The organism is Pseudomonas sp. ASL3 (assembly GCF_056680425.1).
The window spans coordinates 342,218-399,378 of sequence record NZ_CM155281.1 but is presented as its reverse complement, the minus strand read 5'-3'; the positions used below and the strand labels follow the sequence as shown (position 1 = coordinate 399,378).

Sequence of the window (57,161 nt, the reverse complement as noted above, 5' to 3'; positions counted from 1 at the left end):
ACCCTTGGCCTTCAACTGCAAGTAACGGCGACGTGCTCGCTCCTCGGCGCTGGCGGTCAAGAAAATCTTCAGCGGCGCGTCTGGAAACACCACGGTGCCCATGTCGCGGCCATCGGCAACCAGGCCCGGCGCTTCCTGAAAAGCGCGCTGGCGCTGGAGCAACGCATCGCGCACCGCCGGCAGTGAAGCGACTTGCGAAGCACCATTGCCGATCTGTTCGTTGCGGATGGCGTGGGTGACGTCTTCACCTTCCAGCGTGATGCGCTGCCCGTGGCCGCCAGAGGTAGCTTCGAATTGCACGTCCAGGTGCGCAGCCAACAGTTTGAGGGCTTCTTCGTTGGTCAGGTCGACGCCGTGGTTGCGCGCGGCGAAGGCCAGCAGGCGATACAGCGCGCCGGAATCGAGCAGGCACCAACCCAGATGCTTGGCCAGCAGACCGGCAACAGTGCCTTTGCCAGAACCGCTAGGTCCATCGATGGTGATAACGGGAGCTTGAATCTTCACGACTGCGCCTCTTGTGCCACACGGATGCCGACTTGAGCGCAGAGTGTGAGGAAGTTGGGGAATGAGGTTGCGACGTTGGCACAATCATGAATACGGATCGGTGCCGACGCGCGCAATGAAGCAACGCTGAAAGCCATGGCAATGCGATGGTCGCCGTGACCGTGCACTTCGCCGCCGCCGAAAGCCTCCACACTGGAGCCGGCACCATCAATGATAATGCCATCAGGGGTCGGCTCGACTTTGACACCCAGCGCCAGCAAGCCGTCAGCCATGACCTGGATGCGGTCGGACTCCTTGACGCGCAGTTCTTCGGCACCGCGCAGGACGGTACGCCCTTCTGCACAGGCCGCAGCCACGAACAGCACCGGGAATTCGTCGATCGCCAGCGGGACCAACGCCTCAGGAATGTCGATGCCTTTGAGTTTGGCTGCACGCACGCGCAGGTCAGCCACAGGCTCGCCGCCGACTTCGCGCGGGTTTTCCAGGGTGATATCGGCACCCATCAGACGCAGAATATCGATAACACCGGTACGGGTCGGGTTGATGCCGACGTGTTCGAGCAGCAGATCCGAGCCCTCGGCAATAGAAGCCGCGACCAGGAAGAATGCCGCCGAGGAGATATCAGCCGGCACTTCGATGTGGGTCGCGGTCAGCTTGTGGCCGGACTCCACGGAAGCAGTGCTGCCCTGGACGCTCACCGGATAGCCGAAGCCGCGCAACATGCGCTCGGTGTGGTCGCGGGTCGGCGCAGGTTCGGTGACGCTGGTCTTGCCTTGCGCATACAGACCGGCCAGCAACAGGCAGGATTTCACCTGGGCGCTGGCCATCGGCATGCTGTAGTTCAGACCCGTCAAACGCTTACCCCCACGAATGGTCATCGGCGGACGACCTTCAGCTGCAGTCTCGATCACGGCGCCCATTTCACGCAATGGATTGGCGACGCGGTTCATCGGACGTTTGGACAGCGAGGCATCGCCGGTCAAGGTGCTGTCGAAGTTCTGCGCAGCCAGCAAACCGGAGAGCAGGCGCATCGAGGTACCGGAGTTACCCAGATAGATCGGACCCGGAGCGGCTTTCAAGCCATGCAGGCCGACACCATGAATGGTCACGCGACCGTGCTGCGGGCCTTCGATCACGACACCCATGTCGCGGAACGCCTGCAGGGTTGCCAGCGCGTCTTCACCTTCGAGGAAGCCTTCGACTTCGGTCGTGCCTTCGGCCAGCGAGCCGAGCATGATCGAGCGGTGGGAAATCGATTTGTCGCCTGGAACCCGGATACGTCCAGAGACGCGTCCACCAGGGTTAGCCAGAAAAATCAGGTCGTTGGAGTTCATAGCGTCCACATAGGCCCGACGGGCCAGGATTTTACTGAAATGCTCGCGAGCAACACGGGCGCGAGTGAAAACGCCCAGCAATTGATGCCCATCCCCCGCATCGACCGCGTCGCGCAAGGCGTCAAGATCACTGCGAAATGTATCTAATGTGCGTAACACCGCCTCACGGTTGGCGAGAAAGATGTCGTGCCACATCACCGGGTCACTGCCCGCGATCCTTGTGAAATCGCGGAAACCGCCCGCTGCGTATCTAAAGATGTCCAGATTTTCGTTGCGCTTGGCCAGCGAATCCACAAGACCAAACGCCAGCAGATGCGGTAAATGACTGGTCGCCGCCAACACTTCGTCGTGACGCTCGACCTCCATATGCTCGACATCAGCACCCAGCTCGGACCACAAACGGTCGACCAGGGCCAGTGCCGCCGGGTCAGTTTCGGCCAGCGGCGTCAAAATCACTTTATGCCGACGGAACAGTTGGGCGTTGGAGGCTTCGACTCCACTTTGCTCGGATCCGGCAATCGGATGCCCCGGCACAAAGCGCGCGGGCAAACCGCCAAACGCCAGACGCGCGGCACGTACCACATTGCCCTTGGCACTGCCGACATCTGTCAGTACGGCATTGCCAAGGTCAAGGGTCGCCAACAGCGCCAGCAACTTTTCCATCGCCAGAATAGGCACGGCGAGCTGGATGACATCAGCGCCGCGACAGGCGGTAGCCACATCCTCTTCACAGCGATCGACCACACCCAGTTCAACCGCCAGCTTGCGCGAGTGCGGGTTCAGATCGACCCCCACCACTTCGCGGCACAGACCGCTTTCACGCAGGCCTTTGGCGAACGATCCACCGATCAAACCGAGGCCGACCACCACCAGGCGACCGATCATAGGATGAGCTGATTGCACTGGCATGACATCAACCACGCGCCAGAACCTTGGCCAGCGCCTCGAGGAAGCGTGCGTTTTCGCTCGGCAGACCGATGCTGACCCGAAGGTGGTTCGGCATGCCATACCCACCAATCGGACGCACGATCACACCCTCTCGCAGCAGCCCCTGATAGACCGATGCGCCTTCGCGACCGAGATCGACGGCAAGGAAGTTGGCTTTGGACGGAATCCAGCTCAGGGCCAGCGAACGCAGACCCTGCTCCAGTTGCTGCATGCCGGCCTCATTCAAACGGCGGCTTTCGGCCACGTATTCGGTATCGCCCAGCGCAGCACAGGCTGCGGCCAGGGCGAGGCTGTTGACGTTGAACGGCTGACGCACGCGATTGAGAACATCGGCGACCACCGGCGAAGACAAGCCATAACCGACGCGCAGCGATGCCAACCCGTAGGCTTTGGAGAAAGTGCGCGACACCAGCAGGTTGGGATAATCCGCCAGATAATCCAGACCATCCGGCAGCTCCGCGCCTTCGGCGTATTCGATGTAGGCCTCGTCCAGTACCACCAATACGTTTTCCGGCACCTTGGCGAGGAAGTCAGCCAGGGCGTTCGGACCGAACCAGGTGCCGGTCGGGTTATTCGGATTGGCGATGAACACGACGCGGGTGTTGCTATCGATAGCGGCCAGCATCGCCGGCAGATCGTGCCCCCAGTCCTTGGCGGGCGCGACGCGGGCATCGGCGCCAACGGCCTGGGTGACGATCGGATAGATGGCGAACGCATGCTCGCTGAACACCGCGTTCAGCCCCGGCGCCAGCCAGGCGCGAGCGACCAGCTCAAGAATGTCGTTGGAGCCATTGCCCAACGTCACTTGACTGGCTTGCACACCGCAGCGTTGCGCAAGACGTGCCTTGAGCTCGAAACCGTTGCCGTCCGGGTAGCGGGTCAGCTCGGCCAGCTCATCGCGAATCGCCGCCAACGCTTTAGGGCTCGCGCCCAGCGGGTTTTCGTTGCTGGCCAGCTTGATGATGTTGGCCGGATCGATGTCCAGCTCGCGCGCCAGTTCGTCCACAGGCTTACCCGGGACGTAAGGCGAAAGTTTTTGCACGCCCGGCTGCGCCAGGGCGAGGAAGTCGCCGCTCATGTAGTGCTAACCCCTTTAGAGAACCGCTTTCGGGTAGGAACCCAGCACCTTGAGTGCCACTGCTTCCTGACTGATCTTCTCCAACACGGCCTTGATCAACGGATCTCGGTGATGGCCGACGAAGTCGATAAAGAACACGTAGGTCCATTTACCGCTGCGCGAAGGTCGGGTTTCGATACGGGTCAGGTCGATTCCGTTCTCATGGAAGGGCACCAGCAATTCATGCAGCGCGCCGGGTTTGTTGCTCATTGAAACGATGATCGAGGTCTTGTCGTCGCCGGTAGGCGGGACTTCCTGATTGCCGATCATCAAGAACCGCGTGGAGTTATCCGGGCGATCTTCGATTTTTTCCGCGATACGCGTCAGACCATACAACCCTGCCGCCATATCACCGGCGATGGCCGCCGAACTCCATTCGCCCTTGACCCGCTTGGCGGCTTCGGCGTTGCTGGCAACGGCGATGCGCTCGACATTCGGGTAATGCGCGTCCAGCCACTTGCGGCACTGGGCCAGCGACTGAGCGTGGGAGTAGATGCGACTGATGCTGTCGGTCTTGGTGTTTTCACCGACCAACAGATGGTGGTGGATACGCAACTCGACTTCGCCACAGATGACCATGTCGTGTTCGAGAAAGCTGTCGAGGGTGTGATTGACTGCGCCCTCAGTGGAGTTCTCCACCGGGACCACGCCAAAATTCACCGCCCCGGCCGCCACTTCACGGAACACTTCGTCGATGGCCGCCATCGGCAAGCTGATGACCGCATGACCAAAGTGCTTCATTGCCGCAGCTTGAGTGAAGGTGCCTTCCGGGCCGAGGTAAGCCACTTTAAGCGGCTGCTCAAGCGCCAGGCACGAAGACATGATTTCGCGGAACAGACGCGCCATCTCCTCGTTACCCAACGGCCCTTTGTTGCGCTCCATCACGCGCTTGAGCACTTGGGCTTCGCGCTCGGGACGGTAGAACACCGGGACTTCGCCTTCCGCCAGCGAAGCCATTTTCACTCGCGCAACTTCCTGCGCACAGCGCGCACGCTCACTGATCAGCTCCAGAACTTTCTCGTCCAGGCTGTCAATGCGTACCCGCAGCGCCTTGAGCTCTTCTTCAGACATTAGCCGTGTTCCTTCTCGAACTCTGTCATGTACGCCACCAAGGCATTGACCCCATGGATATCGACGGCGTTATAGATGGAGGCACGCATGCCGCCGACCGAACGATGACCCTTGAGGTTGAGCAGGCCACGCGCCTCGGCGCCGACCAGGAACGGCTTGTCCAGACGATCATCGGCCAGACGGAACGGCACGTTCATCCACGAGCGATCGGATTTGTTGATCGGGTTGCTGTACAGGCCACTGGCGTCGATGAAATCGTACAGCGTGCGCTGTTTGACGTCATTGAGCTTGCCGATGGCTTCCACGCCGCCCTGCTCCTTGAGCCACTCGAACACTAGGCCGGACAGGTACCAGGACAGGGTCGGCGGGGTGTTGTACATCGACGCGTTATCGGCGGCGACCTTGTAGTTGAGCATAGTCGGGCAGATCGAACGGGCATGACCGAGCAGGTCTTCACGAATGATCACCACGACGATACCGCTTGGGCCGATGTTTTTCTGCGCACCGGCGTAGATCATGCCGAATCTGGAGACATCCACCGGGCGCGACAGAATATCCGAAGACATGTCGGCCACGAGCGGGACGTCGCCGGTTTCAGGAATCCAGCTGAATTCCAGACCGCCAATGGTTTCGTTGGGCGCGTAGTGAACGTAGGCAGCGTCTTTGGACAGCTCCCACTCGTTCTGACCCGGGATGGCAAAATAGTCGTAAGGCTTGGCGCTGGCAGCGATGTTGACGGTGCCGAAGCGCGAGGCTTCTTCAATGGCTTTCTGCGACCAGATGCCGGTGTCGATGTAATCGGCCCGGGCATTTTCCGGCAGCAGATTCAGCGGAATCTGGGCAAATTGCTGGCTTGCGCCGCCTTGCAGGAACAGTACTTTGTAGTTCGAGGGAATGCTCAGAAGGTCGCGCAGATCCTGCTCGGCCTTGTTGGCAATGGAGACGAACTCATCACTGCGATGACTCATTTCCATGACGGACAGGCCTTTGCCATGCCAGTCCAGGAGTTCTGCCTGGGCACGCAGCAGAACAGCTTCAGGGAGCGCGGCAGGACCTGCGCAGAAGTTAAAAGCTCGCTTGCTCATATCCACTCTCATCAATGCTTGGGTCTGTACGCTTTGTATTGCTTCTGGCCGAAGGCCGTAGGAGCTGCCGAAGGCTGCGATCAACCGCGAAGCGGTTGCAACCACCAACGCCAACGAAAATCGTGCCGATTTTATCGCAGCCTTCGGCAGCTCCTACAGGGGGATTGTCAGCCCCCTATCTTGCGGTTCAGTCTTGCGGCTCTTCTTCGTCCGGCGCTGCGTCGGCTTGCAGGTGGTCGACGTCTTCGTCGATTTCAGCGACATCCAGCTCTTCGCCTTCCAGCGCTTCACCCTCAAGCTCTTCGCCTTCGACTTCCGATGGCTCTTGAACACGCTCCAGACCGACCAGTGTTTCGTCGCTGGCGAGCTTGATCAAGGTCACGCCCTGGGTATTACGACCCAAGCTGGAAACCTCATCAACGCGGGTGCGGACCAGAGTGCCCTGGTCGGAAATCAGCATGATTTCTTCGCCATCGAGCACTTGTACCGCACCGACCAGACGGCCATTACGGTCGTTGCTGACCATGGCGATAACGCCCTGACCGCCACGTTTGTACTCAGGGAACTCGGTGATCGCGGTGCGCTTGCCATAACCACGCGCCGAAGCGGTGAGAATCTGGCTGCCTTCTTCCGGGATCAGCATGGAAATCAGTTTCTGACCTTCCGGCAGGCGCATGCCGCGTACACCGCGAGCGGTACGACCCATGGCGCGAACGTCGGACTCTTTAAAGCGCGTTACTTTGCCGCCGTCGGAGAACAGCATGACTTCGCGCTCGCCATCGGTGATAGCTGCGGAAATCAGGATATCGTCTTCGTCCAGCTCCAGCGCGATCAGACCGACGCTGCGTTGACGGCTGAATTGCTCCAGCGGCGTCTTCTTCACGGTACCGCCAGCGGTGGCCATGAAGATGAAGTGACCTTCGGTGTATTCCTCGACCGGCAGCATGGTGGTGATGAACTCACCCTCACCCAGCGGCAACAGGTTGACCAACGGACGACCACGAGCAGCACGGGACGCTTCCGGAATTTCGTAAGTCTTGAGCCAGTACACCTTGCCCTTGCTGGAGAACATCAACAGGGTGGTGTGACTGTTGGCGACCAGCAGGTGAGCGATGTAGTCCTCATCCTTGACGCCCGTAGCCGATTTGCCTTTACCGCCGCGGCGCTGAGCCTGGTAGACGGCCAGTGGCTGAGTCTTGGCATAACCACCGTGAGAGATGGTGACAACGCGCTCTTCTTCGGTGATCAGGTCGCCCAGGGTCAGGTCCAGACGCGCATCGAGAATCTCGGTGCGACGCACATCGCCGTATTCGGCGCGGATCAGCTCCAGCTCTTCGCGGATCACTTCCATCAGACGCTCGGCGCTGTTGAGAATGCGCAGCAGCTCGCCGATCTGAGTGAGGATTTCCTGGTATTCGGTCAGCAGTTTTTCGTGTTCGAGACCGGTCAGACGGTGCAGACGCAGTTCCAGAATCGCCTGAGCCTGTTCCGGCGACAGGAAATACTTGCCGTCGCGCAGACCGTATTGCGGATCGAGGTTGTCCGGACGGCAGGAATCTGCACCGGCACGCTCGACCATTTGCACCACGGCGCTGGATTCCCACGGCGTTTCGATCAGCGCTGTCTTGGCTTCAGCTGGCGTCGGCGAGGCTTTGATCAGGGCGATAACCGGGTCGATGTTCGACAAGGCGACCGCTTGGCCTTCGAGCAAATGACCACGTTCACGGGCTTTACGCAGTTCGAAAACGGTACGACGGGTGACAACTTCGCGGCGGTGACGAACGAAGGCTTCCAGCAGGTCCTTGAGGTTGAGGATCCGCGGACGGCCATCGATCAGCGCAACGATGTTGATACCGAAAACGCATTGCAGCTGAGTCTGGGCGTAGAGGTTGTTGAGGATCACCTCAGGCACTTCGCCACGACGCAGCTCGATCACCACGCGCATACCGTCTTTGTCGGACTCGTCGCGCAGCTCGGTAATGCCTTCGAGCTTCTTCTCTTTGACCAGCTCGGCGATCTTCTCGATCAGACGTGCTTTGTTCAACTGGTACGGCAGTTCGGTGATGACGATCTGCTGGCGACCACCGACCTTGTCGATGTCTTCGATCATCGAGCGGGCACGCATGTAAATGCGCCCACGACCAGTGCGGTAGGCTTCGACGATGCCGGCGCGACCGTTGATGATCGCGGCCGTCGGGAAGTCCGGACCTGGAATGAACTGCATCAGCTCATCGATGGTGATGTCGGCGTTATCGATCAGCGCCAGGCAACCGTCAATGACTTCACCGAGGTTGTGCGGCGGAATGTTGGTCGCCATGCCCACGGCGATACCGCTGGAGCCGTTGACCAACAGGTTGGGAATACGGGTTGGCATGACCGCGGGGATCATTTCGGTGCCGTCGTAGTTCGGCACCCAGTCCACGGTTTCTTTATGCAGGTCAGCCAGCAGCTCGTGTGCCAGCTTGGTCATGCGTACTTCGGTGTATCGCATGGCCGCGGCGTTATCGCCGTCCACCGAACCGAAGTTACCCTGACCGTCTACCAACAGGTAGCGCAGGGAGAATGGCTGAGCCATCCGTACGATCGTGTCGTAAACAGCGGTATCGCCATGCGGGTGGTACTTACCGATAACGTCACCGACCACACGGGCAGATTTCTTGTACGGCTTGTTCCAGTCGTTACCCAGTTCGCTCATTGCGAAGAGTACACGCCGATGCACGGGCTTCAAGCCATCACGCGCATCAGGCAGTGCCCGACCGACGATTACGCTCATCGCGTAGTCGAGGTAGGACTGTTTCAGCTCGTCTTCGATATTGACCGGGAGGATTTCTTTGGCCAGTTCGCCCATGAGAAGCCTGATTCCTTTTTCTGGTGAAACCTCGTCACATCCATGCGGGACGAACGAAGCTCGTCACTGCAGGCGTTTGCCATGCAGCGACTTACGACAAATCAACGAGTTGTGCCATGGATCTGCGCAGTAAAGGCAGCCGCATCGCGCTACCTTGGAAACCGCCGAATGTTATCACAATCGCGATCAGGGACCTATCCCTTGAAAGCCTGCCACAAACCACTAATCGACCAACGATCGGCCTTTATAGCGCCTCTGAGGGGCCTGCGTGGGTATTTTGGGTATTGGCGAAACGCCATTCGCCTGTAGGAGCTGCCGAAGGCTGCGATAAGGTCGGTACGACCTTCAGCGATCTCAAGAAAGCGACCGGTTCCCGGTCGATCGCAGCCTTCGGCAGCTCCTACAGGGGATTCATGTGACTCAATGAAGACGCTTGCGGCACATCAGTTGCTCCATCTTGGCGGTGTCGGGACGTTCGACGATGCCCTTCTCGGTCACGATGACATCGATCAGGTCAGCCGGCGTCACGTCGAATACCGGATTGAAGGCGTCGACGTCGGCACCGACGCGCTGACCACCGAGTTCCAGCAACTCATGACCGTCACGCTCTTCAATAGGAATGTCTTCGCCACTGGCCAGGGCCATGTCGATGGTCGAACTAGGCGCTACCACCATGAAGCGGACGCCGTGGTGCATGGCAGCGACGGCCAGTTGATAGGTGCCGATCTTGTTCGCCACGTCGCCGTTGGCGGTGATGCGGTCGGCACCGACGATGACCCACGTAATGCCTTTGGTGCGCATCAGGTGCGCGGCGGCCGAGTCGGCGTTGACCGTGACCGGGATGCCTTCGTTGGCCAGCTCCCAGGCAGTCAGACGCGAGCCTTGCAGCCAGGGCCGGGTTTCATCGGCATAGACCCGCTCGATCATGCCTTCCAGGTACGCAGCACGGATCACACCCAGCGCGGTGCCGAAGCCGCCAGTCGCCAGCGCACCCGTGTTGCAGTGGGTCAATACGGTTTGCAGGTTGCCCTGATGCTTGCGGATCAGGTCCGCACCGAGCTGGGCCATGGTCAGGTTGGCTTCGCGATCACTCAGGTGAATCGCCACCGCCTCTGCTTCCAGTGCAGCCAAGGGCGATTCGCTGTCTTTCAAGCGCTGCAGGCGCTCGCGCATGCGGTTCAGCGCCCAGAACAGGTTGACGGCCGTGGGCCGCGAATCAGCCAGCAAGGTGAAATCCTGTTCCAGGGCCGCCGTCCAGTCGCCGCCAGCGGCGATACGTGCGCGCGCGGCCAGCACCACGCCATAAGCCGCAGTAATGCCAATGGCTGGCGCGCCACGCACAACCATCGAGCGAATGGCCTCAGCCACACCCACAACCGTGGTGTACGCGTGCCAGGTTTCCTCGAACGGCAGCACGCGCTGGTCGAGCAGATGCAGAGCGCCGTCCCGCCAATCGATGGCTTTCACCTTCTCAGCAGCCAATAGTCGATCGCGCATCTCATACCCCACGTACTTAAAAATAGAAAGCCAACTGAAAAATAGAAAACCAACATCGAAAGCCAGGAATCAAAAGCCGCCGATTATAGCGAGCCGCCCACGAAGACGCTCGGGTATACTTCGCCGTCCCTGTATATAAGCTCTGGATGCCCCGCTATGCCGAATCCTGCTGCCCCGCTCGACCTGTTGCTCCTGCCCACCTGGCTGGTGCCGGTCGAACCTGCTGGCGTGGTTCTCAAAGAACACGGCCTGGGCATTCGAGACGGTCTTATCGTGTACATAGGCCCTAGAGCCGAAGCGTTGAAGCAAGCGGCGCTGGAGGTTCGCGAACTGCCGGGCATGCTGCTCAGCCCCGGACTGATCAACGCCCATGGACACGCGGCCATGACGCTGTTTCGTGGCCTGGCCGACGACCTGCCGCTGATGACCTGGCTGGAGCAGCATATCTGGCCCGCCGAAGCCAAGTGGGTCGACGAAGCCTTCGTTCGTGACGGCACCGACCTGGCCATCGCCGAGCAACTCAAAGGCGGCATCACGTGCTTCTCTGACATGTATTTCTTCCCGCAAGTGGCCAGCGAACGCGTGCATAACAGTGGCATTCGCGCGCAAATCACCGTACCTGTGCTGGACTTCCCTATTCCGGGCGCACGCACCGCTGACGAAGCACTGCACAAGGGTGTCGAGCTGTTCAACGACCTCAAGCATCATCCCCGGATCACGATCGCCTTCGGCCCCCATGCGCCGTACACCATCGGCGATGAAAACCTGGAAAAAATCCGGGTTCTGGCTGATGAACTCGACGCGATGATTCACATGCATGTACATGAGACCACCTTCGAGGTGGAACAATCCGTCGAGCACCGCAATGAACGGCCACTGACGCGCCTGTCCCGTCTCGGCCTGTTGGGCCCGCGCTTTCAAGCGGTACACATGACCCAGATCAGCGATGAGGACCTGGCTTTGCTGGTAGAAAGCAACTCCAGCGTGATCCATTGCCCTGAATCGAACCTGAAACTGGCCAGCGGCTTCTGCCCGGTGGAACGCCTGTGGCAAGCAGGGGTCAATGTCGCGATCGGCACCGATGGCGCGGCCAGCAACAATGACCTGGACCTGCTCGGCGAAACCCGCACGGCCGCCCTGCTGGCCAAGGCTGTCGCCGGCTCGGCTACCGCACTGGACGCGCATCGCGCCCTGCGCATGGCAACCCTGAACGGCGCCCGCGCCATGGGCATTCAGGTGGAAACGGGGTCGCTGGAGATCGGCAAAGCCGCGGATATCGTCGCCTTCGACCTCTCGGGACTCGCTCAGCAACCGGTTTATGACCCGGTGTCGCAGCTTATATATGCCACGGGCCGCGATTGCGTGACCCACGTCTGGGTCGCCGGCAAGCAACTGCTCGACCAGCGGCGCCTGACCCGAATGGATGAACAAGCATTGTGTGAGACCGCCAAGGCCTGGGGCCAGCGCATTTCTGGCCATAAAGAGCCAGGTCAGACCGAATAATGACCGTTCGGGCCTCAACGCCCGGACAGGACGAAAGAATCGAGTTTTAGAGGACTACCCATGAGCAACGTCGACCACGCTGAAATCGCTAAATTCGAAGCCCTGGCCCATCGCTGGTGGGACCGCAACAGCGAGTTCAAGCCGCTGCATGACATCAATCCGCTGCGGGTCAACTGGATTGACGAGCGGGTCAATCTGGCCGGCAAAAAGGTGCTCGATGTCGGTTGCGGCGGCGGCATCCTCAGCGAAGCCATGGCCCTGCGCGGCGCCACGGTAATGGGCATCGACATGGGCGAAGCGCCGCTGGCGGTGGCGCAGCTGCATCAACTGGAGTCGGGCGTGACCGTGGACTACCGGCAGATCACCGCCGAAGACCTCGCCGAAGAAATGCCTGAGCAGTTCGACGTGGTGACATGCCTGGAAATGCTGGAGCACGTTCCAGACCCGTCGTCGGTGATTCGCGCCTGCTTCCGCATGGTCAAACCGGGCGGCCAGGTGTTTTTCTCCACCATCAACCGCAACCCCAAGGCGTATCTATTCGCCATCGTCGGCGCCGAATACATCATGGGCCTGCTGCCGCGCGGCACCCACGACTTCAAGAAATTCATCCGCCCTTCCGAGCTGGGCGCCTGGAGTCGCGAAGCGGGCTTGCAGGTCAAGGACATCATTGGCCTGACCTACAACCCACTGACCAAACACTACAAGCTGGCGTCCGATGTCGACGTCAACTACATGATCCAGACACTTCGGGAGGCATAAGGACATGCGTTTGAGAGCGATTTTATTCGACATGGACGGCACGCTGCTCGATACCGCGCCGGATTTCATCGCGATCTGCCAGAGCATGCTTGCTGATCGTGGTTTTCCGCCGGTGTCGGACAAGCTGATTCGCGATGAGATTTCCGGTGGGGCCAAGGCGATGGTCGCGGCGACGTTCGCCCTCTCGCCAATGGCGCCGGAATTCGAAGCGCTGCGCCTGGAGTTTCTCGAACGCTATCAAGTCGACTGTGCAGTCCACAGCAAGCTGTTCGAGGGCATGGTCGAATTGCTGGCCGATATCGAAAAAGCCAATCTGATCTGGGGCGTGGTGACCAACAAGCCGCTGCGCTTTGCCCAACCGATCATGGAGCAACTGGGCCTGGCCGAGCGCTCGGCGATCCTGATCTGCCCGGAACACGTGACCAACAGCAAGCCCGACCCCGAGCCGCTGACCCTGGCGTGTCGCATGCTCGGCCTGGAGCCAGCCAGCGTGCTGTTCGTCGGTGATGACCTGCGCGACATCGAGTCCGGCCGCGACGCCGGCACCAAGACCGCAGCGGTGCGTTATGGCTACATCCATCCGCACGACAATCCCGATCATTGGGGCGCCGACGTGGTGGTCGATCACCCGCTGGACCTGCGCAAGGTGCTGGATAGCGCACTGTGTAGCTGCTGAGACAAGCCAGGGGACTGATTTATTTTCAGCGCTTCATCGAAAATTAATCTGTCCCCGTTTTGAGCGAGACCGGGGACAGATTGATTTTTCAAAGAGCGCGAAAAATAAAATCAGTCCCCTACATGCGCATCAGCTTATTTATTTCCGTTGAGGTTTTTCATGTTTGATTATTCCGCTCGCCCCGAACTGCTCAAGGATCGGGTGATTCTGGTTACCGGCGCCGGCCGTGGCATTGGTGCCGCTGCCGCCAAGACCTACGCCACTCACGGCGCCACCGTGTTGCTGCTGGGCAAGACCGAGGCCAATCTGAGCCAGGTCTATGATGAGATCGAAGCTGCGGGCCATCCTCAGCCGGCAGTGATTCCGTTCAATCTGGAAACCGCCCTACCGCATCAATACGACGAACTGGCGGCGATGATCGAAACCGAATTCGGCCACCTCGACGGCCTGCTGCACAACGCGTCGATCATCGGCCCGCGCACGCCTCTGGAGCAGTTGTCCGGCGAAAACTTCATGCGCGTGATGCACGTCAACGTCAATGCCATGTTCATGCTCACCAGCACGCTGCTGCCGCTGCTCAAACTGTCCCGGGACGCTTCGGTGGTGTTCACCTCCAGCAGCGTCGGGCGCAAGGCCCGTGCTTACTGGGGCGCCTACGGGGTGTCCAAGTTCGCCACCGAAGGTTTGATGCAGACCCTGGCCGACGAAGTGGAAAACGTCGCGCCAGTACGCTCCAACAGCATCAACCCGGGTGCCACTCGCACCAGCATGCGGGCACAGGCTTATCCGGGCGAAAACCCGCTGAATAATCCGACACCTGAAGAGATCATGCCGATCTATCTGTACTTGATGGGCCCCGACAGCAACGGCATCAATGGCCAGGCGTTCGACGCTCAATAAGCTGGCCGCGCTCATTAAAACAATGCCCACGGCGTGACAGAATTTTGTCACCTTCAGTGGGCACGGTTACCAAAGATCACTAAGCGAGTCAAATAAGCGCCGAGCCTCCACGGTCGACGTGTTATCGAAACCGTTAAACCTCTGAATACCAATAGCTTTAACTCAAATAAACTCATTGGCACGACTTTCGCTTAAACAAGTAAGCTAAGACCGCATCATGTGTTTTAGGAGTAAAAAAATGAGTTCTCCTACCCAGATCCGTGCAATTGATTTCGACAGCGCTAAATTGCAACGGCTGGGATTTGGTCAGCAGCAAAATGTAGCGCAGCTGCCGGCCGATCTGGAGCAGCTACGTCAGGAGCTTGGCCTGCAATTGCAAACCAGCCTTGAAGCGGAAAAGATCCTGTCGATTTTTTTTCGCGGCATTCAGCGATTGATCCCGCTTAAGGCCCTGAATTACGAACACCGCACCGACGACCTGCATTTGAAACTCGGCGAACGCGCGCATCATTGCGTGAGTTATAGCTTGAGCAATGACGGCGAGCATCTGGGCGAATTGGTGTTTCAACGCAACCAGCGCTTTTCAGAACAAGAGTTGACCCAGCTCGAATCGTTATTGGCCTGCCTGTTGTTTCCACTGCGCAACGCCCTGCTGTATCGGGCAGCAACGCAGAGCGCCCTGCGGGACCCGCTGACAGGCACTGGCAACCGAATCGCCATGGATCAGACCCTGTCGCGGGAAATAGAGCTGGCACGCCGTCATAAGCACCCGTTGTCATTGCTGATGCTCGACATCGATCATTTCAAACGGGTAAACGATATCCACGGCCATACCACGGGCGATGAAGTGCTCAAGGCCGTCGCTGACTCGATCAAGGGTCAACTGCGCAATATCGATATGGTGTTTCGTTTTGGTGGCGAGGAATTCTTGATCGTGCTCTCCAACACCAGTCGCGAAGCGGCTGCGATGGTGGGCGAGCGTCTACGTTATGCGGCGCTGCAACTCACCTACCCCATGCTGGGTCATCCCATCGCGCTGACGGTCAGTCTGGGTTGCGCCACGCTGTTGCCGGCCGAATCGGTCGACAGCTTGCTGCGCCGCGCCGACAGTGCGTTGTATGTGGCCAAACGTGAAGGTCGTAATCGTCTGACGATGGCGGGCTAAGCTCGATTGCTTAACCTGCTGTGTTTATCGCCCCGCGACTATCTGTTTAGAGCCTGGCTATCGACCAATACCATAGGCTCGCGCGATTGCGGCGCCATTTCCTGTTGGATGCAGCACTCCAGGAACAGGTACATGTAGTCGTAGCTTTTGGTGACGGCCTGGCGCAGTTCGGTCCGCAATTGGACACTTGGATTGTTGCCGGCCAGCGTGCAGATGATTTCCAGCGCTTCCCAGGGATGTGAATCGTCATATTGCGCGTGCATTTTCAGCCACTTCATGGCGCGCTTGCGCTGTTCTTCCGGGAAAGCCTCGGCATACACCCCACTCGAACAGACAATAGCCGTCCACTCGCCGGTAGCGCCCTCAATGGCGTAATTGGTCGCAGCAATGGCAATGATCAGCGAATCCGACGCACTGGTATGCCAGCACCAATGACTCAGCGCATGCAATTCAGGCGGGACTTGCTGGGCCTGCAACTCTTCCAGGCTGACGCCATGGGCCATGCTCCAGTTCAGCCAATAATCAGCATGGTTGAGTTCCACGCGAATATTGCGCATCAACCAACGGCGCGCCATGTCCTCGCCGGGATGACGGGCGAAGCGGGTTTTGATCAGGTTCTGCGCCATATACAGGGCGAACTGCTCAACCACCGGCCAACCGCCGACAAGATACTGATGCATGGTTTTCGAACTCAGACGGGCATCGCGCATCCGCTGATACAACTCATGTTCTACCACTCGACGCTTGGCTTCACTGCAATCCAGAATCAATTGCTGTGCCCAGGCCGGATAACTGGCTGCTTCCATGAGCGGACCGGTTCTGCTGAAAGTATCGATCACTGTTACGGCTCCTTTTTTTGTAGTGTGACTGTTCCAACGTGCAATCAGTTTCAGCGGAAAGTTCCAGGCGCCCTGAACAACAGCGGTGTGGGGCGTGCCGGCCGGGAGTGCAAACTTTCACACGTAAACAATTGCGGACGCTCAATAATGTAACCCTGCGCAAAATCAACACCGATCTCAAGCAGTGCCTGCTCGATCTGCGGCGTTTCAACAAACTCGGCAATTGTCTGTTTGCCCATGACATGCCCGATGTGGTTGATCACTTCCACCATGGCGCGATTGATAGGATCGTCAAGCATGTCCTTTACAAAACTGCCATCGATTTTCAAGAAGTCTACAGGCAAATGTTTGAGGTAAGCGAATGACGACATTCCGGCACAAAAGTCATCCAGGGAAAACAGGCAACCCAAGCCTTTTAACTCATTGATAAAACGGATGGCACTGCCCAGGTTTGAAATAGCACTCGTTTCGGTAATTTCAAAACAGATCAGGTCGGGCGGTATTTGGTAGGTGTCGAATTGCGCCTTCAAATACTCAAGAAACGCGTCATCGCCAATACTGGTCCCTGACAGGTTGATCGCACACATCGCCATCGGGCCGCTGCGCTTTGCCTCGCGCAAGCACTGGGCAATGATCTTGAACACGTTTTGCACCACCCAACGATCCAGCGTGGTCATCAGGCCATAGCGCTCGGCGGCCGGAATGAAACTGTCCGGTAGGATCATCCGCCCTGCTTCATCGCGCAGCCGTAGCAAAATCTCAATGTGTCCGCCGGCATGCTCACTGACATGCCCCAGCGCGGCAATCTCCTGGGAGTAGAGGCAGAAACGGTTTTCTTCCAGGGCCATGTGCAACCGCTGGACCCAGGCCATTTCGCCGAAACGCATGGACAGTTCCGAGTCGTCGGCGTGGTAGACCTGCACCCGATTGCGCCCCTTCTCCTTGGCCATATAACACGCCATGTCCGCCGCGCGCAGTGAGGCCTCGAGCGTGGTCGGCACCTGGGAGATATGCACCAGCCCGATGCTGATAGTGGTCACGAAAGGCCGTCCCTTCCAGACGAAATGCAGGCTTTGCACGGTCTGACGCAGGCCATCGGCAATCTTTTCCGCGGCTTCCGGCGGGCAGTTCTCCAAGAGAATGCCGAATTCATCGCCACCCAGCCGCGCCAGCGTGTCGCCCTCGCGCAGACCTTGTTGCAACAGGGTGCAAATGTGCCGCAACAACTCATCCCCCGCCGCATGGCCACTGGTGTCGTTGACCAGCTTGAATTGATCCAGATCGAGAAACATCAGCGAGTGCCGGCTGGCCTGACGCGCCAGGTTATTGAGTGCCTGCTCCAGTCGATATTCGAACTCGCGCCGATTGGCCAGCCCGGTCAACGCATCGTGGGTCGCCTGCCAGGACAGGTTGGCGATGTACTGCCGCTCCTGGGTCATGTCATGCAGGACCAGTACAGTGCCGCTGGTCTTGCCGTCGGTCTGGATCGGTGAGCCCACCAGTGCAACCGATACCGTGCTGCCATCCAGGCGCTGGATCAGTCGCGAATGTTCGCTGCCGCCACTCAGCTTGCCACCGAGGATGTGCTCAATCAGGGTGAAGCTGTCTTTCTGGTCATTCTCGTCCAGCAGATTGAACAGCGCAGCCAGCGGCAAGCCGCAAGCCTGCTCGCTTTTCCAGTGGGTCAAATGCTCGGCGGCCGGATTCATGTAGGCGATGGAGCCTTCGACATCGGTGGTGATCACCCCGTCGCCGATCGACTCCAGAGTGATTTGCGCACGCTCTTTTTCCTGTTGCAGGGCGCTGGCGAAAGCGTGCCGTTGCGCCAACAGCTTATGGGTGCGCAACAGTGCCAGAAGAATCAACACCATCGCAGTCGCCAGGTTGGTGTACAGCAGTGTGCGCAGAATGACCCGTGAACCCTCCCCCAGCGCATCGCTGAAGGCCTTCGCCGCAGGCGTTACACCCTCGTTGATAGCATTGATCTCAGATTTCCAGCCAAGCACATCACCATGGGTGGCAATCTTTTGAGTGATACGGCTGTGCATCTGCCGGGCAACGTCGTCGAGTTGAAACAGATAGTCGTCACCGACTTTCCACAACTCGATGGCTTTTTCCATATAACTGAAATGACGAAAGTTCAAATACAGCCAGATAATGCTGTGGGCGTCATCCGGGTGGTTACCGCCTTGCAGGAGGCCGGCGCGGGCGGCAGACAGGTCCGGGATGGGTCGATCAAGGGCAACCCGCAGATCGTGACCGCCCTGAGGTATGGCAATGGCGTCCTGGTATTTCAGGTAGTTCAGCTCATCCCGGCTGTTGGCATACAAGTTGAGGTAGTAAATGGCATCTTTTTGCCCTTTGGACCACAGGCTCTCACCGGCGACATAGCCACGCACCGCCGACAGCACATACAAGCTCACACACCCCAGAAGCGCCTGGAACAGCACGACAGCGATAAATGGCCAAACAATGCCCAGCAGTCGGGGCTTCTCAAGAATCCGCTTTGGCTTCATGGGTTCCCTTTCATAAGCGTTCCTGATACTCACCCTGCAGCCACCGTGCAGCTTAAGTGATGATTCCTGAGCTCAGCCTAGGCTAAAACGGGACAACACCGCAGGCCATTTTCTCAAATTCGAAGCGTGCTACCGCCCAGTGCGGTCCTGTGATCGGCGGCATCTATTGAAAAACGGGGGGTTCAAAGGGTTCGTACCGCTAGATTTGTTCATAAACCGATCTTCGACAAGAACGATTGGTCATTATATTTGCTGCAAATGACCGTAAAGTTTCGCGTACAGCCCGCCATCGGCGATCAATTGTTGGTGATCGCCATCTTCGGCGATGCGTCCGCCATCGAATACCAGCACACGGTCCGCCTGTTTCACTGCTGACAGGCGGTGGGCGATGATTAGCGTCGTTCGGCCGCTGAGGAAACGCGACAAGGCTTGATGCAGGTTGTATTCGGTCGCTGCGTCGAGGGCCGAGGTGGCTTCGTCGAGGATCACGACCTTGGGTTCAGCCAACACCATACGTGCAATGGCCAGCCGCTGACGCTGACCACCGGACAAACGCACGCCGGAGCGCCCGACGATGCTATCCAGGCCTTGCGGCAAGCCCCTGATAGTGGCGTCGAGCTGGGCGATTTCCAGTGCGCGCCAACAGGCTTCATCACTGCGCTCACGGCCCATGGTCAGGTTGGAGCGCACCGTATCATTGAACAACGCCGGATGTTGCAGGACCACCGCGACATGTTCTCGCACGGTTTCCAGACCGATTTCCTGCTGGCTCGCACCGCCAAAACGGATGCTGCCCGCCTGGGCCGTATAAAGCCCCAGCAGCAGTTGGACCAGGGTACTTTTACCGCCGCCACTGGCGCCAACGATGGCTACCTTTTCCCCGGGCGCAATCGACAGGTTCAACTGATCCAGCACCAGTTCTTCGCCATAACCGAAACTCAGGCCGCGCACCTCGATGCCGACCGTTTCCCGGCCTTTGAACGGGTCCGTGCCACCGGGGTATTGCGGCTCGTCAGCGCGCGCCAACAGTTCGTTGATCCGGGACAGAGCCCCGCCGGCGGCATAGTAGGCGTATTGCAGATTGAGTAGCTGCTCCACCGGGCCAATCATGAACCACAGGTAGCTGAACACCGCGAGCATCTGGCCGATGGACAGATCGGAGAACAGCACCGTGAGCATCGCCGCCGCGCGGAAGATATCGATGCCGAACTGAAACAACAGCCCGCTGGCGCGGCTTGAGGCGTCGCTCTTCCATTGGGAGGCGACGGCGTAGTCGCGTACCTCCTGAGCCCGCAAGCCCAGGCGGCCAAGAAAGAAGCCCTGGCGATTGCCGGCACGGACTTCCTGAATCGCATCAAGGGTTTCCGTCAGCGCCTGGGTGAACCGCGAGGTGCTGTCGTTTTCCAGTTTTTTCAGGTGTTTGACGCGCTTGCCCAATTGCACCGTGGCGTAGATCACCAAGGGGTTGAACAGCAGGATCAATAGCGCCAACTGCCAATGCATCCACACCAGAATGCCCGCAGTGCCGATCAGGGTCAGCATGGCGACAAGGAAACGGCTCAAGGTTTCGCCGACGAATTTGTCCAGGGTGTCGAGATCGGTCACCAGATGGGTGGTCACCGTACCGCTGCCCAGGCTTTCGTACTCGCTGAGGGAGATGCGCTTGAGGCGCTCGATCACACGAATGCGGATGCGGTAAACGATGTCTTTGGCCAACCCGGCGAACAAGCGCGCCTGCAGCACGTTGAACACCAGCGCGCCCAGACGCAGGCTGAAGGTCACCAGCAGCATCAGACCGATGTAACCCACAGCCTTTTGCAAGCTGTCGGGCAACAGATGATTCATGAATTTGAGGGCTGAATCGCCGTGCCCGAGCAGCACTTCATCAACCAGCAAGGGTAATAGCAAGGGGATCGGCACGCTGCACAAGGTCGCCAGCACCGCCACGCCGTTGGCGATCCACAACGCCTTTTTATGATGCAGCGCCAGCCGGCGAATTTCAGCCCAGCTCAGTCGATCGATACGCGGTGTTGATTCAGGCTTGCTCGGTTGCTCATGCACAGGCTGCGCGCTCCAGCCAACGGCCGAGCAATGGAGCTAACTCATCGAGGGGTTGATAACCGTTGGTCAACAACGCCAATTGACCGTTGCGCTCAGCGAGCAAGGTCGGGAAACCGGCGATGCCCAGATCTTGCACCCAAGTGAAATCCGCCGCCGTGGCCGCGTACTGTTCGGCGCTGTCGAAGGCTTCGGCGAACTCGATCCGAGGCAAACCGGCCTGTTCCGCCAACTCCACCAGAACCGAGGTTTGGGTTACATCGCGGCCTTCGACATAGAAAGCCTGCTGAATCAATTTAACCAGCGTCCAGGCACTCTCCGGGTCGAGACTTCGCGCAGCGACCACGGCGCGACAGGCCGGCTCGGTGTCGTAAACAAAACCTTCCGGCAAGGCTCCTTCGAAGCGAAATGGCTGACCGGTGGTTTTCGCCACCGCGTGCCAATGCTCAAGGATGTAGCGCTGCGTAGCGGGTTCCAGCGCCGCACCACTGCCAGTTCGCAACCCGCCCGCCACCAAATGCAATGCCACGCCCGCCGCCTGCGCTTGCTGCACCAGGGCCTCGGCCACCGGAGCGAAGCCCCAGCACCAGGAACACATCGGGTCCATCACATAGAGCAGGCGGGCTTGCATGGCTCAGGCCTCTGTTGGCAGTCGGTAGTTGCGACCAATCGGGTGTGGCTGATTACGTGCCTTCGCCAGTTCGATCTGCTTTTGCCGATCGATAGCGCTACGACGGGTCTTCTCGCTTAATTTATCCCAGCAGTGCGGGCAACTGATACCCGCCGAATAGTGCTCGCTGGCACGGTCCTCGGCGCTGATCGGCGTCCGGCACGCGTGGCACTGGTCGTAATCACCTTCGCTCAAGTCGTGACGCACGGTGACGCGGTTATCGAAAACAAAGCAGTCACCACGCCACTGGCTTTCTTCTTGCGGGACTTCTTCAAGGTATTTGAGGATCCCGCCCTTGAGATGATAGACCTCATCAAAGCCCTGACTGAGCATAAAGCTCGAAGCTTTTTCACAACGGATGCCACCGGTGCAGAACATCGCGACTTTCTTGTGCCTGGCCGGGTCGAAGTGGGCTTTGATGTAATCCGGGAACTCGCGAAAACTGGTGGTTTTCGGATCGATGGCGCCTTCAAAGGTGCCAATCGAAACTTCGTAATCGTTACGGGTGTCGATCAGCAGGACTTCCGGATCACTGATCAGCGCGTTCCAGTTTTGTGGATCGACGTAGGTGCCAACCTGCTTGTTCGGGTCAACGCCGTCGACGCCCAGGGTGACGATTTCTTTCTTGAGTTTGACCTTGGTGCGATAGAACGGCTGATCGTCGCAGTACGATTCCTTGTGATCGATATCGTCCATGCGCGGATCGTTTTTCAGCCAGGCCATCAAGCCGTCGATGCCTTCACGGCTACCGGAAACGGTGCCGTTGATGCCTTCGTCAGCGATGAGCAAGGTGCCTTTGATGCCGTTATCGACCATCGCCTGCAGCAGCGGTTCGCGCAGGGCTACGTAATCGGTGAGGGTGACGAACTTATACAATGCCGCCACGACAATCTTTTGATTCATGGTACGTCTCCAGGTGGGTGCTCTCGCAAAGAGCCGACCCGATGCAAAAAAAACGCGCCGACTAATAAGCGGCGCGTTGCGGATTCTAGCAAAAACTGCGCAAGCATGGCTTGCTTCAGGTCACTTGCAGGAGACTCGCGCTGTCGCGCAGCAAACACGGTCAATTAATGTAGGAGCGCGCTTGCCCGCGATAAGGGCCGAAGGACCTTCCAGCAATATCGTGTCCAGCCTATTTGCGACTGCTTCGGTCGGACGCGACCCCGGACCGATCGCGGGCAAGCGCGCTCCTACAGACAGCGGCGTTTATCAGTGCTTGCTACCACCGGCACAGGTGGGCGAAGCCGGGGCCGCACCTGCTTTTACCCATTCTTCAGGGGTATAGGTGTGCAGCGCCAGGGCATGGAACTCGCCCATCAAATCACCCAGAGTGGCATACACCTTCTGATGGCGTTTGACCGCGCTCAAGCCGGCGAACTGGTCACTGACCAGTACCGCCTTGAAGTGCGTCTGCAGGCCACGGCTGTGCATGTGGCTCTCATCGAGCACTTGCAGGTGCTGCGGCTGCAAGGCGGTCAATGCCGCCTCGATTCGCTGTTGCATGGTCATTTCTGGCTTCGCTTAAGGCTTTTTGGCCGGTGCTGCAGGAGCGACGGCTTTTGTCGGTTCCAGTTCAGCGGTCATGTCAGACAGCAATTTGTTGACGACAGGCACTGCGCTTTCGAGCTTGCCTTGGGTCAACTGAGCCGATTGCTGAGTCAGTTCAGGCATCTTGGTCAGCACTTTCTTGCCCAATGGGGACTGATAGAACGCGACCAGATCCTTCAACTCGCTTTCGCTGAAGTTGGCGGTGTAGAGCTTGATCATGTCTGGCTTGAGCTTGTCCCAGCCGATGGCTTGATCCAGGGCTGCGTTGGCTTTGGCCTGATAGGTCTCAAGCAAGGCTTTTTTCGACTCAGGGGCTTTGGTTTCGGCAAACCGCTGTGCAAACATTTGCTGAACTTGTATGTACACCGGCGTGCCCAGCTTGTCGGCATGAGCCAGCTTGAGGAAGGTTTCGGCACTGGCGTTGTGGCTTGCGGTATCGGCAAAAACCTGGCCGCTGGCGCATACCAGAGCAACCGCGGTACAGATGGCACGAAGACGGGTCATCAAGTTTCCTTATCATCTACAGGCGAGGCAGAACCCCAAGACCGGACATTCTGCGCCCATGTTCGCTTATGGCTCAACCCCTGACTGGCTGAGCGGTTAGCTGAGGGGCCAGCGGTTAGCCAGTGGTGAAAAAGCACACCAAGGGAACCCATCCGGATTAACTGAGCCTAAACTGCGCATTCATACGTTGAGGAGTGAGCCCGATGAGCCGTATCGAAACCGACAGCATTGGTCAGATCGAGGTACCCGCCGACGCTTATTGGGGGGCACAGACTCAACGCTCGCTGATCAATTTTGCGATTGGCAACGAACGCATGCCACTGGCAGTGCTGCACGCCCTGGCGCTGATCAAGAAAGCCGCAGCCCGAGTCAATGACCGCAACGGTGACCTGCCTGCCGATATCGCGCGCCTGATCGAACAATCGGCCGACGAAGTGCTCAGCGGTAAACTTGACGAGCAATTCCCACTGGTGGTCTGGCAGACCGGCAGCGGGACCCAGAGCAATATGAATGTCAACGAAGTGATCGCCGGGCGCGCCAACGAGCTGGCGGGCAAAGGTCGCGGCGGCAAAGCGCCGGTGCACCCCAACGATCACGTGAACCGCTCGCAAAGCTCTAACGATTGTTTCCCGACGGCGATGCACATTGCCACTGTGCAGGCGGTTCAGTACCACCTGCTGCCAGCGATTGCCGAGTTGGCCAATGGCTTGTCCGAACAGTCGGCGCGGCACATGCAACTGGTCAAAACCGGCCGCACCCACATGATGGATGCCACGCCGATCACTTTTGGCCAGGAGCTCTCGGCCTATGTCGCGCAGCTTGATTACGCCGCACGGGCGATTCGCAATACCTTGCCGGCAGTGTGTGAGCTGGCCCAGGGTGGTACCGCCGTCGGCACCGGGCTGAACGCGCCGCATGGCTTTGCCGAAGCGATTGCCGCCGAATTGGCCGCCCTCTCCGGCTTGCCGTTCGTCACTGCGCCGAACAAATTTGCCGCACTGGCGGGTCATGAGCCGCTGACCGCCTTGTCGGGCGCCCTGAAAACCCTGGCCGTGACCCTGATGAAAATCGCCAATGACCTGCGCCTGCTCGGCTCCGGCCCACGCGCCGGGCTGGCCGAAGTCAAGCTGCCGGCCAATGAACCAGGCAGTTCGATCATGCCCGGCAAGGTCAACCCGACCCAGTGTGAAGCACTGTCGATGCTGGCCTGCCAAGTACTCGGCAATGACGTTGCCATCGGCTTCGCCGCCAGTCAGGGCCATCTGCAATTGAACGTGTTCAAGCCGGTGATCATTCACAACCTGCTGCAATCGATTCGCCTGCTGGGCGATGGCTGCATCAACTTCCAGCAGCATTGCGTCGCCGGAATGGAACCGGATGCCGCGAAAATGGCAGAGCATCTGGAACGCGGCTTGATGCTGGTGACCGCGTTGAACCCGCATATCGGTTACGACAAGTCGGCACAGATCGCCAAGAAGGCCTACAGCGAGGGGTTGACCCTGCGCGAAGCCTCCCTGGCATTGGGTTATCTGACCGAAGAGCAATTCGATGCCTGGGTGCGTCCGGAAAAAATGCTGGAGGCGGGCAGCAATGGTTGATCCGAAAAGCGGCGCCACCCCACTGGAAGGGTACGGCAAACGCATCCTGATGATTTTCGGTACGCCGAAAGCCGTCAGCCTCTGCCACGCGCTGGGTGAAGCTTATGCCCACGGCGCACGTAGCGAGGGGCATGTGGTGCGGATGCTTAAGTTAGGCGAGTTGGAGTTCGATCCGGTGCTGCGTTTCGGCTACGAACAGAGCCAGAACCTGGAGCCAGATCTGCTGGATGCCCAGCGACAGATTCATTGGGCCGAGCACCTGGTGTTTGTTTACCCGGTATGGTGGGGCGGCCTGCCGGGGTTGCTCAGCGGCTTTTTCGACCGGGTGTTTCTGCCCGGTTTTGCCTTCAAGGCCCATGGTCGCAAACACCCTTCGAACGAGCTGCTCAGGGGGCGCACCGCCGAACTGTTGGTGACCATGGACACCACGCCGCGCTACTTCCGCTGGGTCTACGGCGCCCCGGCGCACCGGCAGATGGTGCGCACGATTCTGGATTTTTGCGGGATCAAGACCCAACGCCTGAGTGAATTCGCTCCCGTGCACAGCTCTTCCGAAGAGCAACGGCAGACATGGTTGCGCGAGGCGGAGCAGTTGGGGCGGGTTTAGGGGCTAGCCTTCACCACGGCCGCAGACCACCTGTAATTGGATGGACTGCCGAAGGCCGCGATAAGGTCAGAATGACCTTCATGCGACTCAAAGATCATGACCGCTTCGCGGCCAATCGCAGCCTTCGGCAGCTCCTACAGGAATGCGTCCCCCCTGGCCTGCGAATGGACCGACGCGGCCTGTTGGCCCTCCTCTACACCCCTGCCATCCGCGCCCGCCGCGCACGCAAGCCGGCCATCAATGACGGGCCCAGGGCAATGAGGACTGAACCCAACACCACCAGCACTGAGCCGGCGTAAGCCAGACCATTGATGTCCTCGGCCTGTACATAATCGGGCCACAACCAGGCTGCAGCCGCCACCGAGGCAAAGGTCACCAGGGGCGTAATCGCCAGCGTCGCACTGACCCGCGAAGCTTCCCAATGAGCCAGCGCTTCGGCAAAGGCGCCGTACGCCACCAGCGTGTTCAAGCAACAGGCCAGCAATAACCAGCCTTGCAGCGGGCTGAGTTCCAACGCTTCCAATGGATGCGCCCACGGGGTCACCAGCAACGCGCAGAACAGGTAAATCACCATCATCACCTGCTGAGAATTCCACACCGTCAGCAACTGTTTCTGGCTCAAGCCATAAAACGTCCAGACCGCAGACGCCAGCAGCACCGTGAGGATCCCGGCCGTGTAGTCACCCAAGGACGTCAGCAACTCCAGCAGCCGCTGATTGAAGAACAGACCGAAGCCGATCAGCAGCACCAACAGGCCTACCCCCTGCCCCAGACTGAAGCGCTCCTTGAACAGGAAAATACTGCTGATCAGCAACAGGATCGGCCCCATCTGGATCACCAGTTGCGTGGTGCCGGGGCTGAGCATTCTAAGGCCGATCAGGTACAGCACGTAGTTGCCCACCAACCCCAGGACCGCCAGCGCCACCAACCCTTTGCCCCTGCGTCCCAACGGTTTGAAGCTCGGCAAACGTTTCACCGATGCCAGCCAGACAAACAGCAACGCCCCCGAAACCAACAGCCGAAACCAGGTCACCGTCACCGGGTCCATCACTTGCAGCACTTGCTTGAGCTTGACCGGCAGGATGCCCCAAAGCACCGCTGTCACCAGCGCCAGTGACAGGCCGTACAACCAACGGCCGGAAGAAACATGCATGGGAGAGTTCTCGATATAGAAGCGCAGTAAAAAAGAAAGTGCAGCAAGCAGTCATTCTAGGCCTCGATCACCCGACGACACAGTGACAGTTGCGGGGAGAGATGCCAGGAAATTGTGCTTGTAGCGGCGCCCTGCCACCGATCAGATGTTTTACTGCGTGCGGTGGACAAGATCTAAGCTAGTGCCTAGTTGTGTTCCACCTCCAGCTGTCCACTACGTCCAGCCTCATCAGGTAACGGCCATGTTCGGAAAGCGCGCACAAGATCCAAACCCGACCGTTCACTATCGCTGTGATCGTGTTTCGCTGGTCAACGGGCAGTACTTTTTCAGCACCCGGGAAAACACCCTGGAAGGTCCGTTTCCCAACCGTACCGACGCAGAGCGTGAAACCGAGGCGTATGTCCAGCGAATGATTCGGGCCAAGGCGGCTCAACAATCCTCATTTAACGGCTAACGCTCAAAGATGATTGCGCCGATAGGTGTCTTCGCCCATCGCTACAATCTGTCCGTCGATCAACGCTTCGAAAGGACGCAATAGCGCCTCGAACGTTTCAGGTGCTTCCAGCGTCTGCAATGCCCCGACAATCGCCTCCACCGTCGACAACGCATCCGGCCCGGGCGCTTTGCGCAGTCGATAGCGCGAGGTCGCGGTTTTTGTCAGGCTCACCCGTGGCAACGCCGCCAACAGCGGGTTCAGATGCAATAGTTTGCGAGCTTTACGCCAAGTGCCGTCCGGCACCACCAACAGCAGCGGCCTGTTTTCACCCTCACCCGCATCGCTCTGATAGGCCGCCAACGGCTGTGCATTGTCAGCGGGAAACAGCAGTCGCGCCCGATAACCGGGCCGGCTCAGCAACGCGGGCAAATCATCGAACACCTCGCCCACCACCAACTCGGCATTGTTCAGCCCCAACACCGCCAGCCGCGCGGTGTTCAGGGCATGATTGACCTCGCTGGGGTGCTGCAGAATCAGCACCCGGGTACGGCTATCGAGTTGTGGAATCAGCGCACACAAGCAATGGGTTTCAGGGCGCAAGCAACGGGCACATTGGACGCGGGACATGGTGTTCTCCTCAGCTCTGGTTGAGCTGCGCCTTGAGCAGGTCGCGGAAAGTCTGAATCAGCGGCTCGCGACTGCGCCCGCGACGCACGATCATCGAGAACGGCGCCTGATAACCGAACGTCGCCGGCAGCAAGACCCGCAAATGACCGGAGTCGGTCCAGGCTTGAGCGTAGTGCTCCGGCAGGTAGCCGATGTAAGCGCCGGACAGCACCAGAATCAGCTGCGCCTCCATACTCTCCACCGTCGCCGCGCTGTGCTTGAAGCCGTGACGCGCCAGCTCGGCCTGACTCCAATAACCACGTCCGACCATACGTTGCTGAGTGATGACTTGCTCGGGGATGCGCCGCTCAGAGAACAGCGGATGGCGATTACTGCAATACAGCCAGTGTTGCTCACGATACAACGGCTGATAGACCAGCCCGCTCATGCGCGTGGAAAACGCGCCGATGGCCAGATCGAGACGGTTGTCCTGCACGCCGAGCTGTAACTCGTAAGGGCTCATCACCGACAGGTGCAAATGCACCGCCGGATGTTCCTGGCTGTAGGCGCCAATGGCTTCGGCGAACGGCAGCGCCCGGTCGCTGACCGTGGAGTCGATCACGCCGAGATTGAGTGTGCCCCGCAGTTCACCTTTGAGCGCCGCGGCATATTGCTCGAAACCTTCCAGCTCACCGAGCAGGCGCAGGGTTTCCTGATGGAACAGCTCGCCCTTGCTGGTCAGGCTGAAACCGCCCCGGCCGCGATGACACAACACAAGACCCAACGCCGCTTCGAGCTGACTCATGTAAGTGCTGATGGCCGAGGTCGACAGGTTCAATTCCTGCTGCGCGCTGGCAAAACCCTGATGGCGCACCACGCTGGCGAAGATGCGCAACAGTTTCAGGTCGGGTAAGGCGTTGGCCATGGGGCTTCCGAAAAATGGATAACTTCAGCACAACCTCTGTAGGAGCTGACTTGTCTGCGATAAGCCGGGGTCGCGTCCGACCCGAAGGACTTTCCTGCGGCGGTAAATTCACCATTTTTGCCAGCGCTTCGGTCGGACGCGACCCCGGACGGATCGCAGACAAGTCAGCTCCTACAGAGGGATCGCGTTAAGGCGCAGTCTACCGATTTGCTCGTTAGTTTAGAAATCTCTGAACTAAGTATTTCGCCTCAGCGATTCTTTCCACCCCCCGCACTTTGCAGAATCCACTCACACCACAATAACGATGAGGCAATCCCGTGGAAAAGATTTTTCACCAACCACTGGGCGGCAACGAAATGCCGCGCTTCGCCGGCATCGCCACCATGATGCGCCTACCCCACTTGCAATCGGCCGCCGGCCTGGATGCTGCCTTTATTGGTGTCCCGCTGGACATTGGCACTTCGCTGCGCCCTGGCACCCGCTTCGGGCCACGTGAGATTCGCGCTGAATCGGTGATGATTCGTCCGTACAACATGGCCACCGGCGCCGCACCTTTCGACTCCCTGTCCGTGGCCGATATCGGCGACGTGGCGATCAACACCTTCAACCTGCTCGACGCCGTGCGCATCATCGAAGAGTCCTATAACGAGATTCTCGAACATGATGTGATCCCCCTGACCCTGGGCGGCGACCACACCATTACCCTGCCAATCCTGCGTGCGATTCATAAAAAGCACGGCAAGGTCGGTCTGGTGCACATCGACGCTCACGCTGACGTCAACGATCACATGTTTGGCGAGAAAATCGCCCATGGCACCACCTTCCGCCGTGCTGTCGAAGAAGGCCTGCTCGATTGCGATCGTGTGGTACAGATCGGTCTGCGCGCTCAGGGCTACACCGCCGAAGACTTCAACTGGAGCCGCAAACAAGGCTTCCGCGTGGTTCAGGCCGAAGAATGCTGGCACAAATCCCTCGCTGAACTGATGGCTGAAGTCCGCGAAAAGGTCGGCGGCGGCCCGGTCTACCTGAGCTTCGATATCGACGGTATCGATCCAGCCTGGGCACCCGGTACCGGTACCCCTGAAATTGGCGGTCTGACCACCATTCAAGCGATCGAAATCATCCGTGGCTGCCAGGGCCTCGACCTGATCGGTTGCGATCTGGTCGAAGTTTCGCCGCCTTACGACACCACCGGTAATACCTCGCTGCTGGGCGCCAATCTGTTGTACGAGATGCTCTGCGTACTTCCTGGCGTAGCACACCGCTAAGGATGACCATGATCGACCCTAAGGCCGTCCTGCAAGCCGCCGCCGACCTGGTGACGGCGTTTGCCCAGAATGATCGCGAAGCTTACTTCGGTGCTTTCAGCGCCGACGCCAGCTTCGTGTTTTATACCCTCGAACAGCCGCTGCTGACGCGCGATGCCTATCAGGCGTTGTGGGACAGCTGGCGACTGGAGGGTTTCGAAGTCCTCAGCTGCATTTCCAGCAATGCTCACGTCAGCCTGCAAGGTGATGTCGCGATTTTTATTCATGACGTGGCCACAGAGCTGCGCATGCAAGGGGAACAGAGCTTCAGCCAGGAACGCGAAACCATTGTGTTTCGCCGACAACAAGAAGGTCGTTGGCTGGCCTGTCACGAACATTTGTCTGCAACACCCTGAAGGCTGCCCTCCTTAAGCCCAATACAATGATCGGAGCAGATCATGAATAACAATAACGACGAGCAAAGCATCACCAGCATCGAGACATTCGGGGTCGAACAGATCCCGGATAACGCACGCAACGCCACACCCCGTGATTTGTTCCGCATGATTTTCGGCGGTTCCAACACATTCGCTACCGCTGTACTCGGCAGCTTCCCGGTGCTATTCGGCCTGTCTTTTCAGGCCGGCGTCCTGGCCATTGTGCTGGGTGTACTGATCGGCGCAGTCATCCTTGCCCCCATGGGCCTGTTCGGTCCGATCAACGGCACTAACAACGCGGTGTCCTCCGGCGCGCACTTCGGTGTCCACGGGCGGGTCGTCGGCTCGTTCCTGTCACTGTTGACCGCTATCGCGTTCTTCTCGCTGTCGGTGTGGAGCTCGGGTGATGCCTTGATCGGCGGCGCCAAGCGTTTGATTGGCGTACCGGAAAACGACCTGACCCTGGGCCTGGCCTACGGTCTGTTCGCGATTTTGGTGCTGACCGTGTGCATCTACGGCTTCCGCTTCCTGCTGTGGGTGAACAAGGTCGCCGTGTGGAGCGCGAGCCTGCTGTTCCTCTTGGGGATCTTCGCATTCGCCGGCCCGTTCGACTTCAACTTCGCTGGCAGCGTCAGCCTGGGCAAAGAAGGCTTCTGGGCAGCCTTTATCGGTTCGGCACTGGTCGCCATGAGCAACCCGATTTCCTTCGGTGCGTTCCTCGGTGACTGGGCGCGTTATATCCCGCGCAACACCTCGAAAAGCAAAATCATGCTGGCGGTGATCGCCTCGCAAATCGCGACGTTCATTCCCTTCATGTTCGGCCTGGCGACAGCAACTATCGTGGCCATCAAAGCCCCGGACTATATCGCAGCAAACAACTATGTCGGCGGCCTGCTGGCTGTTTCACCGACCTGGTTCTTCCTGCCGGTATGTATGATTGCGGTCATCGGCGGTATGTCCACCGGCACCACATCGCTGTATGGCACCGGCCTGGACATGTCCAGCGTGTTCCCTCGTGCGCTGTCCCGAGTCAAAGCCACGCTGCTGATTGGCGTGATGTCGATTGCCTTCATCTTCATTGGCCGCTTCGCTGCCAACCTGGTGCAGAGCGTCTCGACCTTCGCCGTGCTGATCATCACCTGCACCACCCCCTGGATGGTGATCATGATCATCGGCCTGGTGGTACGTCGCGGTTACTACCACCCGGACGATCTGCAAGTGTTCACCCGTGGTGAAAAAGGTGGCCGCTACTGGTTCACCCACGGCTGGAACTGGCGTGGCATGGGCGCCTGGATCCCGAGTGCGATGGTCGGCCTGTGCTTCGTCAACCTGCCTGGGCAGTTCGTCGGCCCGCTGGGCAACCTGGCACAGGGCATCGACATCAGCCTGCCCGTGACCCTCGGTCTGGCGTCGGTGGTGTACTTCCTGCTGCTGAGTCTGTTCCCGGAAACCGCGGCGGTGTATGCGCCCAATGATCCGCGCAGCCAAGGCCAAAACACCTCTGATACCTCTGATACCTCTGATTCACGACAAACTGCCTGATCCATCACTGCTACGCGGCGGGCTGCCTGTTTGACCCGCCCGCCGCGTAGCCGCGTCTGATTTGCGCTTCAACATAAAAAAGATAATGGGTAACCCTTTCATGGCTGTAGATATTTTCGTCGTCCTCATTTATGCCGCAGGCATGTTGGTGCTTGGCTGGTACGGCATGCGCAAAGCAAAAACCCACGAAGACTACCTGGTCGCCGGGCGTAACCTGGGCCCAACGTTGTATATGGGCACCATGGCCGCCACCGTCCTCGGCGGCGCGTCCACCGTCGGCACCGTACGTTTGGGTTATGTACACGGGATTTCCGGTTTCTGGCTGTGCGCAGCCTTGGGCCTGGGCATCATCGCGCTGAACTTGTTCCTCGCTAAACCGCTGCTCAAACTGCGAATCTTCACCGTTACTCAGGTATTGGAAAAACGCTACAACCCGATGGCCCGTCAGGCCAGCGCAGTGATCATGCTGGCTTACGCGCTGATGATCGGTGTGACCTCGATTCTCGCCATCGGCACCGTGATGCAAGTGCTGTTCGGCCTGCCGTTCTGGATGTCGGTGTTGCTCGGCGGCGGCGTGGTGGTGATTTATTCGGCGATTGGCGGCATGTGGTCGTTGACCCTGACCGATATCGTCCAGTTCGTGATCAAGACCGTCGGCCTGATGTTCATCCTGCTGCCGATCTGCATGTACCGCGTTGGTGGCTGGGATGCGCTGGTCAGCAAGCTGCCGGCAGCGAGCTTCAGCTGGACTACCATCGGCTGGGACACCATCATCACGTACTTCCTGATCTACTTCTTCGGCATCCTGATCGGCCAGGATATCTGGCAGCGCGTGTTCACCGCCCGCACTGACAAGATTGCCAAGTACGCGGGGTCCATCGCCGGTGTTTACTGCATTTTCTACGGCCTGGCCTGTGCACTGATCGGTATGGCTGCCCATGTGTTGCTGCCGGATCTGGACAACGTCAACAACGCCTTCGCCGCCATCGTTAAAGTGTCACTGCCCGACGGCTTGCGGGGTCTGGTTATCGCCGCGGCACTGGCTGCGATGATGTCCACCGCCAGCGCTGGCTTGCTCGCTGCATCGACCACCCTGACCGAAGACCTGCTGCCACGCCTGCGCGGCGGCAAACAATCGAGCCTGGGGATCAACCGCCTGTTCACCCTGCTCACCGGCTTTGTGGTGCTCGCCATCGCACTGGTGGTGAACGATGTGATCAGCGCCCTGACCCTGGCCTACAACCTGTTGGTGGGCGGCATGCTGATTCCGCTGATCGGTGCCATCTACTGGAAGCGTGCGACCACCTCTGGTGCGATCACCAGCATGGCGCTGGGCTTCCTGACCGCATTGGCGTTCATGCTCAAGGACGGTTTCGATGCCAACACGCCGATCTACTACAGCCTGTCGGTGGGTTTGATCAGCTTCGTTGCGGTCAGCCTGTTGTCCCCTCGTCCTGTTGCATTGGCCCAAGCGGTTTAATCCCGGATACGGTTTAGACTTATGCCGTTTAAACCCTAGGCCGCTTGAGCGGGTGGGATGCCGGACATGGCATACCACCCGTTTTTTTTGGTGCTGAGGAAAAATCTCGATGAACATCGTCAGCCGCGACAAATGGTTCGAAGTCAAACCCCTGAGTGATGGCATCCGCCTGATCCATGAGCCGTACATCCGGCCCTTCTATCGCTGCAACCTGTGGCATATCCAGGGGCGCGACAAGGACCTGTTGGTCGACAGCGGCTCCGGGCTGGTCAGCTTGCGCGAGCAGTTGCCGTGGCTGACCGAGCGCCCCTTGCTGGCGGTGGCCAGTCATTGCCATTTCGACCACATCGCCGGGCATCATGAATTCGCTGAACGCCTGGTGCATCCCGCCGAAGCGCAGATCCTCGCCGAACCCGATGGCGACAACACCCTCGCCAGCGCTTTCGTCGGCGACGACATGTTCGAAGCGCATCCCGACTGCCCACTGTGCTACGCCGAATATAGGGTCAAAGCCGCGCCCGCCACACGCCTGATCGAAGAAGGCGATGTGCTCGATCTGGGCAACCGCGTTCTGCAAGTACTGCACACACCAGGGCACTCACCGGGCGGCATCAGCCTGTGGGAAGCCGCCACCGGCACCCTGTTCAGTGGCGATATCATCTATGACGGCCCGCTGATCGAAGACGCCTACCACTCCAACCTCGACGACTACGCCACCAGCCTGCAGCGCCTGCGCCAATTGCCGATTCGTACCGTGCACGGCGGACACTTCCCGAGCTTTTCCGGGGAACGCCTGCGGGCATTGATTGATCAGTGGATGCGCGAGCATGACTCGGTCTTACAGGGCTGATGGCTCAAATTGAGCTAGCCTTACTAAGTAGCGGGCAGCACAAGCCACACGCCGCGCATGAGTCCCTGAATTCGGCAGTACAGGGTTAATTCTCTGGACATGGCAGAAGCAGGCGCTTTCATGAAGCGGCTAGATATTCAGCAACGCCTCTACAACACACTCGGCGTCCTGCTGGTCGATAAATCCGAGATTCGCGAATACGCTACGCTCAAGGACCTGGCGCTAGAGGATTTCGAGATAGAGGATCTGCTCGACCAGCTGGAGTTCGAATTCGACATTCTCTTCCCCACCCGCATCAAAGACCGCATCTACAAAGTGCCGGAGCATCTGACCCTGCAAATGCTGGTGGATGTCATCCTGGTGCTGACTGATGCGGATGACTATATCCCGCACCACTTGCCGAGGCATCGTACGACGCATAACCCACCTCGTCGGTGAGACCTGAAGAATGGCTGAGCCGCGCGGAGCAAGACTCACTGGTCGAAGCGAAAGATTCCCGTCGTCAACGACTGCGTGAAAATCACCCGCGCGCCAGGGCTGGAGCTGGATCGCGCGCGAAAGAGGGAAAGAGAGTTTCAAAGGTTTCGGCCTGGTTCTGCGGTTGATTCGTCAACAGCGGAGCCGGGCCTTTTTATTGCCTGCGTGTGAAGCGCATCAATGATGACACAGTCGATAACTTACCGACGCGGACGCCGCTGCTCATCATCAGTACGAACCGGAATCGGTTGCAGTTTTGGCCGTTCGATCAAGCCAAGAGCAACGCCGAGGTCATGGAGCCATTCTTGCAGTTTGCTGTTCATAATGCCCCCCTTCAGGGAAATACTCTGCGACTGACTATCAGCTAGCCGTGTCTAACAGATAATAGTGCTATGTCGTACTTTACGCCTGCTACCGGGCATCGCGGAAAAGAATTTGTGACATCGGGCGTCATTTCACGCAGCGCTCGTCGGTTCCGGGTCTGGTCAACGCCTTCCGGATGGACGAAAACGCCGGCGTATCCACTGCTCGCCACTGACCAGTGTGATACCCAACAGCACCAGCATCGCGCCGATGACGAAGTTGAAGCTCAAAGGCTCATTGAGCAGCAGCACACCAAAGGTCACACCGAACAGCGGCGTCATGAACGAGAACACCGCCATGTTCGACGCCAGGTAACGGCGTAGCAACCAGAACCAGACCAGATAGCTGAAGAAGGAGACAATCAGCGCCTGGAACAACACGCTGCCAATGGCGATGGGCGTCAGGGTCACATGACTGATCTGACCATTGCCTGCGGCGATCAACAGCAGCGCAACAAAACCGACGATCAGTTGATAAAACAACGTCAGCGTCACTGGAGCTTCGGACAGACGGGACGCCCGCACCACGACCGTGGTCGCACCCCAGGCCATCCCGGCCAACACTCCCAAAGCGTCGCCCATCAGCATGCTACGGTCCATGCCGGTCAACGACATGCCGCCGGCAAAAGCAGTGGCGATCCCGATGAATGCGAGGAGAATCCCTATCCACTGCAAAGGCCGCAGGCGCTCACTGGGTAGCAGCCAATGCACACCCAACGCGGTAAAAATCGGGGCGGTATAAAGAAACACCGACATATGCGCCGCCGAGGTCAATTGCAGGCCCTCGGAGATAAACAGGAACTCCAGCGCAAACAAAGAACCGGCGAGCAGGCCTCCGCGCCAAGTCGCCCCGATGTGTCGCAGACCGCCGTGCCAGACCATCAGGATACCCACCAGCAGCGCGGAAATCCCGGAACGCCCGGCAGCCTGCATGATCGGCGCGATATCCGGCGCGGCCCATTTAATGGTCACTTGCTGCATGCCCCAGATCAGGCACAGGCCCAGCATGACTTGCAGGGCGAATGAGTCAGCGCTTTTGCGCGGGGTACTCATGATTGACGGTAGTGCAGGCAGAGCATGGAAGATTCCAGGCAGAGAAGGTTGCAGATTATTGATCAAACGGTCGAAAAGTGGGCTGCCAAAGCGACCTTTGCCTATTCGGAAGCATCGATTGCGCGTGTGATCACTCAGGCAACTGCAACAACCCGTCTTCATCAGTCATGGCCCTTTCGAGCAGCTCCGCAGGCAGGTTTTTACTGGCGCGGGCGCCAAGTAGTTTCAATTGCTCGCTGCGGCTGACCAGGTTGCCTCGTCCTTCTGTGAGTTTGTTGCGGGCAGCACCGTAGGCCTTATCCAGCTGTTGCAGACGGTTGCCGACTTCGTCCAGATCCTGAATGAACAGCACGAACTTGTCGTACAGCCAGCCTGCCCGTTCGGCGATTTCCCTCGCGTTCTGACTCTGGCGCTCCTGCTTCCACAGGCTGTCGATCACACGCAACGTCGCGAGCAACGTGGTCGGACTGACGATCACGATATTGCGGTCGAACGCCTCCTGAAACAGGTTCGGCTCCGCCTGCAACGCTGCGGAAAAGGCCGCTTCGATAGGCACGAACAGCAGGACGAAATCCAGACTGTGCAAGCCTTCAAGTCGCTTGTAATCCTTACCCGACAGGCCTTTGACATGGTTACGCAAGGACAGCACGTGCTGCTTCAACGCCGCCTGACCGATCACTTCATCATCGGCGGAAACATACTGCTGGTAGGCGGTCAGGCTGACCTTGGCGTCGACCACCACCTGCTTGTCGCCGGGCAACATGATCAGCACGTCCGGCTGGAAGCGCTCGCCATCCGGACCTTTGAGACTGACCTGCGTCTGGTATTCGCGGCCCTTTTCCAGGCCCGCATGCTCAAGCACCCGCTCAAGGATCAACTCACCCCAATTGCCCTGGGTCTTCTGTCCCTTGAGCGCACGCGTCAGGTTGGTGGCTTCATCACTCAAACGCTGATTGAGCTGTTGCAGGCGCTCCAGTTCTTTACCTAAGGAGAAACGCTCGCGGGCTTCCTGCTGATAGCTCTCCTCCACGCGTTTTTCGAAAGACTGGATGCGCTCTTTCAACGGGTTGAGCAACTGACCCAGCTGCTGCTGGCTGGTCTCGGCGAAGCGCTGTTCGCGCTCATCGAAGATTTTCCCGGCCAACTCCGCGAACTGCGCACGCAGCTCATCTCGCGAGCCTTGCAGATCGCTCAGACGCTGTTGATGACTTTCCTGCTGCTCGCGCAGTTCGGCGCCCAGCGATGCACAGTGCGCATCGAGACGCCGCAGTTCGGCTTCTTTGCTGGCGCGCTCCAGGCTCCAGCCTTGGGCGGCTTCATGGGCGCCGTCGCGTTCCAGACGCAGCAGTTCGACTTCCCGGCGCAGGGCCGCGAGATCCGCTTGCTTGGCCGCATTGGCGTGGCTCAAGTCACTGATTTCATCGCGACTGGCATCGAGCTGGGCATTGAGGCCATCCTGCGCCATCTGCGCAGTACTCAGGCGCTCGTCGAGCAACGCGGTCTCGGCCTGCCGTTGCGCCAGTCGACGTTGCAGCTGCCAGGCCAGGGCTAATAACGGCAGTGCTGCGCCACCAAGGCCGAGCAGCAGGCTGGTCAGGTCCAATGCCATAAAAACTCCAGTTGTCCCTTCACTTCGTGTACGCCGAGATCATGTCCGCTGGCGCATCATGGATGGGGTTTCATACACACGGCGGGGCGGAACAAGAAGGCGCGCGACTCTACTCTTTTTTTCACCGGAGTAAAGTCCGAGGCCAAGGCTCCTCTCCTGAGGGTCGCCAGCCAGTAAGCTGATCCGAAAGGATTAATTCCAAAAGGTAATAACCGACACCCTGATAGACAATCATTCCCGCTGTGAATTTTGCGAATTTCCTCACAATTTCTGCTGCACCCGCGGACTAGAGCAAGCACGTGGGACAATCCACAGAAGCTGTGGATAACTCAGTGGACAACCCACCCTGAACCTTCGCGAACGCCGATAGAACGGGGCCTGCGTTCAAACTGTCGATTTTTTCACCAACGAAAAAAAACGATGTTTTTCATTGACTTAATAATTCACTACCAGAAATCAAGCCCTTAGGGCCGGATGTGGCAGTGGCGTGACAGGTTGCTGCACCAATGTGCACAACTCGATTGCCGATGGTTATAACGCCTCCCCCTTTTGGGGCGAACGCTTTCCCCCGAAGCCCCGGCCAGCTACACTGTTTGCCCTTGATGTACCGCAACCCATTCAAGCTTATTTGCTTGGCACGCTTCCCATCTGCGATTCAATCCGTTAGTATTGCCGCCGTTAGTACCAAGCTGAAAGTCAATTCTGGTCGAAACAGTCCCCCGGCAAGCGCTTTTCCAATGTGAAAGTGTTGCCGACCACAAGGGATCGGCCACCTCGATGGTTTCCAGGCATGCACTCGACACACGGCCTTCCTCAATGACAGGAAGGGTGTTTCGCAGACCTCATGCTCTGACCGAACCAACCTGCAAATTGATCAGGATCTCCACCTCTGGCGTCGAACCTTTGCCATTGTTGTGTTGCCTGCCCTCCTAAGTACCTACCGGTCAGCCCAAGCGCCATACGATAAAGCGCGCTTCAACTGGCTGCTTTGTTCCAGTCAGGTTCTTCGCCCCCGCCACGTTTGCTCTGGTAGCACTGGCCCGCGTTTACTGGAACGTTTTATTTTTGCACGGTCTTATGCCGTGTCGTTTGTAGGAAACACCCATAACCATGACTACTCATATTCAGACTCAGGATGCCATTCGCACCCTAACCAACGCTTTTGCACCAATGAACTGCCTGATCATGGCCGCTCGCAAAGGCTGCTTCAGCTTCACCATCGTCAACGAACACGGTATCGCTCGCCACAGCGAGCGCCTGTACCCCGATCAGTACTCCAGCGCCGAGCCGCTGCAAGCCGTGATCGAGCGTACGCGCCAGGCATTGGTTGCCTGATGGCCTGACGCCAGCCATTGGCTGAAGCGGTCGCTTATAAAGCCTCGCCCTCAAAAAGCGGGGCTTTTTATTGCCCGCGATTTGTCATTTGTAGCGGCTATTCCGGCCGCATTATCCGGCGTCTTTTCCCCTGCAAAACAGGCATGAGCTAAGCACCAAGGGATATATCAGCTAAAAACTGCAGGCACAAATATTTTAAAAACAGCCCTTTACGCTCGAAATATAACACTACACTTCAACTCAAGCGGCCTTGCCCGCTTCCGGCGGGCCTGATCCGATTCACTGCTGCCATGCGCCAGGGCCTCGCCGGCCATTATCGTTTCACCAGGGATGTCACGAGGGCTTTATGGGTATCGCCGCCAGTGAACTATGCCGACACGTGATCCGCCCCACGCTGATCTATCTCGGCCGCCATTGCCCCACTGCCGAAGCCTTGCTGCTCGGTGTCGCCGCCAGCCAATCAGCCCTTGGCGACGCCCTGGACAGCCGCCGGGGCCATGGGCTGTACCGCATCACTGAACTACGCCATCAACATCTCTGGGATGACTACCTGGCACTGGACCCAGACCGGGCCAGCCTGGTTCGAGGGCTCGCCAGTCAGCACGCTTTTCTCAAAGGTCCGCATCTGGAACTCACGGTCAATCTGCGTTATGCCACTGCCATCGCCTGGCTACTGATCGAGGCGCAAGGTACGCCCTTGCCTTCTGAAAACGACGTGCTGGGCATGGCCAGGATCTGGCGTCAAACCTTCCAGCCGCAAGGTCGCTTACGCGACTTCACAACGGCTTGGCAAAATTGTATCGCCACACTTCCTCAACTCGCCTGAAAGTTTCGTCGAATGCGCAGGATCACTGCAGATCGACGCAACTTTGGCGGATTGTCCTACAAAAAGGCTCAAACTCGCGTAATTCATGCTATGGCGCTGAGGCGAAAATGTTGGTAATTTCCGTCCCGGTGATCACCAAGGAGTTCTAATAATGAAAAAAGTAATGCTCAAGACCACTCTTAGCCTCGCCATCGGCATGGTATCCACCCAACTTCTCGCCTCAGGCTTCGCAGTCAACGAGCAGAGCATCAGTGGCATGGGTACCGGTTTCGCGGGACGTTCTTCGTCAGCCGAGGACGCAAGCACTGTCTATGGCAACCCTGCTGGCATGTCGCGCATCAAGCGTGAACAAATCAGCCTCGGCGCTGCAGTCATTGATGCGAGCACCGACATTCGTGACGGTAGCGGCCGTCCATTTGGCGGTAGTAATGATGGCGATATGGTACCGCTGATCGCCGTACCCATGGGTTACTACGTCAAGCCAATCGATGAACACTGGGCCTTCGGTGTCGGCGTTTACGCCCCCTTCGGTCTGGTTACTCAGTATGAACATAACTTCGCTGGTCGCTACTTCGCCAAGAAAAGCGACGTAAAAGTCATCACGTTGCAGCCGACCGTCAGCTACGCGTTCAATGACAAGATTTCCATCGGGTTTGGTCCGACCATCAACCACATCAGCGGCGAACTGACATCGGCCACCCCGACTGCCGGTTCAGCACTGGGCATTGACGGCAAGGTCAAGGTCAAGGGCGACGACACCGCCCTCGGTTACAACATCGGCGTACTGGCTCAAGTCACTGACAAAACCCGTGTTGGCCTGACCTACCACTCGATGGTCGACTACAAGCTTGAGGGCAAAACCGAGATCACAGACGGTTTTGGTCCGTTCAACGGCAGCAAGTACGACGCATCGTTGAAAGTCAAGACACCTGAGTCGGCGGACTTCTCGTTGACTCACGAGTTGAACGACGACTGGACCATTTACGCGGGCAGCACCTTCACTCGTTGGAGCCGCCTGAAAAATATCGTCGTGAACAACGAGGACGTACCCGCGCCGTTGGCCGCTGGCGGTCTGGGCACCATCACCGAAGTACAGAACTGGCATAACACCTGGGCGCACGCTATCGGTGCGGCCTATAAGGTGAACAAGCAGTGGACCTTGCGTACCGGCTTCTCGGTCGATCAGTCGCCCACCAACAACACTGACCGTTCCCCTCGTATCCCGACTGGCGACCGCAAGGCCATCAGCTTCGGTGCTGGCTATAGCCCGACAGACGACATAACCATTGACGTGGCCTACTCCTACCTCAAGGAAGATGACACCACGATCAATCTGATTAGCCCGACCAAGGGTGCTTACAGCGCTACCTACAAAAACAGCGCCAGCGCTTTTGGTACGTCTGTGACTTACCGCTTCTGATGAGCCCATTCATGGCAAGCTGAAAGGCCTGCCAGCCGAATACGAAAAAGCCCCACGGCCAGTGATGGATGTGGGGCTTTTTCGTGACAGTGCTGGAGTGATGCCTAGCAAACGCTCATACCCAATTGCAACGCGCCCAAACCGACGTGCTGCCACCCCCACCACACTAGCGCCAGCAGCAAAAACCCGAGGCTCATGCCGCCGAGCCAGGGCCAGATTCTGCTCACGCTACACTTCCTTGAACCTGCAACCGCGCTACCGGTCGCTCACGCACCGGCCAGTTCAACGCAGCAGCCAACAAGCTGAGCAGGATCGACACTTGCCAGATCAAATCGTAGCTCCCTGTGCGGTCATAGACGACGCCACCCAACCAGCCGCCGAGGAAGGCGCCCAATTGGTGAAACAGGAAGACGATACCCCCGAGCATCGACAGGTTACGCACCCCGAACAGGGTCGCCACCGTTCCGTTAGTCAGCGGTACCGTGGACAACCACAGCAAGCCCATGGTGACGCCGAACAGATACGCCGTGGTTTCACTCAGGGGAATCCACAGGAACAAGGCAATCACCACAGCGCGAATCAGATACAGGCTGGTCAACAACCGCGGCTTGGAGATACGCCCGCCCAACCAACCCGCGGTGTACGTGCCGAAGACATTGAACAGACCGATCAAGGCCAATACCGTGGTGCCGACCCTGGCAGGCAGGTGTTGATCGACCAGATAAGCCGGCAAATGCACACCGATGAACACCACCTGAAAACCACAGACGAAAAAACCCAGGGCCAGCAGCCAGAAACCCGAATGAGTGCAAGCTTCATGCAAGGCCTCGCGCAGGGTTTGCTCGCCCCCGGTCAGCGGCGTTGGTACGTCCTTCAACATCGCCACCAGCGGCAGGATCAACGCCACCAGCAAGCCCAGCGCCAACAACGCCGCCGACCAGCCGAGCCAACCGATCAGACCGAGGGTACCGGGCAGCATGGCAAACTGACCGAATGAGCCCGCCGCACTGGCGACACCCATGCCCATGCTGCGTTTCTCGGCCGGCAATGCCCGACCGACCACGCCGAGAATCACCGAAAACGAGGTGCCGGACAAACCGATACCAATCAATAAACCGGCGCTCAGGGACAACGACAACGGCGAATCAGCCATGCCCATGCATGCCAGGCCCAGGGCATAAAGAACCCCGCCGACAAACACCACTTTCGCCGCACCGAAGCGATCCGCCAGCGCACCGGCAAACGGCTGGGCCAGGCCCCAGACCAGGTTCTGGAACGCGATGGCAAAGGCAAAGACTTCACGCCCCCAACCGAACTGCGCACTCATGGGCGCCAGGAACAAGCCAAAGCCGTGCCGTACACCCAGGGACAATGCGAGGATCAGCGCACTCCCCAACAAAACCCAACCACTGGTACGCCAGACCGATGTCATTTCTGTTCTCCGGCTCGCTCATCAAACCCTGAAAAATAGGCGCATATGCCTGTAATACAAGCGTCGTAAACTACGCCTCGGGTATGGCGACTGTCAACGAAGAGCAAGAGATGATCTCGCGGGAGATTCTGGCCCATGTAGGAGCTGACTTGTCTGCGAAGACCATACGCTGCGGTCTTTCAGGCATACCGAGTCATGGCTTTCGCAGACAAAACTACGCGTCCCGGTCTCTCCTACGCCCTTCGGGCAGAATCGGTACCCTGTTTGCTGTGCGCGAAGACGGGGCGGGATCTCCTACAGAATTTGTGTGTTAAACCAACGCCAACACCACCAGAACCGCCATTTCCAGCAACTCCAGCAACGCACCGGCGGTATCGCCGGTGGTGCCGCCGAGTCGGCGCAGCATCAGGTGACGCAGCCAGAAGAAGCAGACGCAAGCCACCAGCAGCACAATCAAGCCACTCATACCCGCCAGTAACAGGCAGCCCGCAGCGCTCAATAGCAGAACCTGTTTCCCCAGCGTGCGCGGAAGATGATCGGCCAGCGCTTGCCCCAAGCCGCCTGCGCGCACATAGGGCGTGCCGAGAAACAAGCCGAGCATGGCGCTGCGAGCGATCAACGGGGCCAGTAACAAGCCCAGGCTGTGGTGGTTTTCGATCAGCGCCAGCAGTGCACAGAATTTAAGCAGCAGCACCAATACCAGGGTGACGACCGCGATCGGCCCACTGCGTGGATCTTTCATGATGCTCAGGGTGCGCTCGCGGTCACCAAAACCGCCGAGCCAGGCATCAGCGCTGTCGGCCAGTCCGTCCAGGTGCAGGCCGCCGCTGAGCAGCACCCAAGCGGTCAGCAGCAATGCGGCGTGGAGCATCGACGGCGCACCGCTCAACAGCGCATTGAGGCCCATCAACAACAGCCCGAACAGCAGGCCCACCAACGGATAGAACAACAACGAGCGCCCCAGTTCTTGCGGCTGTGGCATACCGGGCAGGCGAATCGGCAGGCTGCTGAGAAATTGCAGGGCGATCCACAATGGCAACAGATTCATTCGCTCAACACGCAGCCGCTGCTGACCTGAATCGTCAGCAGCTCGCCATGTCCGACTTCCACCTGAAGCAACTGCTCACGGGGTAAGCCTCGGGCCTGCGCCAGCAACAGGCGCATCACTCCGCCATGACTGATGAGTAACACGCGCTCACCGGCATAGGCCTGATGCAGACGCTCCACCGCCGTCAGTACCCGCGCGGAGAACGCCGTCAGCAGTTCCCCCTTCGGCGGGGTAAACGCATAAGGATTGGCCCAGAACAGACCCAGGCTTTCGCCGTCAGTCTCCATCAATTGCGCAGCGCTACGCCCTTCCCACTCACCAAAATGCAGCTCCTGCAGATCCGCCTCCAGGTGCAGCGGCAGTGCCAGCTGGCCAGCCAGCTCTTCGGCGAAGCGTGCGCAGCGTTGCAGCGGCGAGCTGACGATCCGATCCCACGGCCCGGACCCGGCAACCGCCGTACGCATCTGCGCCCAGCCAGTGTCTGTCAGTGCGTCGTCCAGGCTGCCACGCAGACCGCCGCCCATCTCGGTTTCGCCGTGACGCAACAGATCCAGGCGCAAGGTCATGCCGGACGGTCCGCCACCGCCGCTTCAGCGAACGTCGCCATGCCGTTATGCAGCTCGCAGGCCAGACGCAGCAAGGGTACCGCCAGCGCCGCACCGCTGCCCTCGCCCAGGCGCAAGCCGAGGTCGAGCAGGGGTTCGGCCTGCAAGCTTTCCAACAAATGCCGATGACCCGGCTCGGCACCACGATGGCCGAACAGCAGCCAGTCACGAACCGATGGATTCAAGCGCACGGCGACCAAGGCCGCGACGCTGCAAATGAAGCCGTCGACCAACACTGCAACACCTTCCTGAGCACACGCCAGGTAGGCGCCGACCAGCGCTGCAATCTCAAAACCGCCCAGACAGAACAGACTGCGCAGCGGATCACCGGCGTGTTCAGCGTGCAACGCCAGCGCGCGCTCGATGACCAGAGACTTGTGCGTGACGCCCGCTGCATTCAGGCCGGTGCCTGGCCCGACCAGCAACTGCACCGGGCTTTCGAGCAAGGCGCACGCCAGCGCGCTGGCTGCCGTGGTGTTGCCGATGCCCATTTCACCGCCGATAAACAGCTCAGCGCCGGAGGCGAGCGCACGGCGCACGCTGTCGCGTCCGGCCTCGAGCGCGAGCAAGCCCTGCGTCTCGGTCATCGCCGGCCCTTCAACGAAATTCGCTGTGCCCGCGCCCAGATTCAGATGGCGGACACCCGGCAGGTTCAGCGAAGAGACCGTACCCAGATCCACCACTTCCAACTGTGCCGAGAGTTGCCGCGCGAGCACGCTGATCGCCGCGCCACCGGTGACGAAGTTGTGCAGCATTTGCCCGGTGACTTCCTGCGGGAAAGCCGAAACCCCTTCGGCGACCACACCATGATCGCCGGCAAAAATCGCGATCCACAGGTTGTCGACGCAGGGTTTGAGCCGCCCCTGCAGGCCAGCAAGCTGCACGGCCACCGCCTCCAGCTGCCCAAGGGAACCAGCCGGCTTGGTCAGCTGTTGCTGACGCGCAAGAGCATCTTCACGCGCCTTGGCATTGACCGCCTTCGCGGGCTTCAGCCACCAGGAATTGCTCATATTGCGGATCCTTTCAAGGTCAAGGGCAGGCCAGCGACGGTCAACACCACACGCTGACAACGTTCGGCCAGGGCTTGATGCAGCCAGCCGGCCTCGTCGACGTAACGGCGGGTCAGTTCCCCGAGGGGCACCACGCCCAGCCCGGTTTCGTTGCTGACAAAAATGATTTCACCGGGCAGCTCGGCAAGGCACATCAGCAGCGCCTCGCGTTCGAGGGCCAGGCGTTCGGGGTCTTCGAGCATCAGCAGGTTGGTCAGCCACAAGGTCAGGCAGTCCACCAACAGGCAGCGCTCGTTATCGGCGTTTTCTCGCAGCACGCGGGCCAGTTCGATAGGCTCTTCAATCAGGCCCCAATGTTCAGGACGGCTCTGCCGATGCAGGGCCACGCGCTGGTTCATTTCGCCATCGAGTGGCTGGCTGGTCGCTATATAAAGGACATCGAGGCTGGTTTCGGTAGCCAACCGTTCGGCGAGCCGGCTTTTGCCGGAACGGGCGCCACCCAGGATCAGTTGCAGCATGTCAGTTGCCCTCTTGTTCAGAGTTGCCGAGGCCACACAACCTTCTCAGCAGTGGGCCATCCAGGTGGTTTTCCACTAGATCCGCCAGACGCTCGATATCACGCTCACGCAAGGCGTGGTAGTCGACCTGTTGCACATTCTGCAAACCGGCCCAGCGCAGTAGCGCGCTGCACGCCGCCGGGGATTCGAACACGCCGTGCAGGTACGTGCCGAGGATCTGCCCATCGGCACTTTGCGCGCCATCGCTACGTCCGTCATCCAGACGCACGGCAGCCTTCTCCAGCGCCGCGCCCGTGGTCACCCCAGCGTGAATCTCGTATCCGCTGACCTCGGCCTCTTCCAGCACGAGCCGGCCACGCACATTGCGCAGCTGCTTCTCTTCTTCCAACACAGTGTTGATGTCCAGCAAGCCCAATCCGGTACTGGAACCGGGCGCACCTTCGAGCCCCAGCGGGTCATGCAGCTGTTGACCGAGCATCTGCAGGCCGCCACAGATACCCAACACCTTGCCGCCATAACGCAGATGACGCGCGATGGCGGTGTCCCAACCGTTGCTGCGCAGATAAGCCAGATCGCTGCGCACGCTTTTCGAACCCGGCAGGATGATCAGGTCCGCGGACGGAATCGGCTGGCCAGGGCCGACGAACTGTAGATTCACCTGCGGATGCAGGCGCAGCGGATCGAAATCAGTATGGTTGCTGATGCGCGGCAATACCGGCACCACCACGTTCAGCACCTGCTCGACCTTGTCGGTCTGGCGCTGATCGAGACCGTCTTCGGCCTCCAGGTGCAGATCCATCACATAGGGCAGCACGCCGATCACCGGTTTGCCGGTGCGCGCTTCCAGCCAGTCGAGACCCGGTTGCAACAGGGCGATATCACCCCGGAAACGGTTAATGACGAAACCTTTGACCCGCACCTGCTCACTGGGAGACAGCAGTTCCAGGGTGCCGACCAGATGAGCGAAGACTCCGCCACGATTGATATCGGCGATCAACAGCACCGGGCAATCCACCGCTTCGGCGAACCCCATGTTGGCGATGTCGCCCGCGCGCAGGTTGATTTCGGCAGGAGACCCGGCGCCTTCGACCATGACCACCGGGTAGGCCGCGCTCAAGCGTTGATGCGAAGCCAGCACCGCTTGCATGGCGATCTGTTTATAACCGTGATACGCCACCGCATTCATGGTGGTCACCGCGCGGCCGTGAATGATCACCTGCGCGCCGGTATCGCTGTTGGGCTTGAGCAACACCGGGTTCATGTCCGTGTGGGGCTCAAGCCCTGCGGCCTGTGCCTGCACGGCTTGCGCTCGACCGATCTCGCCACCGTCAGCCGTGACTGCGCTGTTGAGCGCCATATTCTGCGGCTTGAATGGCACCACGCTGACGCCTTGACGGGTCAACCAGCGGCACAACGCCGTCACCAGCGTGCTTTTACCGGCATCAGAAGTCGTGCCCTGCACCATCAGGGTGGTCATGGCAATTCCTTGGTGTATTCGCTGAGCGCCAGTTCGAGCCGCTGCCAGTCCGCTTCTTCAGCCGGCAAGCCAAAACGCAGGCTGCTGTCGTGCGGGCTGCCGCTGTCCAGAAACAGGCGCAGCAAAATGCCGCGCCGGGCGCAAAAGTCATGCAGTTGGGCGGCATGAGGTGTGATCAGCCATTGAAACAGTGCACAGCCACCCTGAGGTTTCAGGCCATACCGAGTCAGCAGTTCAACCAGACGCACGCTGGCTTGCTCGGTACGCACGCGTTGCTGACGATGCCCTTCGACATCGCTCAGGCACATTTGTCCGAGCACCCGTGTCGGTCCGCTGACGGCCCAGGGGCCGATCTGTCGCGCCAGCAATTTGAGCAGCCTCCGCTCGGCGATGACGAACCCCAGGCGCACACCCGCCAGACCGAAGAACTTGCCGAACGAACGCAACACGATCAACCCGACGCGCGGGGCTTCGGCGCTCAGGCTCATCTGCGGTGTGTTGTCCATAAAGGCTTCATCAACCACCAGCCAGCCACCGCGCTGGGCCAGATGCGCATGCCAATCCAGCAAACGCTCGGGGGGGATATTCAAGCCGGTGGGATTGTTCGGGTTGACCACCACCAGCACATCGAGGTTGTCGATAAAAAAATCCACTTCATGCTCGAGCACTTCGCGAACCAGAAAGCCATTACTGCGCCAGGCCTCGGCATGTTCGGCATAACAGGGCGACACCACGCCGACCTTACCCGAACGACGCAAACGCGGCAGCGCCTGGATCGCGGCTTGCGAACCGGGCACCGGCAGTACCCGGGACGCGCCATAGTAGGCGCAGGCTGCCATTTCCAGACCGTCGTCGGTTTCCGGCAAGCGCGCCCAGGCCCGCGTCGGGATCTCCGGGATCGGCCAGGGCCACGGTGCGATGCCGCTGGAAAGGTCCAGCCAATCAGCTTCAGCGATGCCGTAGTGCAACGCCGCACCGCGCAAGCGACCGCCGTGTTCAAGCATAAAATTCAGCCCCCACGCACAAGACCAGCAACCACAACCAGACCCCGCGCCGGACCAATTGCCAGCCGCGATCGATCGACCGAGCATCAGCAGGCGCACCCTCGCCCAATCGCGGACGCTGATGCAGTTCACCGTGATAAATCGCCGCCCCACCCAACTCCACGCCCAGTGCACCGGCACCGGCCGCCATCACCGGCCCGGCGTTCGGGCTGTCCCAGGTCGGCGCCTGAGAGCGCCAGCAACGCAGGGCCAGGCGCGTTTTTCCCAGCAGCGCGTAGGTCAACGCCACCAGCCGCGCCGGAATGTAATTCAACACATCGTCGATCTTTGCCGCCGCCCAGCCAAACCGTTCGAAACGTTCATTGCGGTAACCCCACATGGCATCCAGGGTATTACTCAAGCGATACAGCACCACCCCCGGTGCACCGGCGACGACAAACCAGAACAGGGCGGCGAACACCGCGTCGCTGCCGTTTTCCAGCACTGACTCAGTGGCGGCGCGGGCAACTTCGGTCGAATCCAGCTCTGCCGTCTGCCGGCTGACCAGGTAGCTGACCCGGCGTCGCGCTTCGTCCAGATCATCGCTGCGCAGGGCCTGCGCCACCGGCTCGACATGTTCGCCCAGACTGCGCAGGCCCAGCGCGCAATACAGCGCCAGAATCTCCACCAACCAGCCTATATAAGGCAGCCAACTGAAAAGAGTCACCAGCAATGTCAGCGGGATGACCGCAATAAACCAGGCCGTGACGCCATGACTGCGCCAGCCACGCCCGGCCGAATTGAAACGTTGCTCGACACGATCGGCAAAGCGCCCGAACGCCACCAGCGGGTGCGCCCGTTTCGGCTCGCCGAGCAGCGCATCCAGCGCGACCCCGGCGACGCTCAGTAACGCCACGCTCATCGACTCACTCCCCAGTGATTTTCATACAACAATTCGCTCAACGGACGCGCCTGCGCCCAGCCTTCAAGTACCAGCATCGGCGCCGGGTAAAACTCGGCCACCGGTCCCAGGCACAGAATCGCCAGCGGCTTGGCCCCGACCGGTATGCCCAGCAGGTCGGCCAGCGCCCGCGGCTCGAACAGCGAAACCCAGCCCATGCCCAGCCCTTCGGCACGCGCCGCCAGCCACAGATTCTGAATGGCGCAGGACAAGGACGCCATGTCCATTTCCGGCAAGGTGCGTCGGCCAAAGATATGCCGCTCGCGGTCATCCATCAGCGCCGCGACCAGCACTTCCGCGCAATCGTTGATGCCTTCGACCTTGAGCTTCATGAAATCATCGGAACGTTCACCCAGGGCTTCGGCCGTGCGAATCCGTTCCTCCTCGACCTGCGCCTGAATGCTCGCGCGCAACGACCGGTCACTGATGCGAATAAAGCGCCACGGCTGCATCAGCCCGACGCTGGGCGCCTGATGCGCGGCCTCAAGCAAGCGCGCCAGCAGCTCCGGGGCCACGTCGCCACCGATGAAGTGACGCATGTCGCGACGCTCGGCAATCGCTCGATACACCGCCGCACGTTCGTCGGGGCTGAAAGCCAGATCATTCATGGTTTGAAAAGCGCCGCAACCGCTTGAGGGTTGGAAGGGAAATAGAAGTGTACGTAAGACGCCGTCATGCGTCCGTCGCGATAGACCGCCTCGGCACCACGCCCCCCGTTGGGGCTCAGGCCACGGGCGATGGGTTGCAGCTCAGTGTTGGTCAGCGAGTGGTGATAGGTATGTCCACGCAGCAAGCCTTCCGGCAATTCGACCGCTTGCAAGGCCAGCGCCGCCAGACGTTTCTGCATCACCGCTTCGCCAGCCAATAGCCCCACCAACTGCGCACGCTGGCCCTCGACATCGGTCAAGGCATCGAGCAGGTAAAGCATGCCACCGCACTCAGCCAGCAGTGGCTTGCCTGCGGCATGATGGGCGCGGATGGCGGCCAGCATCGGCAGGTTTTGCCCCAGCGTCAGATGGTGCAACTCCGGGTAACCGCCCGGCAGGTACAGGCTGTCGGCTTCAGGGATGAGCGTGTCGTGGATCGGCGAGAAGAACGACAACTCGGCGCCCATGGCCCGCAGCAAGTCAAGGTTGGCGCCGTAGGTGAAGGCGAACGCCTCGTCCCGAGCGACGGCAATTCGTACGCCCGCGAGCAAGGGTTCGGCATTGACGATGTCGGGCGCAGCGAATTCGACTGCGGGCGGCAAGGCCACCTCGCAGGTACTGGCCAATGCGGTAGCCGCCGCGTCGAGGCGCGCGTCCAGATCATTCAGTTCGCTGGCCTGGACCAGCCCTAAATGGCGGCTGGGCAATTCGATCCCGGTTTCCCGCGACAACGCGCCATACCAGCGCAACCCCTCAGTCAGGCTGCCTTCGAGCAACTGCGCATGGCGCACAGTGCCCACGCGGTTGGCCAACACCCCGGCAAACGGCAGGTCCGGTTGATAACGCGCGAGCCCCAGGGCCAATGCGCCGAAGGTCTGGGCCATGGCCGTGCCGTCGATCACACCCAGCACTGGCACACCGAAGTGACGCGCCAGGTCTGCGCTGGACGGCGTACCGTCGAACAATCCCATGACCCCTTCAATCAGGATCAGGTCAGCCTCGCCAGCTGCTTCCCATAACAAACGACGACTTTCATCGGCGCCGACCATCCACAAATCCAGCTGATAGACCGGCGCACCGCTGGCACGCTCGAGAATCATCGGGTCGAGAAAGTCCGGGCCGCACTTGAATACCCGAACCTTGCGCCCTTGATTGCGGTGCAGACGGGCCAATGCGGCGGTCACGGTGGTCTTGCCCTGACCGGAAGCCGGCGCGGCAATCAACACCGCCGGGCAGTGACGCGGCTCTCTCATGAAGGGTTACTCATAGTTCGATGCCTTTCTGGGCGCGGATACCGGCCTGGAAGGCATGCTTGACCACGGCAATCTCGGAAACGGTATCAGCCAGGTCGATCAATTCAGGTTTGGCGCCACGACCGGTCACCAACACATGCTGCATCGGCGGACGGCCTTGCAGATCGCTGAGCACCTGCTCCAGATCCAGGTAGCCGTGCTTGAGGGCGATGTTCAGTTCATCGAGTACGATCAGGCCGATGCTCGGGTCGCGCAGCATCTCCCGAGACACTTCCCAAGCGGCTTCAGCAGCGGCGATATCGCGCTGGCGATCCTGGGTTTCCCAAGTGAAGCCCTCGCCCATGACGTGATAACGCACCTGCTCGGGAAAACGGCGGAAGAACAGCTCTTCGCCCGTGCTGTTGCGACCTTTGATGAACTGCACCACGCCACACTGCATACCGTGGCCCATGGCGCGGGCGAGCATGCCGAAAGCGGAACTGCTTTTGCCTTTGCCATTGCCGGTCAGCACCAGCAACAGGCCGCATTCATTCGGCGCGCTGGCAATGCGCTCGTCCATTACGGCTTTTTTACGCAGCATGCGCGCCAGATGGCGTTCGTCACGTTCGGGGGATTCGTTCATCTCAGCTCTCCGCTTGAGCAGGGCACGCGAAAGCAAACGGAAGGCACAGAAATTGACTGCCAGCACGGCCAAAAAGACCCTGCGCAGAGCATCGCCCGCCGTGATGCTGTTGGATGGATCAGGCCGGTCTCCGGACTCATGAGTGGGTTCCCCCTGCTGCGCGCCTTCCCACATCACCTAAGACGCAGTGGCTAAATACACAGCTTCGACTCATTTACCGTTGCGGGGGCAGCGCCGGGATCGATCGCTTGACGCGCCCTCACCGGCTTCCCTGTTTCACTCCGCCAATCATCGATTGCGGAGCACCTGAAACACGTCGCGAAGGGTAGAGGGTTGGGGGTAGAGCGTCAATCAAAGCGCCCTCTGCTTTGGCCGAATAAAGCTGTGCAAGGCGACAAACTGCACTTGGCGCACGATCAACCAGAGAACAATCCGACATAACTCAGGGATTCATCTGATATCTAGATAGTTTGAATCTTTAATACGCTGGGGTTCCCTTCAGACAGGCCCTCCCCATGCCCCGTCACAGCGACCTGCGTTACACCTTCGAACCCGCCTCGGGCGTAGCGTTCGAGGTGGTGGCCTTCACCTTGAAGGAAGGCCTGTCCCGGCCGTTCCATCTGGATATCCAGCTGTCCAGCAACAACCCCAAGGTGGACTTTGGCGCGGTGCTCGACCGGCCTGCGCTGTTCACCATCTGGCGTGGCGAGCAGCCCGTACGGCGGGTGCATGGGCTGATCAGCCTGTTCAATCAGGGCGACACTGGCTTTCGCCGTACCCGTTACCGCGCGGTGGTTGAACCGACCCTGGCCCGCGCCGACTTGCGCTCGAACTGGCGGATTTTCCAGCAGCAAAGCGTGCCGCAGATCATCGACGCGGTGCTCAAGGCCCAGCCCCTGACCGACCGTGAGCAATTCGTTGGCACCGCGCACGAGCCTCGTGAGTATTGCGTGCAGGTCGGCGAAACCGACCTGGCGTTTCTCGCCCGTCTGGCCGCCGAAGAAGGCCTGCTGTACCGCTTCGATCACCGCGCCGATGGCCATCGCTTGATCTACACCGATAAGGTGCAAAACCTCGGCGCCATCGGCCGCAAGGAACAGTGCCAGGTGCTGTACCAACCCACCCCCGGCGGCGATCAGCCGGAACCGGCGCTGTGGCGTTTCGACTACACCGAACAGGTACGCACCGCGCGCCAGGTCCAGCGCGACTACACCTTCAAGCACTCGAGCTACGCCCAGGAGCACGTCGCCGAAGGCCGTGACCACGAGCACCAGCAACGTGATTACGAGCGTTTCGATTACCCCGGCCGCTACAAGCGCGATGAAGCCGGTAAACCCTTCACCAAAACCCGCCTGGCCGCCTTGCGCCGCGATGCGCGCATCGCCACGGTCGAGGGCGACGACGCCCGGCTGCAACCCGGTTTGGCGTTCGACCTGATCGGCCATCCGCGGGAAGAGCTGAACATCCGCTGGCGCCCGGTGTTCATCGAACACCACGGCACCCAGCTCACCAGCCTGGAAGAAGAAGCGGCGGGCAGCGAGCAGAGCACCACCTACCACCAGACCGCCGAACTGGTCACCGGCCTGACCGACTGGAAAGCCGAATTGCATGACAAACCACGCATCGACGGCCCGCACATGGCCACCGTGGTCGGCCCGCCGGGCGAGGAGATTTACTGCGACGAATGGGGCCGGATCAAGGTCAGTTTTCCCTGGGATCGCGCCAGCCAAAACAACGAACACAGTTCCTGCTGGATCCGCGTGTCCCAGGGCTGGGCCGGGACCACCTGGGGCGCGATGGCCATTCCGCGCATCGGCCAGGAAGTGCTGGTTGAGTACCTGGACGGCGACGGCGACCAACCGATTGTCAGCGGTCGCACCTACCGCGCCGACAACCTGCCGCCGTATCCGTTGCCGCAACACAAAACCCGGATGACGATCAAAAGCCAGACCCACAAGGGCGAGGGCTTCAACGAACTGCGTTTCGAGGACGAAAAGGACCAGGAAGAAATCTACCTTCACGCGCAGAAAGACCAGAACACCGAGATCAAGAACAACCAGAGCACCTTCGTCGGCCATGACGAGCAGGTCACTATCGGCCACGACCGCCGCCATGAGGTTGGCCAGGATGAGTTTCTTGCCATCGGCCGCAGCCAGACGATCCAGATCGACCAGGACCGCAGCGAAAGCGTCGGCGGCAACCGCCAGGACAAGACGGCTGTCAACCACGTGATCGAGACCGGGGGGAGTGTCGAGCACACGGTGCAGGGTCACCATCGCCTTGAGGCAGGGCAAGCGATCGAGCAGAAAACCACCGTCTACAAGGTGCAGGCCGGACAAAGCCTTGTGCTGCAAGGCCCTGCGGGCAGCATCACCCTGAACGATGCCGGAATCATCCTGGACGCTGTGGCGATTCAAGTTAAAGGCCCCATCAACATGGTGTCAGCGGGTGGGGGCAAGACCTTAGAGCTTTCAAGCCTGGTGACGTCAAGCAATGCCAAGGATCGCGTCTGCGGACTCCGTGCTAACGGAACCTGCCTTAGCATTCCCTGCCACTGCATTCACGGGAGTGGGAAAGCATGACCTCGACGATCGCTGACGCCTGGCCACGTAAAACCATTCGGACCACCGCAGAACCCGCCTGGCCCGATGTGTCCGAACACCACCACCCCTGGCTCTGGCTCAACGGCGCCAGCCTCGAGACCCTGGAAGACGAGGTGCGGGCGATCACTCGCCGCTTTGACCATCGCTGGCTGTGGCGCGGCACCGATTGGGAGTACACCGACCCCGGCTACCGTCACGGCCCGCTGCTGGTGCCGTTGGACGCCGCGCTGCTCAAGACTTACCTCAGCACCTGGGCCCCCTCGGCACACGGACTGATCCTGCTCGGCCCGGCCGATGGCGACACCTTGGTCAGTCACTTGCAGAACCTGCGCGTGTTCACCGCCGCCGACGGCAACCTGGCATTTTTCAGCCTGGGCGCCTTCCGCCAGCTTGAAGAGATGGCTGAAGGTTTGTCGGCCGGTCGGTTGGCTGAGCTGCTGGGGCCGATTCAAGCCGTGATCTGGCGTGCGGGTGACGGCGACAGCCTGTCGTGGTTGCGTGTCGACAATCCGTCGGCAACCCCTTCGGGCCTGCGCGCCACTGTTGCTTTCACCTTGAGCGAAGACGACGAGGCCGCCATCAATCAGGCCAGCCATGCGTGGTTCTTGCGTGATGCAGCCCGGCAGTTTGCCCAGCAACAACCCGAGCGAGCCCATGCCTTGGGGCCGCAGGAACTGGCCCGGCAACTGAACATTTTTGTAAAAGAAGCCCAGGGTCTCGGGCTGAGCCGCGAAAGCGCCTTTAGCCACTACGTGCGGCTGCGCTTGAACAACCCTCAGGACGCGTTCATCCACGACAAACCGCTCAGGGCCATCCTCAATCAGCGTCAGCACGATGATCGCCTGCGTTTATTTGAAGCTGAACACCGCTTGCAACAACTTGCCGCCGCCTCGGCCTAAGGACAGACCATGTGCCACCTCCACAAAAAAGCCCTGCAACCGCCTCATCCCAGTGAACCCAAGTTTGGTCGGTTCCTCAACGACCCGGCCTGCCAGCGCTGCGTGCCGATCTACCCGTTGCGCTATGCGATAGCCGACGTGCCATACGAAAGCAGCGCCTTACCCCAACTTGGCACCCGCGGCTATCCGGCGCTCAAGGGCGGCAAGCATTACGGCCTGCGCCTGTTGCGCCCCGGCAGCTATGTCTACCTGTTCTACTTCAAAGACGGACGCATGTGGACGCAGCACTATCAGGTCACCGAAAACGCCCTGTTCGCCGCGCTGTGGTGGGGCGACAAGGACTATGACGATGTCACCCCCGGGCGCCATGCCAAGCCGCATGTCATCGGGGCGACGGCGTATATCCCGGCGCCCGTGGCCAGCACCGCCGACAGCGTCTGGCTGATGGTCAGCGACGCCCTGCTCAGCCATTGCACACTGTGGCAGATCGAGCAGGACAGCTACCAACTGCGCAGCCTGCTGGCCACCCCCGTCAAGCCCACAGGCGGTGCCGAACAAAAGCACAGCTTGCCGGCCTCCCACCTGGTCGCGGTCGCCCCCGAGCTGAACGTTCCGCCGTCGCTCATGATTCGCCAGCGCTCGTTGCAGATCCCCAGCGCCAGCCCCCTTCAGTGGAGCGAAAGCCAGCCGCGCGCGGTGAGCGCCGGGTACATCAATCAAGAAATGCGCCTGGCCCTGCGCCACGACAAGGAAGTGGTGGCACTGGCGGTGGTGCTGCAAGACCCCTTCGGCATTACCAGCGAACTCAACCATCTGGCGACCACGCTGGTGCAGGCCAAGGCTAAATTCGCCGCCGACAACGCGCACAAACTCAGCAGCGCGCAGTTGATCAACGGCTATTTCCAGCAGGCCAATACCCCGGCCCAGGCCCAGACGCTGGCCCGGCAACAAGCGCTGGTCAAGTTGAGCGCCGCCCAGAGCTTTCCGGCGCTCTACAAGGCGCAGCTCAACACCTTCGACACGCCGATCGAAAACGCCGTCGATGACGCCATCGCCTGGGTCATCCTCTGCAACCCCGGCAAGCCGCTGGAACTGGCCCTGCGTTGCTTCGACCTGAACGTGATCCACAACGCCCGCGGCTATGAGGAAGCGGTGTTCCAGTGCCTCGGCGCCCTGGTGCACACCCGAGAGGGCCGACGCATCCTCGGTGCCCTGATCGACTCACCGGCTCAAGGCAGTCACTACTGGCGGGCCGTGACCCTGGGCAATCTGGGGCTGCTGGCACGCCTGAACAACACCCTGACCGTGAGCAAAGGCGTGTTCGAGGTCGTCAACAACTACCTCGAAGAACACGCCGCCACCCCGGCCACCAATGCCCTGATCAGTCTGCTGCAAGCCGTTCCGACCTCACACAGTGCCGACATCATGATCCGCCGCCTGCGGCATGTGCTGGAAGTGCGCTTCAACGCCACGCTGATCCAGCACGAGGTCAGCGCCGCCCAGTACCTGCGCTTCGCCCGCGAGCTGCAAGGCTATCAAACCCTGGGGCCGGAGCTGATCGCACGCTGGAACCTGCCCGCCGCCGCGCCCATCGTGGA

The 57,161-nt window shown here is 59.7% G+C and carries 53 protein-coding genes and 1 riboswitch (2 of these 54 running past the window's edge); of the genes, 21 read left to right on the top strand and 32 right to left on the bottom strand.

From position 1 onward, the window contains the following. The 6 genes from cmk to gyrA all read right to left on the bottom strand — a co-directional run. A protein-coding gene (cmk, locus tag AC1MEE_RS01855; RefSeq protein WP_480413522.1) for a (d)CMP kinase crosses the window boundary here: on the bottom strand, positions 1-504 show its 5' portion. Its footprint begins 186 nt before the window's first position; the window shows 504 of its 690 coding nt (coding positions 1-504); its start codon is at positions 502-504; its stop codon lies beyond the left edge, outside the window. Further along, complete coding sequence (locus AC1MEE_RS01850; protein ID WP_480416129.1) at positions 501-2,723, bottom strand: bifunctional prephenate dehydrogenase/3-phosphoshikimate 1-carboxyvinyltransferase; 2,223 nt, start codon at positions 2,721-2,723, stop codon at positions 501-503. Before AC1MEE_RS01850 ends, cmk begins: the two co-directional genes overlap by 4 nt. A 28-nt stretch (positions 2,724-2,751) precedes the next feature. Further along, entirely contained in the window at positions 2,752-3,864 is a 1,113-nt protein-coding gene (gene hisC / locus AC1MEE_RS01845; protein WP_480413521.1) for a histidinol-phosphate transaminase, read from the bottom strand. 15 nt (positions 3,865-3,879) lie between these two features. Then, on the bottom strand, positions 3,880-4,974 hold the full coding sequence (gene pheA, locus AC1MEE_RS01840; RefSeq protein WP_480413520.1) for a prephenate dehydratase: 1,095 nt from the start codon (positions 4,972-4,974) through the stop codon (positions 3,880-3,882). Beyond that, positions 4,974-6,059, bottom strand: coding sequence for a 3-phosphoserine/phosphohydroxythreonine transaminase (gene serC / locus AC1MEE_RS01835; RefSeq protein ID WP_480413519.1), 1,086 nt, complete (start codon positions 6,057-6,059; stop codon positions 4,974-4,976). The genes pheA and serC overlap by 1 nt, the downstream gene beginning before the upstream one ends. A 187-nt stretch (positions 6,060-6,246) precedes the next feature. Continuing rightward, positions 6,247-8,907, bottom strand: coding sequence for a DNA gyrase subunit A (gene gyrA, locus AC1MEE_RS01830; RefSeq protein ID WP_480413518.1), 2,661 nt, complete (start codon positions 8,905-8,907; stop codon positions 6,247-6,249). A gap of 116 nt (positions 8,908-9,023) precedes the next feature. On the opposite strand from gyrA, the gene AC1MEE_RS01825 reads away from it, so the two are divergent. Further along, on the top strand, positions 9,024-9,326 hold the full coding sequence (locus AC1MEE_RS01825; protein WP_480413517.1) for a hypothetical protein: 303 nt from the start codon (positions 9,024-9,026) through the stop codon (positions 9,324-9,326). Position 9,327: 1 nt separating this feature from the next. Here the strand turns inward: AC1MEE_RS01825 and mtnA are convergent, their stop codons facing one another. Beyond that, positions 9,328-10,404, bottom strand: a complete 1,077-nt coding sequence (gene mtnA / locus AC1MEE_RS01820; RefSeq protein ID WP_480413516.1) for an S-methyl-5-thioribose-1-phosphate isomerase — start codon at positions 10,402-10,404, stop codon at positions 9,328-9,330. Positions 10,405-10,560: 156 nt separating this feature from the next. Between mtnA and AC1MEE_RS01815 the strand changes: the two genes are divergently transcribed. The 5 genes from AC1MEE_RS01815 to AC1MEE_RS01795 all read left to right on the top strand — a co-directional run bounded on the left by AC1MEE_RS01815 (position 10,561) and on the right by AC1MEE_RS01795 (position 15,407). After that, positions 10,561-11,907 (top strand): TRZ/ATZ family hydrolase, encoded by a 1,347-nt coding sequence (locus AC1MEE_RS01815; protein ID WP_480413515.1) that lies wholly within the window; start codon positions 10,561-10,563, stop codon positions 11,905-11,907. Between the two features lie 60 nt (positions 11,908-11,967). Next, positions 11,968-12,666 (top strand): bifunctional 2-polyprenyl-6-hydroxyphenol methylase/3-demethylubiquinol 3-O-methyltransferase UbiG, encoded by a 699-nt coding sequence (gene ubiG / locus AC1MEE_RS01810; RefSeq protein WP_480413514.1) that lies wholly within the window; start codon positions 11,968-11,970, stop codon positions 12,664-12,666. A 4-nt stretch (positions 12,667-12,670) separates the two neighbouring features. Next, positions 12,671-13,342 carry an N-acetylmuramic acid 6-phosphate phosphatase MupP gene (mupP, locus tag AC1MEE_RS01805; protein ID WP_480413513.1) on the top strand — a complete coding sequence of 224 codons (672 nt, stop codon included), beginning with the start codon at positions 12,671-12,673 and terminating at the stop codon, positions 13,340-13,342. Between the two features lie 159 nt (positions 13,343-13,501). Beyond that, a complete protein-coding gene (locus AC1MEE_RS01800) occupies positions 13,502-14,242 on the top strand; it encodes a YciK family oxidoreductase (RefSeq protein ID WP_480413512.1) in 741 nt (246 codons plus the stop codon). Positions 14,243-14,480: 238 nt separating this feature from the next. Further along, the gene (locus AC1MEE_RS01795; protein ID WP_480413511.1) at positions 14,481-15,407 is read left to right on the top strand and encodes a GGDEF domain-containing protein; all 927 of its coding nucleotides are present in this window, start codon (positions 14,481-14,483) and stop codon (positions 15,405-15,407) included. 38 nt (positions 15,408-15,445) lie between these two features. On the opposite strand, the gene AC1MEE_RS01790 is transcribed toward AC1MEE_RS01795, so the two are convergent. The 7 genes from AC1MEE_RS01790 to AC1MEE_RS01760 form a co-directional block, all read right to left on the bottom strand. Then, positions 15,446-16,213, bottom strand: a complete 768-nt coding sequence (locus AC1MEE_RS01790; protein WP_480416128.1) for an iron-containing redox enzyme family protein — start codon at positions 16,211-16,213, stop codon at positions 15,446-15,448. A gap of 83 nt (positions 16,214-16,296) precedes the next feature. Then, positions 16,297-18,762: an EAL domain-containing protein gene (locus AC1MEE_RS01785; protein ID WP_480413510.1), complete on the bottom strand. Its 2,466-nt coding sequence runs from the start codon at positions 18,760-18,762 to the stop codon at positions 16,297-16,299. Between the two features lie 243 nt (positions 18,763-19,005). After that, positions 19,006-20,823: an ABC transporter ATP-binding protein gene (locus AC1MEE_RS01780; RefSeq protein ID WP_480413509.1), complete on the bottom strand. Its 1,818-nt coding sequence runs from the start codon at positions 20,821-20,823 to the stop codon at positions 19,006-19,008. Beyond that, positions 20,816-21,418 carry a DsbA family protein gene (locus AC1MEE_RS01775; RefSeq protein WP_480416127.1) on the bottom strand — a complete coding sequence of 201 codons (603 nt, stop codon included), beginning with the start codon at positions 21,416-21,418 and terminating at the stop codon, positions 20,816-20,818. The genes AC1MEE_RS01780 and AC1MEE_RS01775 overlap by 8 nt, the downstream gene beginning before the upstream one ends. Positions 21,419-21,454: 36 nt before the next feature. Further along, on the bottom strand, positions 21,455-22,393 hold the full coding sequence (trhO, locus tag AC1MEE_RS01770) for an oxygen-dependent tRNA uridine(34) hydroxylase TrhO (RefSeq protein WP_480413508.1): 939 nt from the start codon (positions 22,391-22,393) through the stop codon (positions 21,455-21,457). A gap of 306 nt (positions 22,394-22,699) precedes the next feature. Then, on the bottom strand, positions 22,700-22,999 hold the full coding sequence (locus tag AC1MEE_RS01765) for a BolA family protein (RefSeq protein WP_480413507.1): 300 nt from the start codon (positions 22,997-22,999) through the stop codon (positions 22,700-22,702). Positions 23,000-23,011: 12 nt separating this feature from the next. Further along, positions 23,012-23,542 (bottom strand): DUF2059 domain-containing protein, encoded by a 531-nt coding sequence (locus tag AC1MEE_RS01760; RefSeq protein ID WP_480413506.1) that lies wholly within the window; start codon positions 23,540-23,542, stop codon positions 23,012-23,014. A 203-nt stretch (positions 23,543-23,745) separates the two neighbouring features. Here AC1MEE_RS01760 and AC1MEE_RS01755 point away from each other — a divergent pair, with 203 nt between their 5' ends. Together AC1MEE_RS01755 and AC1MEE_RS01750 are read left to right on the top strand one after the other, a co-directional pair. Further along, the gene (locus tag AC1MEE_RS01755) at positions 23,746-25,140 is read left to right on the top strand and encodes a class II fumarate hydratase (protein WP_480413505.1); all 1,395 of its coding nucleotides are present in this window, start codon (positions 23,746-23,748) and stop codon (positions 25,138-25,140) included. Further along, the gene (locus AC1MEE_RS01750) at positions 25,133-25,747 is read left to right on the top strand and encodes an NAD(P)H-dependent oxidoreductase (RefSeq protein ID WP_480413504.1); all 615 of its coding nucleotides are present in this window, start codon (positions 25,133-25,135) and stop codon (positions 25,745-25,747) included. Before AC1MEE_RS01755 ends, AC1MEE_RS01750 begins: the two co-directional genes overlap by 8 nt. A 193-nt stretch (positions 25,748-25,940) precedes the next feature. Here AC1MEE_RS01750 and AC1MEE_RS01745 read toward each other — a convergent pair whose 3' ends face one another. Then, positions 25,941-26,900 carry a DMT family transporter gene (locus tag AC1MEE_RS01745; RefSeq protein ID WP_480413502.1) on the bottom strand — a complete coding sequence of 320 codons (960 nt, stop codon included), beginning with the start codon at positions 26,898-26,900 and terminating at the stop codon, positions 25,941-25,943. 241 nt (positions 26,901-27,141) lie between these two features. Between AC1MEE_RS01745 and AC1MEE_RS01740 the strand changes: the two genes are divergently transcribed. Beyond that, complete coding sequence (locus AC1MEE_RS01740; protein ID WP_480413501.1) at positions 27,142-27,354, top strand: DUF6316 family protein; 213 nt, start codon at positions 27,142-27,144, stop codon at positions 27,352-27,354. A 3-nt stretch (positions 27,355-27,357) separates the two neighbouring features. Here the strand turns inward: AC1MEE_RS01740 and AC1MEE_RS01735 are convergent, their stop codons facing one another. Together AC1MEE_RS01735 and AC1MEE_RS01730 are read right to left on the bottom strand one after the other, a co-directional pair. Next, positions 27,358-27,963: a tRNA-uridine aminocarboxypropyltransferase gene (locus AC1MEE_RS01735; protein WP_480413500.1), complete on the bottom strand. Its 606-nt coding sequence runs from the start codon at positions 27,961-27,963 to the stop codon at positions 27,358-27,360. Between the two features lie 10 nt (positions 27,964-27,973). Continuing rightward, positions 27,974-28,867: a LysR family transcriptional regulator gene (locus tag AC1MEE_RS01730; RefSeq protein WP_480413499.1), complete on the bottom strand. Its 894-nt coding sequence runs from the start codon at positions 28,865-28,867 to the stop codon at positions 27,974-27,976. 317 nt (positions 28,868-29,184) lie between these two features. Here AC1MEE_RS01730 and speB point away from each other — a divergent pair, with 317 nt between their 5' ends. The 6 genes from speB (at position 29,185) to AC1MEE_RS01700 (ending at position 34,861) form a co-directional block, all read left to right on the top strand. After that, positions 29,185-30,135: an agmatinase gene (gene speB / locus AC1MEE_RS01725; RefSeq protein ID WP_480413498.1), complete on the top strand. Its 951-nt coding sequence runs from the start codon at positions 29,185-29,187 to the stop codon at positions 30,133-30,135. Between the two features lie 8 nt (positions 30,136-30,143). Beyond that, positions 30,144-30,530 (top strand): YybH family protein, encoded by a 387-nt coding sequence (locus AC1MEE_RS01720; RefSeq protein WP_480413497.1) that lies wholly within the window; start codon positions 30,144-30,146, stop codon positions 30,528-30,530. Positions 30,531-30,572: 42 nt separating this feature from the next. Next, on the top strand, positions 30,573-32,093 hold the full coding sequence (locus AC1MEE_RS01715; RefSeq protein WP_480413496.1) for a purine-cytosine permease family protein: 1,521 nt from the start codon (positions 30,573-30,575) through the stop codon (positions 32,091-32,093). A gap of 100 nt (positions 32,094-32,193) precedes the next feature. Beyond that, positions 32,194-33,573: a sodium:solute symporter family protein gene (locus AC1MEE_RS01710; protein WP_480413495.1), complete on the top strand. Its 1,380-nt coding sequence runs from the start codon at positions 32,194-32,196 to the stop codon at positions 33,571-33,573. A 109-nt stretch (positions 33,574-33,682) separates the two neighbouring features. Further along, positions 33,683-34,423, top strand: coding sequence for an MBL fold metallo-hydrolase (locus AC1MEE_RS01705; protein WP_480413494.1), 741 nt, complete (start codon positions 33,683-33,685; stop codon positions 34,421-34,423). Between the two features lie 120 nt (positions 34,424-34,543). Then, a complete protein-coding gene (locus AC1MEE_RS01700; RefSeq protein WP_480413493.1) occupies positions 34,544-34,861 on the top strand; it encodes a hypothetical protein in 318 nt (105 codons plus the stop codon). Between the two features lie 239 nt (positions 34,862-35,100). Here the strand turns inward: AC1MEE_RS01700 and AC1MEE_RS01695 are convergent, their stop codons facing one another. The 3 genes from AC1MEE_RS01695 to AC1MEE_RS01685 all read right to left on the bottom strand — a co-directional run bounded on the left by AC1MEE_RS01695 (position 35,101) and on the right by AC1MEE_RS01685 (position 37,810). Further along, positions 35,101-35,223: a PA1414 family protein gene (locus tag AC1MEE_RS01695; RefSeq protein WP_480413492.1), complete on the bottom strand. Its 123-nt coding sequence runs from the start codon at positions 35,221-35,223 to the stop codon at positions 35,101-35,103. Between the two features lie 162 nt (positions 35,224-35,385). Next, on the bottom strand, positions 35,386-36,315 hold the full coding sequence (locus AC1MEE_RS01690) for a DMT family transporter (protein ID WP_480413491.1): 930 nt from the start codon (positions 36,313-36,315) through the stop codon (positions 35,386-35,388). Positions 36,316-36,445: 130 nt separating this feature from the next. After that, positions 36,446-37,810 (bottom strand): DNA recombination protein RmuC, encoded by a 1,365-nt coding sequence (locus AC1MEE_RS01685; RefSeq protein ID WP_480416126.1) that lies wholly within the window; start codon positions 37,808-37,810, stop codon positions 36,446-36,448. Between the two features lie 1,224 nt (positions 37,811-39,034). Between AC1MEE_RS01685 and AC1MEE_RS01680 the strand changes: the two genes are divergently transcribed. From AC1MEE_RS01680 to AC1MEE_RS01670, 3 genes are all read left to right on the top strand, one after another. Then, positions 39,035-39,259, top strand: coding sequence for a hypothetical protein (locus AC1MEE_RS01680; RefSeq protein WP_480413490.1), 225 nt, complete (start codon positions 39,035-39,037; stop codon positions 39,257-39,259). Positions 39,260-39,605: 346 nt separating this feature from the next. After that, positions 39,606-40,085, top strand: a complete 480-nt coding sequence (locus AC1MEE_RS01675) for a hypothetical protein (protein WP_480413489.1) — start codon at positions 39,606-39,608, stop codon at positions 40,083-40,085. A 151-nt stretch (positions 40,086-40,236) separates the two neighbouring features. Next, entirely contained in the window at positions 40,237-41,505 is a 1,269-nt protein-coding gene (locus AC1MEE_RS01670) for an OmpP1/FadL family transporter (protein WP_480413488.1), read from the top strand. 104 nt (positions 41,506-41,609) lie between these two features. Here the strand turns inward: AC1MEE_RS01670 and AC1MEE_RS01665 are convergent, their stop codons facing one another. The 12 genes from AC1MEE_RS01665 to cobO all read right to left on the bottom strand — a co-directional run bounded on the left by AC1MEE_RS01665 (position 41,610) and on the right by cobO (position 52,061). Continuing rightward, positions 41,610-41,732 (bottom strand): hypothetical protein, encoded by a 123-nt coding sequence (locus AC1MEE_RS01665; protein ID WP_480413487.1) that lies wholly within the window; start codon positions 41,730-41,732, stop codon positions 41,610-41,612. After that, on the bottom strand, positions 41,729-42,937 hold the full coding sequence (locus AC1MEE_RS01660) for an MFS transporter (RefSeq protein ID WP_480413486.1): 1,209 nt from the start codon (positions 42,935-42,937) through the stop codon (positions 41,729-41,731). The genes AC1MEE_RS01665 and AC1MEE_RS01660 overlap by 4 nt, the downstream gene beginning before the upstream one ends. 310 nt (positions 42,938-43,247) lie before the next feature. Next, positions 43,248-43,979 (bottom strand): adenosylcobinamide-GDP ribazoletransferase, encoded by a 732-nt coding sequence (locus tag AC1MEE_RS01655; protein WP_480416125.1) that lies wholly within the window; start codon positions 43,977-43,979, stop codon positions 43,248-43,250. A gap of 2 nt (positions 43,980-43,981) precedes the next feature. Continuing rightward, a complete protein-coding gene (cobC, locus tag AC1MEE_RS01650) occupies positions 43,982-44,551 on the bottom strand; it encodes an alpha-ribazole phosphatase family protein (protein WP_480413485.1) in 570 nt (189 codons plus the stop codon). After that, the gene (gene cobT, locus AC1MEE_RS01645) at positions 44,548-45,600 is read right to left on the bottom strand and encodes a nicotinate-nucleotide--dimethylbenzimidazole phosphoribosyltransferase (RefSeq protein WP_480413484.1); all 1,053 of its coding nucleotides are present in this window, start codon (positions 45,598-45,600) and stop codon (positions 44,548-44,550) included. The genes cobC and cobT overlap by 4 nt, the downstream gene beginning before the upstream one ends. Continuing rightward, positions 45,597-46,118, bottom strand: coding sequence for a bifunctional adenosylcobinamide kinase/adenosylcobinamide-phosphate guanylyltransferase (gene cobU / locus AC1MEE_RS01640; protein ID WP_480413482.1), 522 nt, complete (start codon positions 46,116-46,118; stop codon positions 45,597-45,599). The genes cobT and cobU overlap by 4 nt, the downstream gene beginning before the upstream one ends. Before the next feature lies 1 nt (position 46,119). Beyond that, positions 46,120-47,595, bottom strand: coding sequence for a cobyric acid synthase (locus tag AC1MEE_RS01635; protein ID WP_480413481.1), 1,476 nt, complete (start codon positions 47,593-47,595; stop codon positions 46,120-46,122). Further along, entirely contained in the window at positions 47,592-48,599 is a 1,008-nt protein-coding gene (gene cobD / locus AC1MEE_RS01630; RefSeq protein WP_480413480.1) for a threonine-phosphate decarboxylase CobD, read from the bottom strand. The genes AC1MEE_RS01635 and cobD overlap by 4 nt, the downstream gene beginning before the upstream one ends. Further along, positions 48,592-49,500 carry an adenosylcobinamide-phosphate synthase CbiB gene (cbiB, locus tag AC1MEE_RS01625; RefSeq protein WP_480413479.1) on the bottom strand — a complete coding sequence of 303 codons (909 nt, stop codon included), beginning with the start codon at positions 49,498-49,500 and terminating at the stop codon, positions 48,592-48,594. Before cbiB ends, cobD begins: the two co-directional genes overlap by 8 nt. After that, positions 49,497-50,147 (bottom strand): 5,6-dimethylbenzimidazole synthase, encoded by a 651-nt coding sequence (gene bluB, locus AC1MEE_RS01620; protein WP_480413478.1) that lies wholly within the window; start codon positions 50,145-50,147, stop codon positions 49,497-49,499. Before bluB ends, cbiB begins: the two co-directional genes overlap by 4 nt. Beyond that, a complete protein-coding gene (locus AC1MEE_RS01615) occupies positions 50,144-51,439 on the bottom strand; it encodes a cobyrinic acid a,c-diamide synthase CobB (RefSeq protein WP_480413477.1) in 1,296 nt (431 codons plus the stop codon). The genes bluB and AC1MEE_RS01615 overlap by 4 nt, the downstream gene beginning before the upstream one ends. A 10-nt stretch (positions 51,440-51,449) precedes the next feature. Beyond that, positions 51,450-52,061, bottom strand: a complete 612-nt coding sequence (cobO, locus tag AC1MEE_RS01610) for a cob(I)yrinic acid a,c-diamide adenosyltransferase (protein WP_480413476.1) — start codon at positions 52,059-52,061, stop codon at positions 51,450-51,452. A gap of 104 nt (positions 52,062-52,165) precedes the next feature. Continuing rightward, positions 52,166-52,386, bottom strand: a riboswitch (cobalamin riboswitch). Between the two features lie 190 nt (positions 52,387-52,576). Between cobO and AC1MEE_RS01605 the strand changes: the two genes are divergently transcribed. The 3 genes in view from AC1MEE_RS01605 to AC1MEE_RS01595 are tightly spaced (at most 9 nt apart) and all read left to right on the top strand, a layout consistent with a single transcriptional unit that may run on beyond the window. Further along, positions 52,577-54,643 carry a type VI secretion system Vgr family protein gene (locus AC1MEE_RS01605; RefSeq protein WP_480413475.1) on the top strand — a complete coding sequence of 689 codons (2,067 nt, stop codon included), beginning with the start codon at positions 52,577-52,579 and terminating at the stop codon, positions 54,641-54,643. Then, positions 54,640-55,563: a DUF4123 domain-containing protein gene (locus AC1MEE_RS01600; RefSeq protein WP_480413474.1), complete on the top strand. Its 924-nt coding sequence runs from the start codon at positions 54,640-54,642 to the stop codon at positions 55,561-55,563. Before AC1MEE_RS01605 ends, AC1MEE_RS01600 begins: the two co-directional genes overlap by 4 nt. 9 nt (positions 55,564-55,572) lie before the next feature. Further along, positions 55,573-57,161 carry the 5' portion of a toxin VasX gene (locus AC1MEE_RS01595; protein ID WP_480413473.1) on the top strand. The gene runs 1,213 nt beyond the window's last position, so 1,589 of the gene's 2,802 nt are visible here — the first part of the coding sequence; it begins with the start codon at positions 55,573-55,575; its stop codon lies off the right edge, out of view.

Excerpts from the sequence above, each read along its gene's own strand:
- AC1MEE_RS01850 (WP_480416129.1), bottom strand. The coding sequence starts at position 2,723 with ATGATCGGTCGCCTGGTGGTGGTCGGCCTCGGTTTGATCGGTGGATCG.
- hisC (WP_480413521.1), bottom strand. The coding sequence starts at position 3,864 with ATGAGCGGCGACTTCCTCGCCCTGGCGCAGCCGGGCGTGCAAAAACTT.
- pheA (WP_480413520.1), bottom strand. The coding sequence starts at position 4,974 with ATGTCTGAAGAAGAGCTCAAGGCGCTGCGGGTACGCATTGACAGCCTG.
- serC (WP_480413519.1), bottom strand. The coding sequence starts at position 6,059 with ATGAGCAAGCGAGCTTTTAACTTCTGCGCAGGTCCTGCCGCGCTCCCT.
- gyrA (WP_480413518.1), bottom strand. The coding sequence starts at position 8,907 with ATGGGCGAACTGGCCAAAGAAATCCTCCCGGTCAATATCGAAGACGAG.
- AC1MEE_RS01825 (WP_480413517.1), top strand. The coding sequence starts at position 9,024 with ATGGATCTGCGCAGTAAAGGCAGCCGCATCGCGCTACCTTGGAAACCG.
- mtnA (WP_480413516.1), bottom strand. The coding sequence starts at position 10,404 with ATGCGCGATCGACTATTGGCTGCTGAGAAGGTGAAAGCCATCGATTGG.
- AC1MEE_RS01815 (WP_480413515.1), top strand. The coding sequence starts at position 10,561 with ATGCCGAATCCTGCTGCCCCGCTCGACCTGTTGCTCCTGCCCACCTGG.
- ubiG (WP_480413514.1), top strand. The coding sequence starts at position 11,968 with ATGAGCAACGTCGACCACGCTGAAATCGCTAAATTCGAAGCCCTGGCC.
- mupP (WP_480413513.1), top strand. The coding sequence starts at position 12,671 with ATGCGTTTGAGAGCGATTTTATTCGACATGGACGGCACGCTGCTCGAT.
- AC1MEE_RS01800 (WP_480413512.1), top strand. The coding sequence starts at position 13,502 with ATGTTTGATTATTCCGCTCGCCCCGAACTGCTCAAGGATCGGGTGATT.
- AC1MEE_RS01795 (WP_480413511.1), top strand. The coding sequence starts at position 14,481 with ATGAGTTCTCCTACCCAGATCCGTGCAATTGATTTCGACAGCGCTAAA.
- AC1MEE_RS01790 (WP_480416128.1), bottom strand. The coding sequence starts at position 16,213 with ATGGAAGCAGCCAGTTATCCGGCCTGGGCACAGCAATTGATTCTGGAT.
- AC1MEE_RS01785 (WP_480413510.1), bottom strand. The coding sequence starts at position 18,762 with ATGAAGCCAAAGCGGATTCTTGAGAAGCCCCGACTGCTGGGCATTGTT.
- AC1MEE_RS01775 (WP_480416127.1), bottom strand. The coding sequence starts at position 21,418 with ATGTGTTCCTGGTGCTGGGGCTTCGCTCCGGTGGCCGAGGCCCTGGTG.
- trhO (WP_480413508.1), bottom strand. The coding sequence starts at position 22,393 with ATGAATCAAAAGATTGTCGTGGCGGCATTGTATAAGTTCGTCACCCTC.
- AC1MEE_RS01765 (WP_480413507.1), bottom strand. The coding sequence starts at position 22,999 with ATGACCATGCAACAGCGAATCGAGGCGGCATTGACCGCCTTGCAGCCG.
- AC1MEE_RS01760 (WP_480413506.1), bottom strand. The coding sequence starts at position 23,542 with ATGACCCGTCTTCGTGCCATCTGTACCGCGGTTGCTCTGGTATGCGCC.
- AC1MEE_RS01755 (WP_480413505.1), top strand. The coding sequence starts at position 23,746 with ATGAGCCGTATCGAAACCGACAGCATTGGTCAGATCGAGGTACCCGCC.
- AC1MEE_RS01750 (WP_480413504.1), top strand. The coding sequence starts at position 25,133 with ATGGTTGATCCGAAAAGCGGCGCCACCCCACTGGAAGGGTACGGCAAA.
- AC1MEE_RS01745 (WP_480413502.1), bottom strand. The coding sequence starts at position 26,900 with ATGCATGTTTCTTCCGGCCGTTGGTTGTACGGCCTGTCACTGGCGCTG.
- AC1MEE_RS01740 (WP_480413501.1), top strand. The coding sequence starts at position 27,142 with ATGTTCGGAAAGCGCGCACAAGATCCAAACCCGACCGTTCACTATCGC.
- AC1MEE_RS01735 (WP_480413500.1), bottom strand. The coding sequence starts at position 27,963 with ATGTCCCGCGTCCAATGTGCCCGTTGCTTGCGCCCTGAAACCCATTGC.
- AC1MEE_RS01730 (WP_480413499.1), bottom strand. The coding sequence starts at position 28,867 with ATGGCCAACGCCTTACCCGACCTGAAACTGTTGCGCATCTTCGCCAGC.
- AC1MEE_RS01720 (WP_480413497.1), top strand. The coding sequence starts at position 30,144 with ATGATCGACCCTAAGGCCGTCCTGCAAGCCGCCGCCGACCTGGTGACG.
- AC1MEE_RS01715 (WP_480413496.1), top strand. The coding sequence starts at position 30,573 with ATGAATAACAATAACGACGAGCAAAGCATCACCAGCATCGAGACATTC.
- AC1MEE_RS01710 (WP_480413495.1), top strand. The coding sequence starts at position 32,194 with ATGGCTGTAGATATTTTCGTCGTCCTCATTTATGCCGCAGGCATGTTG.
- AC1MEE_RS01705 (WP_480413494.1), top strand. The coding sequence starts at position 33,683 with ATGAACATCGTCAGCCGCGACAAATGGTTCGAAGTCAAACCCCTGAGT.
- AC1MEE_RS01700 (WP_480413493.1), top strand. The coding sequence starts at position 34,544 with ATGAAGCGGCTAGATATTCAGCAACGCCTCTACAACACACTCGGCGTC.
- AC1MEE_RS01695 (WP_480413492.1), bottom strand. The coding sequence starts at position 35,223 with ATGAACAGCAAACTGCAAGAATGGCTCCATGACCTCGGCGTTGCTCTT.
- AC1MEE_RS01690 (WP_480413491.1), bottom strand. The coding sequence starts at position 36,315 with ATGAGTACCCCGCGCAAAAGCGCTGACTCATTCGCCCTGCAAGTCATG.
- AC1MEE_RS01680 (WP_480413490.1), top strand. The coding sequence starts at position 39,035 with ATGACTACTCATATTCAGACTCAGGATGCCATTCGCACCCTAACCAAC.
- AC1MEE_RS01675 (WP_480413489.1), top strand. The coding sequence starts at position 39,606 with ATGGGTATCGCCGCCAGTGAACTATGCCGACACGTGATCCGCCCCACG.
- AC1MEE_RS01670 (WP_480413488.1), top strand. The coding sequence starts at position 40,237 with ATGAAAAAAGTAATGCTCAAGACCACTCTTAGCCTCGCCATCGGCATG.
- AC1MEE_RS01660 (WP_480413486.1), bottom strand. The coding sequence starts at position 42,937 with ATGACATCGGTCTGGCGTACCAGTGGTTGGGTTTTGTTGGGGAGTGCG.
- cobC (WP_480413485.1), bottom strand. The coding sequence starts at position 44,551 with ATGACCTTGCGCCTGGATCTGTTGCGTCACGGCGAAACCGAGATGGGC.
- cobT (WP_480413484.1), bottom strand. The coding sequence starts at position 45,600 with ATGAGCAATTCCTGGTGGCTGAAGCCCGCGAAGGCGGTCAATGCCAAG.
- cobU (WP_480413482.1), bottom strand. The coding sequence starts at position 46,118 with ATGCTGCAACTGATCCTGGGTGGCGCCCGTTCCGGCAAAAGCCGGCTC.
- AC1MEE_RS01635 (WP_480413481.1), bottom strand. The coding sequence starts at position 47,595 with ATGACCACCCTGATGGTGCAGGGCACGACTTCTGATGCCGGTAAAAGC.
- cobD (WP_480413480.1), bottom strand. The coding sequence starts at position 48,599 with ATGCTTGAACACGGCGGTCGCTTGCGCGGTGCGGCGTTGCACTACGGC.
- cbiB (WP_480413479.1), bottom strand. The coding sequence starts at position 49,500 with ATGAGCGTGGCGTTACTGAGCGTCGCCGGGGTCGCGCTGGATGCGCTG.
- bluB (WP_480413478.1), bottom strand. The coding sequence starts at position 50,147 with ATGAATGATCTGGCTTTCAGCCCCGACGAACGTGCGGCGGTGTATCGA.
- AC1MEE_RS01615 (WP_480413477.1), bottom strand. The coding sequence starts at position 51,439 with ATGAGAGAGCCGCGTCACTGCCCGGCGGTGTTGATTGCCGCGCCGGCT.
- cobO (WP_480413476.1), bottom strand. The coding sequence starts at position 52,061 with ATGAACGAATCCCCCGAACGTGACGAACGCCATCTGGCGCGCATGCTG.
- AC1MEE_RS01605 (WP_480413475.1), top strand. The coding sequence starts at position 52,577 with ATGCCCCGTCACAGCGACCTGCGTTACACCTTCGAACCCGCCTCGGGC.
- AC1MEE_RS01600 (WP_480413474.1), top strand. The coding sequence starts at position 54,640 with ATGACCTCGACGATCGCTGACGCCTGGCCACGTAAAACCATTCGGACC.